Genomic DNA, 54,586 nt, shown 5'->3' on the forward strand with positions numbered 1-54,586 from the left:
CTCTTTGGGAGCAACACTATCCGACTCGGTCGTGCGTGTGCTCCCCGCCCTTCGGGCCAACCACGCCCGGCTCTTGGGGCCGACGGTTCAGACGCCAGACAGCCAGGACGATCAGCCCAATGGCAACAAGTGCCAGCATCGCAAAGGCATACGAACGCAGGGCCCACATCACGCTCGCTGCCACGCCCACGGCACCCCAGCCGACGAATAGCCGCTCGGACAACAACAGCCCGGCCCCGAGGAGGACCGCGTGCGCCGCCAGAACGTAGATTTGTTGCGACGGTGTCCCAGCAAAGATGGTCGCCAAAGAACTGAGGGACAGGATCCCGGAAGCCATCCCCAGCCTCAACCGCCCGGCCGAGCGCTGCTTCTGCTTGTAGCGCAGGCCTGCCAAAACTGCGCCGGCCACAACGAACCACTGGGAAGCCCAGAACCAGTCCGGCCTGATGCTGTCCACAAAGATCACCGCCCGCTGGAAAGCTACAAGAACCACCACGGTTCCCACCTCGGCGGCCAGATGCTTCCCTACGGGAATTTCCACCACCAGAAGGACCGCGGCTGCCGCCGTCAGGAATGCACCAGTGAAGGCGGTTTCGTCATGCACCAGCCCAAGGATGGCCGTGGCCAGAAGCCCTGCCCCGGTTGTCGCTGAGAGCGAGTAGCGCCTCCACGGCTCGGCCGTGATGGCCGGCCCACCCAGCAGCCGCCATACGTAGAGGATCAAGCCCGTCCCAACTCCCCCGACGAGCCAGGGCAAGAGGTCAGGCCACGCGCCGGTAAATGCCGTAGTAGCCCCGGATTCGTTCAGCCACCCCTCGACGCCCGTTACCGCCCCGACCAGTGTTGTGGACGCGGCCGCGGCGTAGAAACGGGGACGGTCCTCCAGATGCGAAGCTGCATAGAAGACGAGGGCCACGGTCAGGACGGCCAGACCCGAAAGGATGCGGCTGGCATCGACCGAGAAGATGCCGGCCACCGATGCGAAGAACAAAGCGCTGGCGAACCAGGTCCACTTCAGCTGCGAGCCGGCGGGGCTTGTACTCAAGCGGCCGAGGAAGACCCTTAGCGCAGTGAGGCCAGCAGCCAGCCCCAAGAGCACGGCCGGCACGTGGAGTTCACTGAGGACGGCCTGGTGTAGCCAAGTACCCGAGGGAAAGGTCAACGCGGGACCGGCGCCTACAACCACCCCGGCCACGGCAAACACTCCGGCGTACAACGCCGCTGCATGGCGCTGGTCCCGCCACACGATTGCTGCTGCAACGATGGCCAGGGTCAGTTCGCACAGAACCACCCAGCGTCCACCGCCGTCGAAATCCCGGGCCCAAAGGTACCAGCACGGAAGCAGCAGCTGGACAACGAGCCCCGCCCACAAGGCTTCCTCCAGTAACGGCGAGCCGTCGAAACGCCGCCGGACGATGGGATGCAGTGCGATCTGGATGAAGACGAGACCGGCCAGTGCCAATGAAGCAGCTGCTGCGGATTCGGTGGCGTCAGCGACCACAATCGCGGCGAAGGCCGTGAAAAGCACGCGGCCTGCCAGAAGATAGGCTCCGCGCAATCGTGCTTCGCGCGTCAGCGCCACCATGAAGCCTGCGTAGGTGGTAAAGAGCCCCAGCAGGACTTCAACATCGCGGACATTGTGCCCGCGAACAAGCAAAAGGTGCATGGCGGCAGGAGCCAACAGCCATGCCAAACGGTGCTTACGCAGCATGACGGCGGCGACGAGAGCCGCCGCTGCGGTGATGATGGCTGCGGCTCCGGGCTGCCACCCGTCGTGCGGTGCAGAATGCAGCAACGCGGGGAACCTCAGGGCGGCGGTGGCGATCGACATCAAGGCCAACAGCACGCCCGCATCAACCATCAGCAGGCCCAAGGACATCGCCTTGCGGCCTGCCACCACTACCGCCACCAATTGCGCGCCGAGCACCCAGACGATGACCGTTGCGAGCGCTGCCTCCTCACCGCCCACGGAAAGTGCGTAGCCCGCACTGGAGAGATCCAGGTAAACCGAAGCAGCCAGCACTGTGGCGGTTGCCCGCGCGAGCCACCAGTAGCACCGGCGATGCATGGATGCGGGAAGGCGCAAGGCAGTGACAGCGAAGTACGTCGCAAGGGCCAACAGCGCAAGGTTCCCGAGACCCCGGGAAACCACCGCAGCACCGACTACCGCGGAGACCATGCCAGCGGCAGGTGCCAGGAACTCCATCCCGTTCGGGCGCCATGACTCCGACGCCCCGCTGCCCGCCCGGCTCGCCCTGCCCGCCGGAGATACAGGGGGAAACGCGAGCATGCCGGCCACAAGACCGCCCGCCAGGACCGCGAACGCTCCTGCCGCCACGACCGGATGACCGGGCGCTTTGTCCAGGACGGTAAGGACCGCCAGAGCGGTGATGCCCACACCGCCAAACGCCAAGGCGCTGATTTGCGGGGCCAGTAGACCAACCCCCCAGCGCTCGAACGCAGCGCCAAGTACTTGCTGGGCAGCGCACACAACAACCAATGCAAGAGCGGTTAGGGCGGCAGCGTCCGGACGTTCCGGGTAAAGCGCGGTGATGAGGAAGGGAACTGCGAGGCTAAGGGCAATCCGCCCGGAAAGCACAAGCGCCTTGCGGTACACACCCTGGGCTCGCAGCGCCAGGCCGAACCAAAACAGACCCGAGGAAGCGAACATCGCGAAGAGTGGCCACGCGCCCAGCATGGGGGCCAGGGCCGAGGCGGAGGCAACGACGGCTGCCGGGGCAAAAGCCACTCCCCCGCGTAGCTTCCACCCCAGCGGCATTGAGGTTGCCAAGACGACGTAGAAGGCCGTGTACGCGGGTAGTTCCGAGGTACTGAACGCGAGCACGATCGCGAGGACAAGGGCCACCACGAGCTGCAGGCCCAGGCATGAGACAGCGTCCGTCCACCACGTCTTGGGAGATATCCGCTGCCCGCCGAAAGCCAGAATGAGAGCCTGAATCCCGAGGCATAGGACCGCTGCCAGCAAAGCCTGGCTGACCTCTCCCGTGGCATCCCACACCACGGCGATGATGGCGAGGGAGAACGCTGCCCTGGCGGCGTAGAAGTACAACGTTCGGAACTTCAGGTCAGGAACCCACAGCATGACAGCGAAATAGGTGCCGCACATCGCCATCACAAGGGAGTACTCCCCCTTGGCCATGAGGTTGGGAGTCAACGTGGCGGCTACACCCACCGCAGGAACCACAAACGGATGCAGCGCCATCAGTGGACGTATGTAAAGAGGTGGAATCCACCGCGGGCGCAAGATGGCCGCCAAGGTTAGCAAAACGGCGACGCCAATCAGGGCCGTGAAATACCACACGAGCGCCCCTCCCAGCACGGAAACACCTGACCATGCCGTGGAAACCACAAAGCTGAGCGAGAGGGCTGCCAGGACCTTGTTATCCAAACGGATCGCCGCATAGACGTAGGCAATCGTGCCGAGTACCGAGGTCACCAGCCATGCGAGGGGCCCGTTGTGCAAAGCGAAGCTGTACATGGCCAGGCCGGTAACAGGGACCAGCGCCAAGCCTGTTCCGGTGAAGGCCATTGCTGCGGGGCGGAGACGCGGAACGCGTGGGTGAAGCACCAGTCCTGCGGCATAGAAGAGGACCGTGATAAGCCAAATGGCAACAAAGCGAAGGGACTCAGGCAGGCTCGTACCCACAAAAAGTGCCCCGGCGGCCACCAAGAGGAGGCTCGCCACATAGAGGGTGATGTTGATGTTTTGCCGGTCGCGCTTCTCTTTGCGCTGGGCAGACTGTTGGGGAGTCTCACCCTGCCACGGCGGCGCAGCTTGCGGTGGCGGCTGCAGGTGCCCGGGACCTCCGGGAGGTTTGGGTATGGGGGCTGGAAGCACTACGCGTTGCGGCACGGCACCCTGGGGCGGAGCGAACCCGGCAGCCGGACGCAGCGGCTCGTAGAGCGAGTAACCCTGCACCGGGGATCCGTGAACCGGGCGCGGTGCCGCAGGCGGCACGGGGACAGGACGCCCGGGGGCAGGACGCACGGGGGCAGCTTGCGTCCCCACCGATGGGGCAGCAGCCGCTGTCGGCTGGACAGTCTGCGGGAGGGCCGGCTCGCCCTGCTTCGCTTGCGCCGTCTTGGCTACGGCGTCTTGCCAGCCAGCCAGATGCCCCGCGAGGTATGCCGCACGGTACGCATCGACGTCGTCCTTCACCCCGCTGCTCCGTGAGCCTGCAACACGGCGGCCCCGGGCCATACCGAGGGCGTAGGCCCCGGCGCTAAGGCCCGCAAGGAACAGCAAGACGACGACGGTCAGGAACCCCAGCACGGCAACTCCAAAGGTGAGTCCGGGCAGGCCACCCGGTTTATCCATTCGATAGAGAAATTATAACAAAGAAAAACCCCACCGCCGAAGCGATGGGGTTCTTCTGTGGGTAATCTCCGTCAGCCGGAGACTCGCCCGATCGACAAGCAGAAACTACTTGATGATCTTGGTAACACGTCCCGAACCAACGGTGCGGCCGCCTTCACGGATAGCGAAGCCGAGGCCCTCTTCCATAGCGATCGGCTGGATGAGCTCAACGGTCATCTCAGTGTTGTCGCCGGGCATAACCATTTCCGTGCCCTCAGGCAGGGTGATAACGCCGGTAACGTCCGTCGTACGGAAGTAGAACTGCGGGCGGTAGTTCGAGTAGAACGGGTTGTGACGTCCGCCTTCGTCCTTGGAAAGGATGTAGACGTTTGCCTCGAAGTCGGTGTGCGGGGTGATGGAACCCGGCTTGACGACAACCTGGCCACGCTCGACATCGTCGCGCTTGAGGCCACGGAGCAGCAGGCCACAGTTCTCGCCGGCCCATGCTTCGTCGAGCTGCTTGTGGAACATCTCGATACCGGTAACCGTGGTCTTCTGGATCGGGCGGATGCCAACGATCTCGACCTCGGAGTTGATGGCGAGGGTGCCACGCTCGGCGCGGCCCGTAACAACGGTGCCACGGCCGGTGATGGTGAAGACGTCCTCGATCGGCATCAGGAACGGCTTGTCGCGGTCACGTACGGGGTCCGGAACGGACTCGTCGACAGCTGCCATCAGGTCCTGGACGGACTTGACCCAAACCGGGTCGCCTTCCAGGGCCTTGAGACCGGAAACGCGAACGACAGGAGCGTCGTCACCGTCGAAGCCCTGCGAGCTCAGGAGCTCACGAACTTCCATTTCAACGAGGTCGAGGAGTTCCTCGTCCTCAACCATGTCGGACTTGTTCAGTGCGACCAGCAGGTAGGGAACACCAACCTGGCGGGCGAGCAGAACGTGCTCACGGGTCTGAGCCATCGGACCATCGGTTGCAGCAACCACGAGGATTGCGCCGTCCATCTGGGCAGCACCGGTGATCATGTTCTTGATGTAGTCAGCGTGACCCGGGGCGTCAACGTGTGCGTAGTGACGCTTCTCGGTCTGGTACTCCACGTGGGAGATGTTGATGGTAATACCGCGCTGGCGCTCTTCCGGAGCAGAGTCGATGGACGCGAAGTCGCGCTGCTCGTTGAGATCCGGGTACTGGTCGTACAGCACCTTGGAAATGGCGGCAGTCAGCGTCGTCTTACCGTGGTCAACGTGACCAATGGTGCCGATGTTGACGTGCGGCTTAGTCCGCTCGAACTTTGCCTTTGCCACAGGTTCCTCCTAGAACGATTTCAAGTGACGTGCTCCTCGGCCGCGCTTTTCGCGGCAGAAACTCTAGCAAGTCTACTTGGGGGCTTGGTTTTGGTGAAATTTCAGATTCAGGAACCAATACTAGTTCCTGGAGTCTGTTCGCGCAGGGGCCGGGCCACGACCTTCGCCGTGGCCCCGCCACTCGCGCTGAGATGCCTTCCCGGGTACCGGAATTGCATCCGCTACCGGGTGATTACTCGCCGCGGGTCTTCTGGATGATCTCGTCGGCTACTGCCTTCGGGACCTCCGCGTAGCTGTCGAACGTCATCGAGTACACAGCACGGCCCTGGGTCTTGGACCGCAGGTCGCCGATGTAGCCGAACATTTCGGACAGCGGAACGTTCGCACGAACAACCTTCACGCCTGCAGCATCTTCCATGGACTGGATCATGCCACGGCGGGAGTTGAGGTCGCCGATCACGTCACCCATGTATTCCTCAGGGGTACGGACCTCGACGGCCATCAGGGGTTCGAGCAAGACAGGGTTGGCCTTGCGGGCACCCTCCTTGAACACCTGGGAGCCGGCGATCTTGAACGCCATTTCAGAGGAGTCGACATCGTGGTAAGCACCGTCGAGCAGGATCGCCTTGACGCCCACCATCGGGTAGCCGGCCAGGATACCGAACTGCATGGCGTCCTGGATACCAGCGTCAACGGAGGGGATGTATTCACGCGGAATACGGCCACCGGTGACCTTGTTTTCGAACTCGTAGAAGGTGCCGTCCGTGGTTTCCAAGGGCTCGAAGGAGACCTGGACCTTTGCGAACTGACCCGAACCACCAGTCTGCTTCTTGTGGGTGAAGTCAACCTTCTCCACAGCGCGCTTGATGGTTTCGCGGTAAGCAACCTGCGGCTTGCCGACGTTGGCCTCAACCTTGAATTCGCGGCGCATACGGTCAACGAGGATGTCGAGGTGGAGTTCACCCATACCCGCGATAACAGTCTGGCCGGTTTCTTCGTTGAGGGAGACCTGGAAGGTCGGGTCCTCAGCGGAGAGCTTCTGGATAGCCGTGGAGAGCTTCTCCTGGTCACCCTTGGTGTTCGGCTCGATCGCAACAGAGATCACGGGCTCCGGGAAGCTCATGGACTCGAGGACGATCTGGTTGGCGGGATCGCAGAGGGTGTCACCGGTGGTGGTGTCCTTCAGGCCGATCGCAGCGTAGATGTGGCCGGCGGTAGCGCCCTCAACAGGCATTTCCTTGTTGGCGTGCATCTGGAAGAGCTTGCCGATACGTTCCTTCTTGCCCTTGGTGGAGTTGACCACCTGCGCACCGGAATCAACGTGACCGGAGTACACGCGGATGAAGGTGAGCTGGCCGAAGAACGGGTGGGCAGCAATCTTGAACGCAAGAGCGGAGAACGGCTCGTCAGCGGAAGGCTTACGGGTCAGTTCCTTCTCTTCGTCGCGGGGATCGTGACCGATCATCGCCGGAACGTCGAGCGGGTTCGGCAGGAAGTCCACGACGGCGTCGAGCATCGGCTGGACACCGCGGTTCTTGAAAGCAGAACCACAGAAGACCGGGTAGAGCTCGGAGTTGATGGTCATCTTGCGGATGCCGGCCTTGAGCTCCTCGAGGGTGAGTTCTTCACCTTCGAGGTACTTCTCCATGAGTTCCTCGGAAGCTTCGGCAACAGTCTCAACGAGCTGTGCGCGGTATTCCTCGGCCTTTTCCTTGAGGTCGGCAGGAATTTCCTGAACCTCGTAGGAAGCACCCATGGTCACGTCGCCCTTGGCGTCGCCCGGCCAAACCAGTGCGCGCATTTCAAGGAGGTCGACGACGCCAACGAAGTCGTTCTCGGCGCCGATCGGCAGCTGCATGACCAGCGGCTTGGCACCGAGGCGGGAGATGATGGTGTCTACGGTGAAGTAGAAGTCAGCGCCCAGCTTGTCCATCTTGTTGACGAAGCAGATACGCGGAACGTTGTACTTGTCAGCCTGGCGCCAAACAGTCTCGGACTGCGGCTCCACGCCTTCCTTGCCGTCGAACACTGCAACTGCACCGTCGAGGACGCGCAGGGAGCGCTCAACCTCAACCGTGAAGTCCACGTGGCCCGGGGTGTCGATGATGTTGATCTGGTTCTTGTTCCAGAAACAGGTCACGGCCGCGGACGTGATGGTGATGCCGCGTTCCTTTTCCTGTTCCATCCAGTCGGTCGTCGAAGCACCGTCGTGCGTTTCGCCGATCTTGTGGTTCACACCCGTGTAGAACAGGATGCGCTCGGTAGTGGTGGTCTTGCCGGCATCGATGTGGGCCATGATGCCGATATTGCGGACCTTGTTAAGGTCGGTAAGCACGTCCTGTGCCACGGGGTCTCCCTTTCGGATGGACTGCACGTCCGCCGCCGGCTCGGTGGAGCCGGCGGCGTCCGGGAAGTTTTACCAGCGGTAGTGTGCGAAGGCCTTGTTGGACTCGGCCATCTTGTGAGTGTCTTCGCGACGCTTGACAGCGGCACCGAGACCGTTCGAGGCATCCAGGATTTCGTTCTGGAGGCGCTCGGTCATCGTCTTTTCGCGGCGGGCCTTGGAGTAGCCCACGAGCCAACGCAGCGCGAGGGCGGTGGAGCGACCCGGCTTGACCTCAACCGGAACCTGGTAGGTGGCGCCACCAACACGGCGGGAGCGCACTTCCAGGGAAGGCTTGACGTTGTCCATGGCCTTCTTCAGGGCTGCGACGGGGTCGCCGCCCGTCTTGGCGCGGGCACCTTCGAGTGCACCGTAAACGATGCGCTCTGCGGTGGACTTCTTGCCGTCAATCAGGACCTTGTTGATCAGCTGGGTGACCAACGGGGAGCCGTAGACGGGATCTGAAACGAGCGGCCGCTTCGGGGCCGGACCCTTGCGAGGCATATTACTTCTTCTCCATCTTTGCGCCGTAGCGGCTGCGGGCCTGCTTGCGGTTCTTGACACCCTGGGTGTCGAGGGCGCCGCGGACGATCTTGTAGCGGACACCCGGGAGGTCCTTCACACGACCACCACGGACGAGCACGATGGAGTGCTCCTGCAGGTTGTGGCCAACGCCGGGGATGTAGGCGGTAACTTCCACGCCACCGTTAAGGCGCACACGTGCGACCTTACGAAGGGCCGAGTTCGGCTTCTTCGGAGTGGTGGTGTAGACGCGGGTGCAAACACCGCGGCGCATCGGGCTGCCCTTCAGCGCGGGAGCCTTGGTCTTGGAGACCTTCGGCGTGCGGCCCTTGCGGACCAGCTGGTTAATCGTAGGCACTTTCGTGTTCTCCGTTGTTTGATCTCTGCCCCCACGCACAGGCGCCAGCCGGTGCACATGTGGGAACTTTGGCGTTGCTCATGCGGCCGGCCGGAACTTCCGGTAGGCGTGCAAAAGTGCGGCATTCGTTGCGCAAGTTGCCCGCAACCCGGAAACAGACTCCACACCCAACACCATGAGAACAAAACCAAAATGATGCTGCGGCGGCCTTCATCCACTGCCACACAGAACAATTACATAAAGTCTAGCACGGCTTGATCTCACGCCTTAATCGGGTGTATGGAGGACGACGGCGGAAGCCGGGTGCCGCCGTCGTCCTCCACTCCCCCGCGTTGCGGCGGAGCGGCCGTTAACGCGCCTGGCCCCGCACTCCGAAGAATGCGGGGCCCGGCGTTCAGTCAATAACTAACGCTGCAATCAGCGGAAGTCGTTGCCGAGGTCGTAGTCATCCAGCGGGATGGCGTGGAACTCGGGGGCACCGTCCCCACCCAGGGCGTCATAGGAGAAGTCGGTGAAAGCGCTGGGGCCCGTGAACAGGCTTGCCTTTGCTTCTTCCGTCGGCTCCACACTGACCTGCGTGTAGCGCGGCAGACCCGTACCAGCCGGGATGAGCTTACCGATGATGACGTTTTCCTTGAGGCCGAGCAGCGGATCGCTCTTGCCTTCCATGGCCGCCTGCGTCAGGACGCGGGTGGTCTCCTGGAAGGAAGCTGCGGACAGCCAGGACTCGGTGGCCAAGGAAGCCTTGGTGATACCCATGAGTTCCGGACGACCGGAAGCCGGTGCCTTGCCCTCGGACACGACGCGGCGGTTCTCTTCCTCGAAGCGCGTGCGCTCTGCCAGTTCACCCGGCAGGAGGTCGGAGTCACCGGACTCGATGACCGTAACGCGGCGCAGCATCTGGCGGACGATAACCTCGACGTGCTTGTCGTGGATACCAATACCCTGGCTGCGGTACACACCCTGCACTTCGTCCACAAGGAACTTCTGTGCTGCACGCGGACCCATGATGCGCAGAACCTGCTTCGGGTCCACCGGACCGTTGATCAGCTTCTGGCCGACGCTCACGTGGTCGCCGTCTTCGATGAGGAGGCGGGACCGGCGCAGTACCGGGTAGGCGATCTCTTCGGAACCGTCGTCCGGAGTGATCACAAGGCGCATCTGGCGCTCGGACTCTTCGATGGTGATGCGGCCGGCTGCTTCCGCAATCGGTGCCACACCCTTCGGAGTACGGGCTTCGAACAGTTCCTGGATACGGGGCAGACCCTGGGTGATGTCGTCGCCACCACCTGCGGATACAGCACCACCGGTGTGGAACGTACGCATGGTCAGCTGGGTACCGGGCTCACCGATCGACTGTGCGGCAATGATGCCGACGGCCTCTCCGATGTCCACGGTCTTGCCGGTTGCCAGCGAACGGCCGTAGCACAGGGCACAAGTGCCGACCTTGGACTCACAGGTGAGAACGGAGCGGACCTTGACCTCGGTGATGCCGGCTGCAAGCAGCTGGCCGATCACGACGTCGCCGCAGTCGGTGCCGGCCGGTGCCAGGACGTTGCCCTGGGCATCGACGACGTCGACAGCCAGCGTACGTGCGTAGGCGCTGTTCTCGACGTTCTCGTCCAGGACCAACTCGCCGTTGGAGTCCGGAACTGCGATCGGCGTGACCAGGCCGCGCTCGGTACCACAGTCCTCTTCGCGGACGATGACATCCTGCGAGACGTCCACCAGACGACGGGTCAGGTAACCCGAGTTGGCGGTACGGAGAGCGGTATCGGCCAGACCCTTACGGGCACCGTGCGTGGCGATGAAGTATTCCAGCACCGACAGGCCCTCACGGTAGGAGGACTTGATCGGACGCGGGATGATTTCACCCTTCGGGTTGGCCACAAGACCACGGATACCCGCGATCTGGCGGACCTGCATCCAGTTACCACGTGCCCCGGAGGACACCATGCGGTTGATGGTGTTCATCGGGGACAGGCTGTCGCGCATCGCCTGGGCGATCTCGTTGGTTGCCTTGTTCCAGATCTCGATCAGTTCCTGGCGACGCTCGTCGTCGTCGATCAGGCCCTTGTCGTACTGGCCCTGGATCTTGGCAGCCATGTTCTCGTAACCGGCAAGGATGCCCGGCTTGGTGTCCGGAACCTCGATGTCGGAGATGGCCACGGTGACGCCCGAGCGGGTAGCCCAGTAGAAACCGGCGTCCTTCAGGTTGTCCAGCGTTGCTGCAGTAACAACCTTCGGGTAGCGCTCTGCGAGGTCGTTGACGATCCGGGACAGTTCGCCCTTGTCCGCAACAGCCTCAACCCAGGGGTAGTCCTCAGGCAGGGTCTGGTTGAAGATGACCTGGCCGAGGGAGGTTTCAACGAGAGCCGGCTGACCGGGCTCCCAACCTTCCGGAGCTTCCCAACCTGCGTAGGGAACGAAGTTCTCCAGACGGATCTTCACCTGGGAGTTCAGGTGCAGTTCGCGGGCATCGTAGGCCATGATGGCTTCCGACACCGAGGAGAACACGCGGCCCTCGCCGGCGGAGCCGACGCGTTTGGTGGTCAGGTGGTACAGGCCGATGATCATATCCTGCGAAGGCAGGGTGACCGGGCGGCCATCGGACGGCTTCAGGATGTTGTTCGAGGACAGCATCAGGATGCGGGCTTCGGCCTGGGCTTCCGGGCTCAGCGGCAGGTGGACTGCCATCTGGTCGCCGTCGAAGTCAGCGTTGAAGGCGCCACAAACCAGCGGGTGAAGCTGAATTGCCTTACCTTCAACAAGCTGCGGTTCGAAGGCCTGGATACCAAGGCGGTGCAGGGTAGGTGCACGGTTGAGCAGCACCGGGTGTTCGGTGATGATCTCTTCCAGCACGTCCCAGACCTGCGGGCGGTAACGCTCGACCATGCGCTTTGCCGACTTGATGTTCTGTGCGTGGTTGAGGTCAACCAGGCGCTTCATCACGAACGGCTTGAAGAGCTCCAGGGCCATCTGCTTCGGCAGGCCGCACTGGTGCAGCTTCAGCTGCGGGCCGACGACGATGACCGAACGGCCGGAGTAGTCAACACGCTTACCGAGCAGGTTCTGGCGGAAACGGCCCTGCTTGCCCTTGAGCATGTCGCTCAGGGACTTCAGCGGACGGTTGCCCGGGCCAGTGACGGGACGGCCACGACGGCCGTTATCGAAGAGGCTGTCAACAGCTTCCTGAAGCATGCGCTTCTCGTTGTTGACGATGATCTCCGGAGCACCGAGGTCAAGCAGGCGCTTGAGGCGGTTGTTGCGGTTGATCACACGGCGGTAGAGGTCGTTGAGGTCGGAGGTCGCGAAGCGGCCACCGTCCAGCTGGACCATCGGGCGCAGTTCCGGCGGGATCACCGGGACGGCGTCGAGAACCATGCCGAGCGGGCTGTTGTTCGTGGTGAGGAACGCGTTGACAACCTTGAGGCGCTTCAGGGCGCGGGTCTTGCGCTGGCCCTTGCCGTTCTGGATGACATCGCGCAAGGACTCAGCCTCAGCCTGCATGTCGAAGGTCTCAAGACGCTTCTTGATGGCTTCGGCACCCATGGAGCCCTCGAAGTACATGCCGTAACGGTCACGCAGTTCGCGGTACAGGCCCTCGTCACCTTCGAGGTCGGCGACCTTGAGGTTCTTGAAGCGGTCCCAGACCTGCTCAAGGCGCTCGATGTCGGCGTCGGCGCGCTTGCGGACGTTCGCCATCTGGCGGTCCGCGGAGTCGCGGGCCTTCTTCTTATCCGCACCCTTGGCACCCTCGCCCTCAAGACGGGCAAGCTCGTCTTCAAGGTCGCGGGCGATCTGGGCGATGTCGCTGTCGCGGTTGTCGATCAGCTGCTTCTTCTCGAGGTCGTGCTCGACCTGGAGGTTCGGCAGTTCAGCGTGGCGGTTTTCCTCGTCAACGCTGGTGATCATGTAGGCAGCGAAGTAGATGACCTTCTCGAGGTCCTTCGGAGCCAGGTCCAGGAGGTAGCCAAGGCGCGACGGAACGCCCTTGAAGTACCAGATGTGGGTGACGGGAGCGGCGAGCTCGATGTGGCCCATGCGCTCACGGCGCACCTTGGCGCGGGTGACTTCAACGCCACAACGCTCACAGATGATGCCCTTGAAGCGGACGCGCTTGTACTTGCCGCAGTAGCATTCCCAGTCACGGGAAGGTCCGAAGATCTTCTCGCAGAAAAGACCGTCCTTCTCAGGCTTGAGAGTGCGGTAGTTGATGGTTTCCGGCTTCTTGACCTCACCGTAAGACCAGCCACGGATGTCTTCCGCGGTGGCGAGGCCGATCTGCATGAGGCCGAAGGAGGATTCGCTGGACATATGGTCCCTGTTCTCTCTTGTTCTCTAAATTCTGAAGTCTTGGTTACGGAAAGAGGGAGCTGCCCGGCGGGCGGTGCTGGCACCACCCGCCGGAGCGGCTGCTAGACCTCTTCTACGGAACTGGGCTCTGCGCGAGACAGATCGATGCCCAGTTCTTCCGCAGCCGTGAAGACTGCGTCATCAGAGTCACGCATTTCGATCGTGGTTCCGTCGGTGGAAAGAACTTCCACGTTCAGGCACAACGACTGCATTTCCTTGATCAAGACCTTGAAGGACTCGGGGACGCCAGGCTCGGGGATGTTCTCGCCCTTGACGATGGCTTCGTAGACCTTCACGCGGCCGTGGATGTCATCCGACTTGATCGTGAGGAGTTCCTGAAGGGTGTAAGCGGCGCCGTAAGCTTCGAGCGCCCACACTTCCATTTCACCAAAGCGCTGGCCACCGAACTGTGCCTTACCACCCAGCGGCTGCTGCGTGATCATGGAGTACGGGCCGGTGGAACGCGCGTGGATCTTGTCGTCCACCAGGTGGTGGAGCTTCAGGATGTACATGTAACCCACGGAGATCGGGTCCGGGAACGGCTCGCCGGAACGGCCGTCGAACAGACGCGTCTTGCCGGAGGAGTCGATCAGGCGGTCGCCGTCGCGGGTCACGTTGGTGGAGTCAAGCAGGCCCGTGATTTCCTCTTCGCGGGCGCCGTCGAACACCGGGGTGGCAACGGTGGTCTGGCCGGTTTCACGAGGCAGGTTCGGGAGGTTCTTGACCCACTCCGGCTCGCCTTCGATCTTCCAACCGGTCTTGGCAACCCAACCGAGGTGGGTTTCCAGGACCTGGCCGACGTTCATACGGCCCGGAACACCAAGCGGGTTCAGGACGATGTCCACCGGGGTACCGTCTGCAAGGAAGGGCATGTCCTCGACCGGGAGGATCTTGGAGATAACACCCTTGTTGCCGTGGCGGCCGGCGAGCTTGTCACCGTCGGTGATCTTGCGCTTGGCTGCAACGTAGACGCGGACCAGCTGGTTCACGCCCGGGGGCAGTTCGTCGTCGTTGTCGCGGTCGAAGACGCGCACGCCGATGACCGTACCGGACTCGCCGTGGGGCACCTTCAGGGAGGTGTCGCGGACTTCGCGGGACTTCTCACCGAAGATCGCGCGGAGCAGGCGCTCTTCCGGAGTCAGTTCGGTTTCACCCTTCGGGGTGACCTTTCCGACCAGGATGTCGCCTGCCTCAACCTCGGCACCGATGTGGATGATGCCGCGCTCGTCCAGGCCTGCCAGGACTTCCTCGGACACGTTGGGGATGTCACGGGTGATTTCCTCGGCACCAAGTTTGGTGTCGCGGGCATCGATCTCGTGCTCCTCGATGTGGATGGAGGACAGAACGTCTTCAGCGACGATGCGCTGGGACAGGATGATGGCGTCCTCGAAGTTGTGGCCTTCCCATGACATGAATGCCACGAGCAGGTTCTTGCCGAGGGCAAGTTCACCCTGGTCCGTTGCCGGGCCGTCAGCGATGATGCCGCCAACTTCCAGGCGCTGGCCTTCGTTGACCAGGACGCGGTGGTTGTAGCAGTTGCCCTGGTTGGAGCGGGCGAACTTGTTGATGCGGTAGTTGGTTTCCGTGCCGTCGTCATTGAGCATGACAACCAGCTCGGCGGAAACCTCGGTTACCACACCGGCCTTCTTGGCGATGACAACGTCTCCGGCGTCAACAGCTGCGGCGCGCTCCATGCCGGTGCCCACGAACGGAGCCTCGGAACGGACCAGCGGCACAGCCTGGCGCTGCATGTTGGCACCCATGAGTGCGCGGTTGGCGTCGTCGTGCTCGAGGAACGGGATCAGGGCCGTTGCCACGGACACCATCTGGCGCGGGGAAACGTCCATGTACTGGACATCCTCGGCGGGAACCAGCACGGGCTCGCCTCCACCACCACGGGCACGGACAAGAACGGTCTCTTCGGAGAAGCGCTTGTCTGCATCCAGCGGAGCGTTGGCCTGTGCGATCAGGACCTCGGCCTCGTCATCTGCGGTGAGGTATTCGACGTCGTCGGAAACAACACCGTTGGTGACCTTGCGGTACGGGGTTTCGATGAAGCCGAACGGGTTGATGCGGCCGTAGGAAGCCAACGAACCGATCAGGCCGATGTTCGGGCCTTCAGGAGTTTCGATGGGGCACATACGTCCGTAGTGGGACGGGTGAACGTCACGGACTTCCATGCCTGCGCGGTCACGGGACAGACCACCCGGGCCAAGGGCCGACAGGCGGCGCTTGTGGGTCAAACCCGACAGCGGGTTGTTCTGGTCCATGAACTGCGACAGCTGGGAGGTTCCGAAGAACTCCTTGATGGCTGCAACAACCGGGCGGATGTTGATCAGGGTCTGCGGCGTGATGGCTTCGACATCCTGCGTGGTCATGCGTTCGCGGACGACGCGCTCCATGCGGGACAGGCCGGTGCGGACCTGGTTTTCGATCAGTTCGCCAACGGCGCGGATGCGGCGGTTGCCGAAGTGGTCGATGTCGTCGATCTCGACGCGGAGCTCGTGGTCTTCGCCGTCGCGCTTGCCCATGATGGTCTTCTCGCCGGCGTGCAGCGCAACGAGGAACTTGATCATGGCGACGATGTCTTCAACGTGCAGGACCGAAGCTTCCTTGTCACCAAGGGAGCGGTCGATGCCCAGCTTGCGGTTGATCTTGTAACGGCCAACCTTGGCCAGATCGTAGCGCTTGGGGTTGAAGTACAGGTTGTCCAGCAAGGACTGGGCAGCCTCGACTGTGGGCGGCTCGCCCGGACGCAGCTTGCGGTAGATGTCCAGCAGGGCGTCTTCGCGGGTCTCGGTGGCGTCCTTCTCCAGCGTTGCACGCATGGAGTCGTACTGGCCGAACTCTTCGAGGATCTGGCCTTCGGTCCAGCCAAGGGCCTTCAGCAGGACGGTAACGGACTGCTTGCGCTTACGGTCGAGGCGAACACCGACCTGGTCGCGCTTGTCGATTTCGAGCTCGAACCAAGCACCACGGGACGGGATGATCTTCGCGGTGAAGATGTCCTTGTCACTGGTCTTGTCTGCAGCGCGCTCGAAGTAGGCGCCGGGCGAACGGACCAACTGGGAAACAACAACACGCTCGGTGCCGTTGACGACGAACGTTCCCTTTTCGGTCATGAGCGGGAAGTCGCCCATGAACACGGTCTGCTGCTTGATTTCGCCCGTGTTGTTGTTCATGAACTCGGCCTTGACGTACAAGGGAGCCGAGTAAGTGGCGTCACGGTCTTTGCATTCGGCCATGGTGTACTTCGGATCAGCGAACTCCGGCTCGGAGAAGCTCAGGGACATGGTGCCCTGGAAGTCCTCGATCGGGGAAATCTCTTCGAAGATGTCGGCAAGTCCGGAGGTGGTGGCGACGCTGAGGTCGCCCTCCTCGACAGCCTTCGCCACCCGCGCCTGCCAGCGTTCGTTTCCGACCAGCCAGTCAAAGCTGTCTGTCTGCAGGGCGAGAAGATTCGGAACATCCAGCGGTTCGTGAATCTTTGCGAATGAGAGGCGGCGGGTGGCACCATCGGTGCTTGCCGTGTTAGCGGTTTCGTTATTAGAGGTGCTCGAGGCGACCAAGAGGGATCCTTCCACAGACCTTCAGGCGTTTTCAGATCTCCCCCGTTTGCATCCCGCGGAGTTCTCCGCGGCATACTTAATCCGGTTCCGCTATATGACCCGGACCCAGCCCGCAAAAGGTAAATGCACGCCTTGGACGGCATGCCGATTGACGCAGCTGAGATGTAAAGCCCACCGCTATATGAAGGCTGAAGGTTAACAGGGAAGACGCAAATATCTACGATACGGCAAAGTAGCCTTTCTGTCTACCCCAGATCGTCCGGGATTGCAAGCACCGTTGCTGCAGGCACCAAAGCGAAGGCGCTCCACGGCCCCGGGCAGGTCTTCCGGAAGAGTGGCTTTCCACGCCGGGTTCCTGAGCGCCCGCCGCGCGATAGCCTAGGACGTAATACAACCGGACCGGAAGAGAGACCATGACAAACTCCGACGACAATGACGTTGTCATCCTTGCAGGTTCCCGGACCCCGCAGGGCCGCCTCAACGGGCAGTTGGCGGGCTTCACCGCCGTCGAACTTGGTGCCCACGCGATCAGCGGAGCCCTAACGGCGAGCGGCGTCAAGGCCGAGCAGGTGGACGCCGTCATCATGGGACAGGTATTGCAGGCAGGCGCCGGCCAGAACCCCGCCAGGCAGAGTGCCATAGCCGCAGGAGTTGGCTGGAATATCCCGGCCGTAACCATCAACAAGGTCTGCCTGTCCGGGCTCACGGCGGTCATCGACGCTGCCCGGATGATCCGCGCCGGAGATGCCACGGTAGTTGTGGCCGGCGGACAAGAGTCCATGACGCGTGCTCCGCACCTCCTGCCCGGTTCACGCCAGGGCTGGACCTACGGAGCAGTCCAGGCCCTGGACGTCGCCGCACACGACGGCCTGACGGATGCTTTCGACGGGCAGTCGATGGGACTCTCCACGGAATCGAAGAACGTAACGCTCGGCATTGACCGGCGTGCCCAGGACGAGGTGGCCGCGGCTTCCCACCAACGCGCCGCCGCCGCAGCGGAGGCGGGAATCTTCGACGTCGAAATTGCGCCCCTCAGCGTCAAGCAGCGCAAGGGAGATCCCGTGGTGCTGACCTCGGATGAGGGGATCCGGCCCAACACCACGCTGGAAACGCTCGCCCCGCTCAAGGCCGCCTTCGCCACGGACGGAACCATTACTGCCGGCAACTCCTCTCCCCTGTCCGACGGCGCCTCCGCACTGGTGTTGACCAGTCGCCGCTTCGCCAAGGACAACGGCCTCGAATACCTTGCCGTCGTGGGCAAGCCGGGGCAGGTGGCCGGACCGGACAATTCCCTGCACTCGCAGCCTTCCAACGCCATTGCACAGGCTTTGAAGAAGGCCGGCTGGGCTGCCGAAGACCTGGATTTCATAGAGATCAATGAGGCCTTCGGGTCCGTTGCCGTCCAGTCCCTCAAGGACCTCCAATACCCTCTGGAAAAGTGCAACATCCACGGAGGAGCGATTGCCCTGGGCCACCCCATCGGTGCCTCCGGAGCCCGCCTGGCCCTGCACGCAGCGCATGAGCTCCGACGGAGGGGAACCGGCAAGGCCGCCGTATCCCTGTGCGGCGGCGGAGGCCAAGGCGAAGCCCTCCTCCTGTACCGCGACTAAGGGAGGCCCGGACCATGGCCCACGCCAACGGCGCCCAACGATTCCTGGATGATGCCGCCGCCCGCGGACTGGACGTGGACGTCGTCGAACGTCCGGCAGCCCGCAGCTTGGAAGAAGCGGCGAGCATCCTCGGAATCACTCCCGCTGACATCGTGAAGTCCCTCGTGGTCAAACACAGGGACGGCACGTTCCTTTTCGCGCTCATTCCCGGCGACCGGCAGATCTCATGGCCGAAGCTGCGTGCCTTGGTGGGTGTCAACAAACTCTCGCTGCCGGCTGCGGACGTAGCGCTGGAAGCTACCGGCTACGAACGCGGGACCATCACTCCCCTGGGCAGCACGAACGCCTGGCCTGTCTATGCTGACGCCTCGATCGCGGGCCGCCGGATCTCGATGGGGGCCGGTGCACACGGGCGCAGCGCCTTTGTGGATGCCGACGCGCTGACGGCGGCGCTGAACGCCGTCGTGGCAGACATCAGCGAACCCAATTAGGTCGCATTTGTGCGCGTTCTGAGCCCTCAAAACGCGCACAAATGCGACCTGGTTGGGTGCTTTAACAGCAGGAAGCCCCGCCCGGCGAACCGGACGGGGCTTCCCAAAGCAGAACGAGTTACTTGAGGGTAACCGTTGCGCCAGCTTCTTCGAGCTGAGCCTTTGCCTTCTCTGCGGCTTCCTTGGTGGCGCCTTCGAGAACAGCCTTCGGTGCACCGTCAACCAGGTCCTTGGCTTCCTTGAGGCCGAGGGAGGTGATGGCGCGAACTTCCTTGATCACTGCGATCTTCTTGTCGCCGGCTGCTTCGAGGATGACGTCGAATTCGGTCTTCTCTTCAGCAGCTTCAGCACCGGCGCCGCCGGCAGCCGGGCCTGCAACTGCAACAGCAGCAGCAGTAACTTCGAAGGTCTCTTCGAAGAGCTTGACGAACTCGGAGAGCTCGATGATGGTCAGTTCCTTGAAAGCTTCAATGAGCTCTTCGTTGCTGAGCTTCGCCATGGTGGCGTCCTTCCATTAGGTGGTGCTGGTCCGGAACTTGCCGTTCCGTGCACCGGAGTTTGATTGGGGGGAGAACTTAGTTCTCTTCGGTTGCAGCTTCGGCAGCAGCCGGTGCTTCTTCAGCAGCCGGAGCTTCCTCGCTTGCAGCCTCTTCAGCCGGTGCTTCTTCAGCGGCCGGTGCAGGTGCGCCGCCCTCTTCTTCAAGCTTGAGGCGCAGGGCATCGATGATGCGTGCAGCAGCGGATGCAGGAGCCTTGAGGACACCGGCAACACGTGCAAGCTGGAACTCGCGGGACTCGAGGGCAGCCAGTGCGGCGACACCCTCAGCGTCCAGTGCCTTGCCTTCGAACAGGCCGGTCTTGATGACCAGCTGCTTGTTGGCCTTGGCAAAGTCCGTCAGGCTCTTTGCAGCAGCAACGGCGTCGCCCTTGATGAAGGCGATCGCAGTGGGGCCGGCGAGCTGGCCGTCGAATGCATCGACACCAGCTTCCTTGGCTGCAATGGCGCTCAGGGTGTTCTTGACGACCGAGAACTTGGTGTCCTGGCCGAGAGCAACACGGAGTTCCTTGAGCTGCGCAACAGAGAGCCCACGGTATTCGGTCAGGACAGCCGCAGTCGATTCCTTGAAATCGTTGGTGATCTCTGCAACTGCGGAGACCTTGCTAGGCGTTGTCATAACCCTCCTTCCGGGGAATAAAGCCGGTCTTCCGGGTCCCCGCTCACGAGAGCTAAAACTAAAAACGCCCCGCGCAGATGCACGGGGCTTGGCTCAACACAGCTTTACTGTGGAGACTCAACTCGTTCACCTGCGTTGGCCGCCCTATGTCAGGGTCCTTCGTCAAGAAATTCACCTTGTTCTCACGGGCGTAGCTACAGAGCTGAGCTTTGCTCGAAAGGGTGGATTCCCATCAACCGACGGTCTTTGGTAATTCAAGGTTACGGGAGACGGCATGCGAACTCCAAATCGGCCCCCTAGTCCGATGTGGTCGCCCCGGCCGAGCGGCGCGGCAGTTCCTTTTGCCACAGTCCGGTGACTCCCGCCGTCGTGAATCCCAACTGCTTGTTAACCGTCAGGAGGTATCGGTTCTCCGGCGCGTTCCACGTGTAGATCACCCTGGCGTCCGGGAACTGCTCACTCAGGCGTTCCATGTTGGCCACCTTGATCAGGAGCCCCAGCTTGTTCCCCCGGTGCTCCTGCAGGACCAAGGTGTCATCCTGGAAGACGACGTCCTGGCGGTGGGCCAGAACGCTGATGGTGGTCAGGCCCACCAGCTTCCCGGTGGCAACATGCTCGACGGCGGTAACAACCGTCCGCCTTCCCTGCGCCATGGCTGCGTCTTCCGTTTCCCGCAATACCGCAGCGTCGAAGACCATGCCGGTGTCCGCCCCGGCCGGCTCGTCGTCCTCGTCGTCGCCGTGGACCACTTCGCCGGCTGCGTTCTCCAGCTCCGCCACGCCCTCGAGCAACCGCTCAGGGCAGCGGTCAGTCCAATGGTGCAACGCGTAGCGGCCGGCGTTGGCTTCCTCGGCTTCGGCCTGGAGATCTCCCACCAACTTGGAATCCAGCGGAAGGACACAGGAGCTGAACTGCTCTATGTGCTGCAACGTATAGCCCGCCCGCTGTGCGAAGTCCACCTCACGGCTACTGACAGGAACGAAGCCCGGCCCGGTGCCGGGAATGAGCTGGTCTTCCGGAATCTCGGTCAGGGACGTTGCCGGGTGGTTGGTGTCCACCAAAACCATGGTGCGGCCCTCTGCCCGGGCGAGCTGTTCCGCGGCTTCAAGGAGGTGGCGGCCCACGCCCCTGCGCTGGTATTCGGGCAGGACATCCAAGGTGAATTCGGCCAGGTCGATGTTGTCAACCAATGGCAAGGCGATGTCTATGGTTCCTACGATTTTGCCATCCACTTTGGCGACCAAGATGATCTGGCGTTCGTAGGGATCGGAGAACTCCAGCATTTTCTCCAGCGGCGTGTAGGCGAGGTCGTCACTCCCCCATGTCTGCATCCGCACCCGCCGGGCAACCTCGACGGCGTCGAGGAAGTCCTTGGCGTCCGGGCTGTCCAGGTTGTCGGGAACCCATGCCTGCTCAACCTCGACGGTCTTCGCCTCTTCTAAAGTCATACCAACCGTTTCTGCCATTCGCCTTCAAAGCCGTAAGGTTTGAATCCCAAGGCGATATTAATGGCCAGCATATGCTGGTTTTCACTGGCATTCCATGTCATGACGGACGTACCTGCAGGCCAGGCCAGCACTGCTTTGCGCAGGTTGGCAACTTTCACCAGCATTCCCAAACGGTGTCCCCGATGGACCGGGTCCACGAGGGTGTCCTCCTGGAATATCACCGCCGGCATGGCCTCCCGATGAACCAGCGCGGTATAGGCAGCCAATTCCCCTGAGTCGTTGTGCCGGGCCACGGAAACCAACGCGTCCAAACCGCCCGCACGCCAGGTAGCTTCTTCCTGCCGTACCCTTGCCGCATCCCATGCTTCGCCTTCCCACCCCAGTCCGGCGATGGGAACTTCCGTGCTCATAAGGCTCTTGAGCCGCGCATAGGCTTCAACAAACTCATCCGGGCAACGATCCGACCACGTGATGACACTGTAAGCCGTGGAACGGGACCGGGCGTCCGCCTCCAGGGCGTCGATCTGCGTCGCGTCAAAGGGCAGCGCCAGGCTGCTGTTGGTCTCCACCTGTTCCAGCGAGTAGCCGCAGTGAACGGCGAAGCGGGTTGAGGCGCTGTCCCGGGGCACACCGCCACTGCCTGATGCGGCTTCCAATAGAGGCACGCCCGCCAGCACGGGCGCGATTGGCTCACCGCAGTAACCGTCGAAGGAACTCCGGTCACGGTCTTGGGCCACGCCCTCCAATACCCCCAGGATCACCAACCCGAAACCGCGGCGACGAAAAGGTGCGTCCACCAGGACGTGTATGCCCGCCGTCGTCGTATTTTCGCTCAAGGGAAGCGTCAACGTGCCGCAGCCGACAATCCGCCCCTCGAGACGTGCCACGTAGACGTGACGTTCTTCGTATTCGTTTCCCTGCCAGAAGGCTATGTCCTCCTCAAGGGTGGCGGCCCGGTCCGCAGTGCCCCACAGGGCCAGTTCGTGGCGTACGCCCAGTTCATGGAAGGCCCTGAAGTCCGGAGTGACGCGCGCCCCGGGACCGTCCGGGGCGTTGATCCGCTCCACGGTTGGTCCCGCGTTGTTTAATTCGCCGCTGTTCATAAGGTTCGACGACGCCACGCCCCACAGCCTAGGTGTAGGGCCCGCGGTCAGGCGGTACAAGACCCCGCCCGGGACGCCGAAGTCGGGCCCTTCGTTACACCGGGCAGGAATGCGGAAAGGACCGCCCGGCAATGCCGGACGGTCCTTTCAGAGCCGATGCTCGTCGAATGCTTACGCCTCGATGAGAACCTTGGTGACGTTCGGGTCAACGGAGATACCCGGGCCGAACGTGGTGGCAACGGTAGCCTTCTGGATGTAGCGGCCCTTGGAAGCGGACGGCTTCAGGCGAAGAACCTCTTCCAGCGCGGCGGCGTAGTTCTCGGCCAGCTTGGTGGCGTCGAAGGAAACCTTGCCGATGATGAAGTGCAGGTTCGAGTGCTTGTCGACGCGGAAGTCGATCTTGCCACCCTTGATGTCGTTGACAGCCTTGGTGACATCCGGGGTAACCGTACCGGTCTTCGGGTTCGGCATGAGGTTACGCGGGCCGAGGACCTTACCGAGGCGGCCAACCTTGCCCATGAGGTCAGGGGTGGCAACGGCTGCGTCGAAGTCGGTCCAGCCGCCGGCGATCTTTTCGATCAGGTCATCGGATCCAACGAAGTCGGCGCCGGCTGCGATTGCTGCCTCAGCCTTGTCACCGGTTGCGAAAACCAGGACACGGGCGGTCTTGCCGGTGCCGTGGGGGAGGTTGACCGTGCCGCGGACCATCTGGTCAGCCTTGCGGGGGTCAACGCCGAGGCGGAAAGCAACCTCAACCGTTGCGTCGAACTTCGACGGGTTGGTTTCCTTTGCCAGGGTGATTGCCTCGAACGGGGCGTAGGCCTTGCCTGCCTCGATCTTGGCTACGGCTGCCTCATATGCTTTGCTGCGCTTTGCCATGCTGCTTGTTTCTCCTTGTGCAGTTGTGGTCTTCGGACCGCGCTGGGCCCTGCCACAGTCGTGGATCCGGCAAAGGATCCTGCGACATTTCTATGTTCGGTTGCCGGTTTCCCGGCGGGTGAAGGCTGTAATTAGCCCTCGACGGTGATGCCCATGGAGCGGGCAGTGCCGGCGATGATCTTGGCAGCAGCCGCGATGTCGTTGGCGTTGAGGTCTTCCATCTTGGTGGAAGCAATTTCCTCGACCTGTGCCTGGGTCAGCTTGGCAACCTTGACGGTGTGCGGGGTAGCCGAACCCTTGGCGACGCCTGCAGCCTTCTTGATGAGCTCTGCAGCCGGCGGGGTCTTGGTGATGAAGGTGAAGGAGCGGTCTTCGTAGACCGTGATTTCCACCGGAATGACGTTTCCGCGCTGGGATTCCGTAGCAGCGTTGTACGCCTTGCAGAATTCCATGATGTTGACACCGTGCTGGCCAAGCGCAGGACCGATCGGCGGAGCCGGGTTAGCGGCACCTGCCTGGATCTGCAGCTTGATGAGGCCGGTGACCTTCTTCTTGGGAGCCAATGTAGGGTCCTTCTCTCAATAGCTTCCTGGGGCACAGGAGCGCGTCCCAGGTTGGTGGCCGCCATGGCAAGGCGACCGGCCGCTACCCAGGCCGCTAAGCAGGCGGCCGGGAGCGAAATCTGTGTATCAGCTAGATCTTGGTGACCTGGTTGAATGCGAGCGTAACCGGGGTTTCGCGCTCGAAGATGGAGACCAGCACCACGAGGGTCTGGGACTCGGGCTTGATCTCGGAGATCGTTGCCGGAAGGGTTTCGAACGGACCCTCCTTGACGATGACGGACTCGCCGACCTCGAAGTCCACAGCCACCGGAGCCTGCTGCTGCTTGTTGACCGGCTTGCCCTTCTCAGCCTGTTCTTCTTCGAAGACCGGGGCAAGCATGGAGAAGACCTCGTCAAGGCGGAGCGGAACGGGGTTGTGGGCGTTGCCCACAAAGCCCGTGACACCGGGGGTGTGGCGGACGGCGCCCCAGGAAGCGTCGGTCAGGTCCATGCGGACCAGCACGTATCCGGGAATGCGTACGCGGTTGATGACCTTGCGCTGCGCGTTCTTGATCTCGACGACTTCTTCCATCGGAACCTGGATCTCGAAGATGTAATCTTCCATGTCCAGAGTCTGGATGCGGGTCTCGAGGTTGGCCTTCACGCGGTTCTCGTAGCCTGCGTAGGAGTGGATGACATACCAGTCACCTTCCTGGCGGCGCAGCTTGGCCTTGAATTCCTCGGCCGGATCAGCCGGGGCGGCGGCAGCGGCAGATTCCAAGGAGACGCCCTCTTCCGAACTATCTTCTTCGTCTACCTCGGAAGTGGACTCGTCGTCCACGTCAGCGTCTTCGGATTCGTCGACGTCGGCAGTTTCGGGCGCAGCGGAATCAACCTCGGACTCGTCTGCGGTTACGGCCGCATTCTCTGCGGTCCCGTCCAGCTCAGTCTCGTTTACCTCGAGCTCCTGCTCAGACACTTGGTCTCCTGCTTCCTCATTGCCTAACATGCCTATTTAAATGGCTCAATTCCGCAAACCCCGCAAAATCCCTGAAACCAGGGTTTACGCAGTTTGCGGACAGATCCGCTTAGCGGTCCGTGGCGCCTGATCCTCCGAAGACCCAGCTGACTCCGGTACCAAAAGCAAGGTCCAGGAGGGTCACGATGAGCATCATGATGGCGACGAACACCAGCACCACGAGCGTGTAGTTGATCAGTTCTTTGCGGGTTGGAGCAACGACCTTCTTCAGCTCGCCGATAACCTGGCGGACGAAGAGTGCAATTCGGGCAAAAAAGCCGGAGTCGGCTTTCTTGGCGGGGCGGCCCTTTGAGCTGCTTGCAGCTGTTTCGGTCACCTGATCCTCACTCACCTTGCAAAGTCGTTAGACCCGGCCCTGATCAGAGCCATGGTTGCTGCGCGTGTTCCGGCGTTTCCGCCGGAACAGCCTGCGCAGGGCAGACAGGACTCGAACCTGCAACCTGCGGTTTTGGAGACCGCTGCGCTACCAATTGCGCCACTACCCTATGGATTGAATCCATGTTTCAGGCCGCACTTCAGCCTGTGGTGCTTTTCAACACCGGTGAACCAGTCTACGCAAGAAATCCGCGATAGTCGAACCGGCTCGGTTCGGGGCTCCAAGGCCGTCCGGGCTTGTGACCAGCAACATCAGTCACAAACTCCAGCAGTCCCCCGGGAGCTCCGCAGAACAGCATAAGGTAGTTTACGTCGAATCCCATCATCCAGCCCACGTGCTGCCTGCGAAGAATGGTACTTAGATGTCTGCCGGAACACCTGCCGCCCGCATTTCACAACGAATCTCCGCCATTGCCGAGTCCGCCACCCTTGCCGTTGATGCCAAGGCCAAGGCGTTGAAGGCCGCGGGCCGCCCCGTCATCGGTTTCGGAGCCGGAGAACCCGATTTTCCCACCCCGGACTACATCGTGAAGGCCGCTATTGAAGCTGCCAGCCAGCCGAAGTACCACCGGTACTCCCCCGCTTCCGGACTGCCCGAGCTCAAGAAAGCCATCGCGGACAAGACGCTGCGCGATTCCGGCTACAAAGTCGACCCGTCCCAGGTCCTGGTGACCAACGGCGGCAAGCAGGCTGTCTACAACACGTTTGCCACGCTGGTTGATCCGGGCGACGAGGTCATCATCCCTTCCCCGTTCTGGACCACCTACCCGGAGGCCATCAGGCTCGCCGGCGGCGTCCCGGTAGAGGTCTTCGCAGGGCCGGAGCAGGGCTACTTGGTGACCATTGCGCAGCTTGAGGCCGCCGTCACGGACAAGACCAAGATCCTCCTGTTCGTCTCCCCCTCCAACCCCACCGGCGCCGTCTACAGCCCGGAGCAGGTAGCAGAGATCGGCAAGTGGGCCGCCTCCAAGGGCCTCTGGGTTGTCACGGACGAGATCTACGAACACCTCACCTACGACGGCGTGGAGTTCACCTCCATCGCCACAGCAGCTCCTGAACTGGGCGACCGCGTGGTCATCCTGAACGGTGTTGCAAAGACCTACGCCATGACCGGGTGGCGCGTGGGCTGGATGATCGGCCCCGCCGATGTCATCAAGGCCGCCACCAACCTGCAGTCCCATGCCACGTCCAACGTCAGCAACATCATGCAGGTGGCCGCAGCCGCGGCACTTACCGGCCCCTTGACCGCCGTCGACGAGATGAAGGTTGCCTTCGACCGCCGCCGCAAGGCGATTGTGGCCGGCCTGAACGCGATTGAGGGCGTTGAATGCCCGACGCCGACCGGCGCGTTCTACGTCTACGCAGACATCCGCGGGCTGCTGGGTAAGGAATTCGACACGGCCAACGGCCCCGTGCGTCCCTCGACGTCCGCGGAACTGGCCGCGCTGATCCTCGACGAGGTTGAGGTCGCAGTGGTTCCCGGCGAGGCCTTCGGCCCTTCGGGTTACGTCCGGTTGTCCTACGCGCTCGGTGACGACGACCTCGCCGAAGGCGTCCGCCGGCTCCAGGAGTTCCTCGGCAAGGCCAAGTAACCCCACCCCTGACTGAAACGCTCTTCCACCGCTGATGGTGGAAGAGCGTTTCAGTTTAAGGCGTGGGATGTGGAAGAGGGTTGGGAAAACACGGGTGGGATGTGGAAGAGCGTCCGGGAGGGGTTAGAGGAGGCGGCGTTCGGCAGCCCACTTGGTGAGCTCGTGGCGGTTTGACAGCTGGAGCTTGCGGAGGACCGCGGAGACATGGGTCTCCACCGTCTTGATGGAGATGAAGAGCTCCTTGGCCACCTCTTTGTAGCTGTATCCCCGGGCGATGAGCCGCATGACTTCGAGCTCGCGGGCGGAGAGCTTGTCAAGTTCGTCGTCGGCAATGTCCGCCGGCGCAGTTCCAAAGGCATCAAGGACAAACCCGGCCAGCCGCGGCGAGAAGACGGCGTCGCCATCGGCAACCCTGATGACGGCGTCGGAGATCTCGGCACCGGAGATGGTCTTGGTAACGTACCCGCGGGCCCCCGCACGGATCACGGCCACCACGTCCTCGGCGGCGTCTGAAACGCTCAGGGCCAGGAAGCTCGTCGTCTTGAGCAGCGCAGCGGAACCCGCGATGACCTCCCTGCCTCCGCCGCCCAGCCCCCCTGGCAGGTGGACGTCCAGCAGCACCACTTCGGGGCGGGTTTCGGCAATCACGGCGATGGCTTGTTCAACCGTGCCGGCCTCCCCCACAACGTCCATGCGCTCGTCCAGGTCAGCTTTGAGGCCCGAGCGGAAAATGGTGTGGTCGTCCACGATCACCACGCGCACGCTCCGTGCGCCGGACTGGGCAGGGCTGTTCATTGCCGGACTTCTCCGTTCCTTGGTTCGTTGTTCTCCGCCTCCATGGCGGGCAGCGCCAACCGGACTTCCGTTCCGTCGCCGCTGCTGATGATGGCCGCTGTGCCGCCGTGCCTCTTCATGCGCCCGATGATGGACTCCTTGACGCCCATGCGGTCCTCGGGCACGGCGTCGGGGTCGAATCCCGGCCCCCGGTCCTTTATGAAGACCTCGGTGTTTCCGGCAGCGCATTCAAGGTAGACAGACACTGTGCCTCCGCCGTGGCGGGACGCGTTCAACATGGCCTCACGGGCAGCTTGGACCAGTGCCTCGTGCCGCTCGGTCATCTCCGTATCGCCTACGGTCACCACTTCCACGGGATTGCCCAGAGCGTCTTCCACCTCCGCTGCGACGGCCTTGACCCGCTCTGCGAGGAGCCCGGCTTCCTTGGTGGAATCGCTGAACAGCCAACTACGCAGTTCACGTTCCTGTGCCCGGGCCAGCCGGACAACGTCCTGCTCCGAACCCGCCCGGCGCTGGATGAGCGCCAAGGTTTGCAGGACGGAATCGTGGAGGTGCGCGGCGATTTCGGCACGTTCAGTTTCGCGGACACGCCCGGCGCGTTCGGCTTCGAGGTCCTTCCAGAACTTCAAACCCCACGGCAGCAGGACCAACACGACGCCGCCAAGGACCGCCACGGAGGCAAGCAGGGCAAGCCACGTCTGCTCCCACGAGCCCGAGCCGGACACCATCACCAAGACCCCTGCCACCACCAGCGCGAGGCCGGCCGCGAGGCGAACCCATCCGCCTGCCTGATCAGCTTTCGTCTTGTCCACCAGCCCGGCCCGGCGGGTCTGATCCAGCTGCATCCACGCGATGGAGGCACCGCCAAGGATTGCTGCGGCCGGGATCAGGGTTCCCAGCGGCACGTCCACGCCCAGTTGTTGGGCGATCAGGATGGCGGCCACCAGCAGCAGCCCGACTCCCAGAAGAATTTCCTTGCCGTACTGGATCTTCCGGAACGTGAACCACGGCGCCACGGGACTTGCACCGACGCTCCCCCACTCCCCGGACGGCGGGGTTGCTCTGTCGGCTCCCGGGGGGGCATCACCGGAGGTTCCGGCGACGTTACCGGGGGCGCCTGTCCCGCGCCCGGTAAGGGTCCCGGCGTCGTAGTTTGTTGCGGGGCCGGCGGGCGGACGGCTCACCGCGGGAGCGATGGGCGACGCCGGCCGCTTGGCGTTGCGCCGGGCGTTCTCATCCGCCGTGGGAACCATGATCCACAGCCACGCATAGAAGGCCATGCCCGCACCGCCGGCGAAGCTGGCGAGGACCATGGCCAGCCGGACATACTGCACCGGCCAGCCCAAGTGTCCGGCGAGTCCGCTGCAGACTCCCGCGATCATGCGGTCGCTGCTGCGGACCAGCGCGGGGCGTTCCAAAGCGGTATCCATGTATCAATCCAAACACGGATCGGGCCTCCCAGGGCCCGTAACGGCGGCGCTTCGGGGGTCCCTCAGGGATCATTCAGGGTATCCCCCAATAGAGGACGGAACGGGCCAGGCGGCAGGATCGAAGTATGAACGCGAACAGCATGAATCCCGAGGATTCCGGAACCCCTGCCGATGCCGGGCGTCCGGGCAACAACGCCCCCGGCGGTGCCGCCGGATCCGGCCCGGCCGAGGAGCCTTCCGCACGCCCGTACCCCACGGGCAACGCCGGTCCCGGCAGCTGGACTTCCCAGCAGAACTTCTTTGACTGGATCCGCAACCAAGGCATCCGCCGCGGGCCAGACCGCTGGATCGGCGGCGTCGCAAGCGGAGTGGCACACCGGTTCGGCATCGATCCCTTGATTGTCCGGGGCATCTTCATTGTCCTGGCGCTCTTCGCCGGAGTGGGCGTCCTGCTCTACGGCCTTGCGTGGGCGCTCCTGCCGGAACCTGATGGCCGTATCCACGTGCAGGAAGCGGCTGCCGGCCGATGGTCCGGCGGCATGACCGGCGCACTGGCAACCTCGATCATCGGCCTGCCGAGCCTGGGACGCGGCTTTTGGGGCTGGGGTTGGGACGGACTTCCGGGTCTTTTCTGGACGCTCTTCTGGGTAGGCGGCATCGCGTACCTCATCTACTACCTGGTCCAGCGCAATAACACCCAGAAAGGCGAATCTCCCATGAACCGGCAAAACTTCGGCGCACCCGCGGCCCCGGCGACCGGCACCGCAACCCCGGCGTCGACGGGTGGGCCCGCAGGCAGCACCTACGGTGCTTCTTCTTCCCCTGCGACTGCCGGTGCCAACACGGGTGTACCTGTGTACGGACCGGGCAGCTCATCGACGCCGGTGGGCCCCTACAGCCCGTCGGGCCCCCGTCCTCCCCGCGGCTCCGGCCCCTACGGGCAGCCACCCTATGGTCAGTCACCCTATGGTCAGTCACCCTACGGCTCCGGGCCGGTACAGCCGCCCAAGCCCCCTCGGCAGAAGGCCAAGGGACCAGGTGCCGCAATCGTGGCAGTCAGTGCCGGAACGGCCCTCCTGGCCGGCGGAACCTTGAAGGCCCTGGACGTCGCCAACGTCATCAACCTGGGTAACGCAGCAGACTCCGTGGTGTGGGCCGTGGGTGCAGCCATCCTCGGCCTGGGTATTCTGGTGGCCGGCTTGCGCGGACGGACTTCAGGTTTTCTGGGATTCCTGGCCATTGTGGCCTTGGTGGTCGGCGGTATTTTCAACGTCATTCCGCGCAACGGAGACCGCTTCGGCTTCCAAGACGTCAATTGGGCTCCGGTCAGCATTGAGCAGGCCCGGCAGGGGCTGAACATCACTGCCGCGAACGGCACCGTGGACCTGAGCGAAATGAACCTGACGCCGCCGCTCACCACGGAAGTCACTGTCCCGGTGGATGCAACTGCCAGCAACATCACCGTCATCATCCCGGACAACGTTCCGGTGGAAGTCCGGGCGGATATGACGTTCGGCAACCTCAACGAGCGCGGCGCCGACCGCGGCGGGCGGTTCGAGAACGACCGCTCGACGTACAACACGGACAAACCCGGAGCGAACCTCGTGGTGGAGATCGATGGCACGTTCAGCAACGTGACCATCAAGGAAGGAAACTGACATGAGCACCAACCAGCCAGGTGACGCCCGCCCCGCCGAGCCGCTCCCCAAAGACGCTCTCCCCCAGGAAACACGTCCCACCGAGCCGATCGCGCGGCCCCGGTTGGAGGAGATTCCGCTGACGCCGCATTTGGAGCCCACCTACCGGATTGAACAGAACGACGACGAACCCAAGCAAGCGCGCATCGGCACCGTGGTGTGGGGGTTGATTGTGATCGCCTTGGCCGCACTGCTCCTGGTTTCCACCATGGGCTGGATCGTCCTGGACGGAACCTACGTGCTGATCGGCCTCATGATCGGGGCCGGCGCCGCGCTGGTAGTCGGCGGCCTCGTGGCTGCCCGGCGGGGGTCGAAGCAAGTGACAAAGCAGCACCAACAAGGAAGGCTGTAACCATGGACAAGTTCTTCAGCATCGTCAGGGGCTTCGGCCTGAAGCGCGGCCCGCAGCGTTGGTTGGCCGGCGTCTGTGGAGGCATCGCAGCGAAGCTCAATGTGGACGTAGCGTACGTCCGGGTGGGATTCCTGTTGTTCTGCCTCTTGCCCGGACCGGCCATCATTTTCTACATCCTCGCGTGGCTGATCCTTCCGGACCAACAGAACCGGATCGCGCTGGAATCATTCATCAAGCAGCGTTCCCGGTAATGCCCCGGCCAGCCGGCCGGGACAATGACGGAAAGCGCACTTAGCGGGTCTCCGCAACACCTCATTGAATACGAAGGATCGTCCTGCCGGCTGCGGGGCGATTCTTCGTGTTTTCGGGAGTGTTTCCAATACCGAACGCCGTGAGTGGAATGTAACCATTTGTGTCCCACCCCACATCCACGACTACAATCGTGGGGAGCTCAGCGTGGCGCTCGGCAAGTATTCCTCCAAGCCATGAGTGAGCAAACATGAAAATTGGCATTCTTACCAGCGGCGGCGACTGCCCCGGCCTCAACGCAGTGATCCGTGGAGCGGTCCTCAAAGGCATCGCAATCCACGGCCAGGAGTTCGTGGGCTTCCGGGATGGCTGGCGTGGTGTGGTGGAAGGTGACGTCATTGACATCCCCCGCACCATGGTCCGCGGTATAGCCAAGCAGGGCGGCACCATCCTGGGCACTTCCCGCACCAACCCCTTCGAGAACGGCGGCGGTCCGGAGGTCATCAAGGCCCACATGGAACGGCTGGGCATCGATGCCATCATTGCGATCGGCGGCGAGGGCACCCTGGCAGCAGCCAAACGCCTCACTGACGCCGGCTTGAAGATCGTCGGCGTCCCGAAAACCGTGGATAACGATCTCGACGCGACGGACTACACCTTTGGTTTCGACACTGCCGTGGAAATCGCCACGGAGGCGATCGACCGCCTGCGCACCACGGGTGAATCCCACCACCGCTGCATGATCGCGGAAGTGATGGGCCGCCACGTTGGCTGGATTGCCCTCCACTCCGGCATGGCGTCCGGCGCCCACGCCATCCTTATCCCCGAACAGAAGGTGAGCATCGAACAGATTGCCGAGTGGGTCCAGCTGGCCCATGACCGCGGTCGCGCACCTCTGGTGGTGGTGGCAGAAGGTTTCGTTCCCGATCACATGGAATCCCCGCACTCCGAACGCGGCCTGGATACCTTTGGCCGTCCCCGGCTGGGAGGCATCGCGGACCAGCTGGCACCCGAGCTCGAGGCGCGCACGGGCATCGAGACCCGTGCGACCATCCTCGGCCACATCCAGCGCGGCGGCGTTCCCACCGCTTATGACCGTGTCCTCGCCACCCGCCTGGGCATGGCGGCGATCGACTCCGTGGTGGACGGCCGCTGGGGAACCATGGTTGCGCTCAAGGGCACGGACATCTCCCATGTTGGTTTTGAGGAAGCCCTCGGCAAGCTCAAGACCGTGCCGCAGCACCGCTACGACGAAGCGTCAGTGTTGTTTGGTTAGTCGGCTAGGCTGAACCCATGACCCTTGAGCCCACGTCCGCTGCCATTATCCAGCTGGCGTGGGCTCGCCATTTGGGGCTTGGTGACCACTCCTTTGCGGACGCCTCAGCCCGCGTCGCAGCAGCCTCCGCGGATCCCGGCGATCCCGCGTACAGGATTTCCAAGGCGGACGAATCGGCACGATCCGTGGTCTTCCTGCGCTTGTTCGGCGTATCGGCCTTGGTAGGGCCGCAATGGGCGCTCGACGCGGCGGCGGACATTCCCGACGTCGACCTCGCCCAGCACGTCACCCTACTGACCCTGACGCGCTCCCACGGAGGACACGGTTTGGGTTCCTCCGCCCTCTTTTTTGCCGACGATCTTCCCCTGAAACAACCGGGCGAGGACGTGACGGTTTCCCGGGGCAATCCGGAAGCGATCGGACTGGAACAGCTGTGTCCCCCGGATGACGTCAACGAGGTAGGGCTGCAGACCTTGGAACACCGGTTCACCATCATGCACCCGGATGCGGAAAGCCCGGTGCCTTTGGCGTGCGGAGCCTATTCCGAATGGGAAGGGCTTCTTGCCAATATGGGCGTTTTGGTTGCCCCTGAATGGCGGCGCCGGGGCCTCGGTACGCTTGCTGCCTCGATTGCCGCGCACGAGGCCCTGGCCGCGGGCCTGACGCTCCAGTGGAAGGCGGATGTCAGCAACAGCGGCGCGCTTGCCATGGCGCGCAGCATCGGCTTTACCACCGGCGGGCTCCACGCGGGCGTCCTCCTCGCGTAGGGCCCTGCCCGTTTACTTGCTGGACTGCTCCGCAGCCTGCCCCTCAGGGACCGGTGCTCCCCCGCCCCAGCCGTCCACTGATTTCGGCTTGGCATAGAAGGCAGCCAACACTGCTCCCACCAGGACGGCGATTGCCGGCAACAGCGTCGACTGGCTCATCGCCGTCGAGAATCCTGCATGCAGGGCCTCCGGAAGTGCCCCGGACATGGACGCCTCATTGACCGGTGCCCCCGCCCCGCTGGACGGCAGCTCTGCAGCAAGGCGCGCCTGGATCAGCGCCGCGACGGCGGCCGACCCCAGGACCGCACCGATCTGGCGGGTGGTATTGAAGACGCCGGAACCCGCTCCCGCCTGGCGAGGCGGAAGGTTACGGGTGGTGGCATTGGAGATCGGCCCCCACATGAAGGCGTTCGCTACACCCTGCAAGGCGCTTGGAAGCAGGAAGACCCAGATCGGAGTGTCCGGTGTCAGCAAGGCAGCAGTCCAGAAAAGTGCGGCGGACAGACAGACCAAGCCGAACACGGCGAACCAGCGGGGATTGGCACGGTCGATCAGCTTTCCCACGAACGGCGCGAGCCCACCCGAAATGACAGCCATCGGGATCATCAGGAGGGCCGACTGCGTTGGCGTCAGCCCACGGACCACCTGGTAGTAGAAGATGGTGGGCAGGGGAAACGCGGTAACCGTGAAGCCGACGGCCATGATGGTGCTGTTTCCAAGGGAGAAGTTCCGGTCGCGGAACAGGCCCAGGGGCAGCAACGGTTCACCGCCGCGACGTTCAAGTATCTGTTGCCAGACGACGAACAGCGCCAGCACCACAACACCGGCAATGATCAGGCCCCAGACACTGACGACGCCGTTTATGGTGCCCCAATCGTAGGTTTGGCCTTCCTGGATGCCAAAGACGAGCAGGAACATGCCGGCCGCGGACAACACCACGCCCGGGATATCGAACTTGTGGCTGTGGGTGGTCAGCGTCGGGACGAAGCGGGTGACAAGGATGAAGGCAACGACGCCGATGGGCACGTTGACAAAGAAGATCCACTCCCAGCCGAGGCCGTCCACCAGGACGCCGCCGAGGATCGGTCCCACCAACACGGCCATGCCCGCGGTGGCTCCCCACAGTCCCATGGCCGCGCCGCGGCGGTCAGGCGGGAAGATCCGGGTGATGACGGCCATGGTCTGCGGCGTCATCATGGCAGCGCCCAGTCCTTGGACGGCGCGGGCCGCGATGAGCATGCCGATGTCCTGCGAAAATCCGCACCACAGCGATGCCAGGGTGAAGACAACCAGGCCTATCAGGTACAGGTTCTTTGGACCGAAGCGGTCACCCATCCTGCCGGTAATCAGCAACGGCACTGCATAGGCCAGGAGGTAGGCGCTGGTTACCCAGATGACCGCATTGATGTCAGTATTGAGGCCCTCCATGATCCGGGGGTTGGCGACCGACACGATGGTGGTGTCGATCAGGATCATGAAGAACCCCACCACGAGTGACCACAGGGCCGGCCACGGCTTAGCTACGTTTTCCAAGGGATTCCTTTGGTTTGTTGGAAAGTTCGGACGGGGTTGCTTGGGGGTCGTCCCAAGGCAGTTCACCACTGCGCAACTCCCGTAGGAGCCCGTGGATCCACGAGATCTCCGTTCGAAGCATTTGTTGTTGATACATGACATCGATCCAGTACTTGCGATCGAGGCCTTTGGCTTTGACAACCCGCTCAGCATGCAGGAGGAAATCAAGGCTGGCCTGGAGCGTCTCTACCCGCTGGCCAAGAAGTTCGATGACGGCCTCGGCGGGGAGGTGGTGCGCCTCGGCAATGGCGTGTGGAAAGACCGGGTATTCGTTGACGGGTTTTGCCAGCATCTCCCGTAGGCGTACGTCGAGCGCCTCGTGTCCGGCCGTCGAAATCCTGTAGGTAGTCCGCTCAGGGCGGTTCCCCTCACGGTCGGTCCCGACGGCCTCCACCAAACCGGCCTCTTCCAAGCGCCGGACAGCGTGATACAGGGTGCCGGGGCGCACCTTCACCAGCCGGTCCTCATGGCGGGCCATCAGCACCTGGTACATCTCATAGGGGTGCATGGGCCCCTCGGCGAGCAACGCCAGGGACGCGACGCCCAGCGCTGTCAGTTTCCCGGGCTGGACCATCGTGACGCCCTCCTTTGAATACTCCGGTGCAAGTACTCCCGTGCCAATACTCCATGGCAATTATTCCACGTGGAGTATTACGCTACCAAAAAACCCTGTTGCTTGGGGCAACAGGGTTATCGGTCGGCCAGGTGCTAGCCCAGAAGTTCCAGAATCTCCGTCCGGGCGAACATCTTGGCCGCGTCCCGGGCACTCGGCGTTCCGGAGTCCGGGTCCGCTCCAGCGTCAAGCAGGGCCCGGGCAACGCCGGTATAGCCCTTGAAGACAGCTCCGGCGAGCGGGGTCTGGCCACGGTCGTTGGCCGAGTTGACGTCCGCGCCATGGTGAACCAGGAGTTGAACCGTTTCCTCATGCCCGTGATAGGCCGCAAGCATCAGCAAGGAGTCTCCGGCGGCGTTGGTCAGGGTCGAAGGAGCACCGGCGTCGAGATAGCCGCGCAGCAACGCGGAATTTCCTTCCCGGGCTGCGTCAAAAAGCGTGTGTGCCAGTGCCACTGCTTCATCGTCGGCCTCGCTGGAAGGCTGGGCTGCGGCGTCGTGGCCGGTGGGCTGGGTCATCTGTGAGGTCCCTTCAGGAATCCGGTCTGGCGCCCGACTACCTGTCCGGCGTCGGGGGCGACGATCACTTCCTGGGCCGCGACGTACGGCTCGTCGCCATCCATCACCGTCAACGGTTCGCTTGCCGAAACCGAGCGCTTGATCACTGCCAGCGCTACGGGGCCCATTTCGAAGTGCTGCGCCACCGATGTCAGCGTACCCACCTTGCGGTCACCGGCAAATACAACACTGCCGACGGCAGGAAGGGTGTGCTGCGAACCGTCCAACTGCAGGAAGACGAGGCGCCGCGGCGGGTGGCCAAGGTTGTGGACCCGCGCAATGGTTTCCTGCCCCTTGTAGCAGCCCTTGTTCAAGTGGACCGAAGTACGGATCAGGTCCAGTTCGTGGGGAATCGTCTTGTCATCCGTCTCTGCCCCGAGGCGCGGACGCCATGCCGCGATGCGCAGCGCGTCTGCAGCCATGGCACCGGCCAAGGGCAGGCCCTCGACGGCGGACTCGAGTTCGGCGGCCGGGACAAGATATTCGAACCACGGACGTTCCAGGCCGGGATGCGACTCCTCCGGGACCAGGCTGTACGAGTAGCCGCCCGGGCCCACGTGCGGCCAGGGGTCCTCCCATACCAACCGCCCGGACAACCGTTCCACGGGCTTGGTGGAGCCGATCACCGCCCATTGCTCCGAAACATCGGCGATTTCCACGCGAAGCATGAACTTCATCTTGTTCAGCCACTCCGCCAACGGGGCGGCCTCGGCCGTTTCGACGATCAGCCAGGTGGTGCCGCCGTCGTCGATAACCCGCGCATCGAATTCGATGCGCCCTTGGACGCTCAGCAGGAGGAGTTCACTGGCAACCTGCGGCTGCAAATTGGTCAACTGTTGCGAAGACAAGGTGTTGAGCCAGCTCAGCCGGTCGGGTCCGGTCACGGTCACCACACCGCGGTGGGAAAGATCGACGACGGCGGTACCGTTTGCCAGGGCGCGCTGCTCGCGCAACGGCTCGCCATAGTGGGCCGCGACGCCGGCATCCAGTCCGGTATCCTCGACGGCTCCAGGGCGCGACAGCAGAGGGCTCTTGTAAGTCATATGAAGTAGAAGTCCTTCAGGTTCGGGGGTATTCCCCACGGACGTTGGCACAGGGCATGCCGGTCATCGATATTCGGGGTTCTCAAAGTCGAAGCGGGTGCCGGCCTTCCACTCTTCCGGTAGGTTGCCATAGGCGGGAATACCTCCGGCGTCCCTCAACAGTTTGGCCATGTGGAGCAGGTTCCACGTCATGAAGGTGGTGTTTCTGTTGGTGAAATCACTCTCCGGACCGCCGGACCCTTCATCCAGATAGCTGGGCCCCGGCCCCACCGGTCCGATCCAGCCCGCGTCAGCTTGCGGCGGGATGGTGAAGCCGATGTGTTGGAGGCTGTACAGGAGGTTCATGGAGCAATGCTTGATGCCGTCCTCGTTGCCGGTAATGAGGCAGCCGCCCACCTTGGGGTAGAACGCCCACTGTCCCTTGCCGTTGAGCTGGCCCGAGTGTGCGTAGAGCCGCTCGATCAGCTTCTTGGTCTGGGATGAGTTGTCGCCAAGCCAGATGGGGCCCGCCACCACGACGATGTCTGCCCCGGCGACCGCCGGATAGATCTCCGGCCATTCGTCGCGTTCCCAACCGTGTTCGCGCATGTCCGGGTAGACGCCGCTGGCGATGTCGTGGTCCACGGTTCGGATGAGCTGCGTGGCAACGCCCTGCTTCTCCATGATGTCCCGGCTGATCCGGATCAGGCCGTCGGTATTGCTGACCTGCGGCGAGGGCTTCAAGGTTCCATTGAAGAACACGGCTTTGAGGCCCTCATAGCCACCGGGCTTGAGGCTGCTGTTCACTAACTGCTCCTTTTGCTTGTGCTGATGGAACGTTCAGTGAAGGCTCGCGCCGGGGTCAGGACACCTTATGGAGGAATGCCGAGGCGTGGGCTTCAAGGGCTTTTCCGTTGGCAGCTACATCCCAGCGCCAGAGGAGGTTGCCGTCAACGAGGCCGAAAATGCGGGTTGCCGCCGTGTATTCCTTGGAGTGGCCGCCGCGCATCACCATGTCGGTGGTGAGCTGGATCTGCGGCCCTTTGATTTGGCCGTAGTACAACTCGGTAATTCCACCGGGGTGCGAAATGGAGACGGCGAGATCGAACCCGCCGTCCTTGTTGCGGCGTTCTTCAACATCGTCAGCGGTTTTAAGCACGGGCACGATGTCCGCGGGAATCAGCCCGGGACCGCCGTCGCCTTCCTGGAGTTTGCGCTCCAGAGCCCAGAAGCCGGTCTCCACGGTCAGCGGGCGCAACTTTGCGCCGGCGTCATCGCTGATCCAGCTCTCAGCCCGGTACTGCAGGTAGGGCAGCCCGTTGTGGGTGAAGGATACGTGCTGGACGAAATGCTCCGAGTCCTCGTCCCCGGTGCCAAGGCGGCCGCGTCCTTCCCACTCGCCAATGAGCCAGGAAAGGGGAACAAGTTCAGGGGTCAGGTCGGTCGGGATCTCAATAGGCACAACGACTACCTCAGTTGGACTGCAGGGAGGGACAGGCTACTTCTGGCCCTTGAAAAGACGGTAAACGACGAAACCAGCGAACCAGGCCATGGCGATGCTGGCAATGCCGAGGAGGACAAGGAAGAAGATTTCAAATGCGAGAACAGACATGATGCCATCCTAACCGTTAGTAGATGAGTAGTTTGTCTATGAAGTACGCCAGGGTTCCGATCGCCCACACGGGCGCAACGCCCATGCCCAGCGCCGCCGGCAGAGTCAGGCGTCCGCGCCGCAACGTGACCATTCGCCGGAAGCAGACCAGCACCGAGCCCGTCGCCACGCCCACCAAAGCAGCAGGAAGAACCGCGATATCCGAGAAAACCAGGCCGGCCAGGGGCGCCATGAGTCCGGCCATGACGACGCCCAAGGGTGCGACGATGCGGTCCGGCCACCTGATGATCCCCACCAGCAACGCCACGGCGGCGGAGAGCCCGGCCACGAGGACCATCTCCTTGACGCCGTTGAACCTTGCTCCGGCGATCCACCCCGCACCAAGGCAGTTGAGCAACACACCCGCGCTGCAGCCCAGGGTGGACTCAAGGCGTTGGGCCTGCCCTGTCCCCCTGACGAGCTGGATGATGAAAACCGCCATGACGCCCAAGGCGATGAAAGCCGGTGTGCCGTCAAGGAAACCCGGGGCGGGAAGGTAGGCCGCGGTGACGGCCGAGCCTGCACCGGCCAGGCCGATGACCGCCGCCAGCGTTTTCTTGGCGGGCACGGCCAGGAAATGCGGCCACCCGAACCCCACAACGGCCGATGCGGCGACGCCGACGCCCACCATGGCTTCCCGGGATACGAAGGTGCTGGCCACGATGGCTGCGAGCGCCACGAGTCCGAATACCCCGATGCTCCAAGACTTCACTGTGTGCCCGACCTCAATTCCATGCGTCTTACGACCTCTCGACAATCCTGCCTTATGGCGGCCCTATATGTCGTAATTCCCGCTTCCGGCCGTCACGAATCCCTGACTGGAAAGGCGCCGGTGGGTATACTCAGACTTCAACGGCGCACTGATTTGCCCTGACCCCGTTACAACGGCCAGGGGCGGTCTTGCCGCCGTGACCGGCCGGTGAAACTCCGGTTTCGACGCCCGATGATGCGCGCACAGCCCATTGGAGGAACTATGTCGCACATCCTGCTCCTGACGAACAGCACCGGATCTTCGGTGGACATCCTGCCTGCCTTGGAGTTGCTGAACCACCGCGTGCACATCCTCCCGGCAGAACCTACAGCCTTGTTGGAGACGGACCCCACGGACATCGTGTTCCTCGACGCCCGCAAGGACCTTGTGGGCGCACGTTCCCTGACCCAGTTGCTGAAGGCAACCGGACTGAGCGCTCCCCTGATGCTGATCCTCACGGAGGGCGGCATGGCTGCCGTGTCCTCGGCATGGTCGGTGGATGACATCGTCCTGGATTCTGCCGGCCCGGCCGAGGTGGAGGCCCGTATCCGCTTGGCCATGGCGCGCGCTGTACCGGGCGAAGAGGAAACCCAAACGGAGATCCGCGCAGCCGGCGTCGTCATTGATGAAGCGAGTTACACGGCCCGCGTAGGCGGCCAGCCACTGAACCTGACCTTCAAGGAATTCGAACTCCTCAAGTACCTGGCGCAGCACCCGGGACGCGTTTTTACCCGCCAGCAGCTGCTGACCGAGGTCTGGGGTTACGACTACTACGGCGGAACGCGGACCGTGGACGTCCACATCCGTCGTCTCCGGGCGAAATTGGGAGTGGACCACGAGAACCTCATCAGCACGGTCCGCAACGTGGGCTACCGGTTGACCCTGGTGCGGCTTCCCGATGACGAGCTGTCGGAAGCGTAGGGCTCCAAGGAAACATAAATGCATAGCAAAGAGGGCCGGGAATCAACTGATTCCCGGCCCTCTCTGTGTGCTGTTGTGGAGGACATACGGGTCGAACGTATCGAAGCCACCCCACTGGTGGATCCCCCTCGTATCCGGCTTTCAAAGCCGAACGAGTTACCTAAGCTACCCCCGATTGGCGGACACTTCAAATCGCACGGTCCCGCCTTGGCGTATAGCCTTGCATCATGAGTCACGCTCACCCTGAGAACTGGCCTGTACTGTTCGTTGACGGCGCTTTGGATGCCGAGCTGTTCAAGGATTTCAGCACCTTGGGTGCTGCTGCTGCCGAGTCGGATGGAAATCCGCCGCTCTCCGAACAGACGCTGGTGACACTGCGCGGCTCCGACGGCGGTGAACACCGGGTGCTGTCCCTGGCGCTCTACGCCCCCGACGAGGACTCGGACCCTGCCACCGCCGAAGACCTGGCCGGGATCGCCGTCGTCATTGAATCGCAGGACGGTTCCGGAGTGCTGGAACTGGCCGTCCACCCTAGTTACCGCAACCGCGGCGTCGCGGGACGGCTGTTGGCTGCCTTGCAGGAGAAGCGTGGATTCGACGGGTTGACGGCATGGTCGCATGGCAACCATGAGGCCGCTGCCGAACTTGCCTCCCGGTTTGGCTACGGTCCCGTACGCGAACTGCGGAAGATGCGCTTGATGTCATCTGCGTCTTCACTGCCCGACGCCGCCCTGCCGCCCGGCGTCACCCTGCGCGCCTTTGTGCCGGGCCAGGACGAGCAAGCCTGGCTGGCCGCCAACCGGGCCGCCTTCGCCCACCACCCGGAGCAGGGCTCCATGACCCTGGCCGATCTGAAGGCCAGGGAGGAAGAGGCCTGGTTCGATCCCGAAGGCTTCCTCCTGGCGGTCGACGCCGACGGCACGTTACTGGGTTACCACTGGACCAAGGTGCACCCGAAGCAGGGTCCCCATCCGGCCATCGGCGAAGTGTACGTGGTAGGGGTGACGCCGGACGCGCAGGGTTCGGGCCTGGGCAAGGCCCTGACCGTAGCCGGCATCCGGCACCTGCAGCAGAAGGGTCTCCACGCTGTCATGCTGTACGTCGACGCCGACAATGAGGCCGCTGTGGCCCTCTACCGGAAACTTGGCTTCGTCCGGTGGGACACCGACGTCATGTACGGGCTTTTGCCCGGTAATTAGCCTGTGCGGTCCGGACACGGGACCGGGCATGGACATCTTGGATTCGGGTCGCCCAATTGCTTGTAATGTGGGAGGAAACCCAGTCCTGAGCTTAGGAGAACCCATGCAGCCGGACCCCGTCGGTACCGCCGGACCTACCTCCAAGGGCGCAACGCTGCCCGCGCGCTTCGGCTCATCCGAGGTGCCCGCGTCCCGGGCCACGCAGGACCGGATAGACATCCCCGAGTTTGCGCCCAACCTGGAACCGGAGGGTGATATTTCGCCGGACCGTTTTCTGGACCGCGAGCTCAGCTGGCTGGCTTTCAACTCCCGCGTTCTGGAGTTGGCTGAGGATCCCGATCTTTACCTCCTGGAGCGCGTCAACTTCCTCTCCATTTTTGCTTCCAACCTTGACGAGTTCTTCATGGTCCGGGTGGCCGGCCTCAAGCGCCGCATTGCCACCGGCCTGGCCGTCCCCTCCCCTGCCGGGTTGAGTCCGATTGAGGTACTGGAACAGATCGGCGAGGAAGCCCACAAGCTGCAGGAACGGCATGCCCGGGTATTTGCCGAGCAGATCCGTCCGGCTTTGGCCTTCGAGCACATCCACGTCATGCACTGGCACGAACTCGATGAGGAGGCGCGCCACCGCCTCAGCGCCCTGTTCCAGGAGAAGGTCTTCCCCATCCTCACGCCGCTCGCAGTGGACCCTGCGCACCCGTTCCCCTACATCTCCGGCCTGTCCCTGAACCTGGCGGTGATCGTCAGCAACCCGATCAGCGACAAAGAGCTGTTCGCCCGCGTCAAGGTTCCGGACCAGCTGCCGCGGCTGATCTCGGTGGATGGTCCCCGCGCCGGCGCCATCCCGGGCAGGGTGGCCCGGTTCATCGCCCTCGAAGAACTGATCGCCGTCCACCTGGACACGCTCTTCCCGGGCATGGAAGTTTTGGAGCACCACACCTTCCGCGTCACCCGCAACGAGGACGTCGAGGTGGAAGAGGACGACGCCGAGAACCTCCTGCAGGCGCTGGAGAAGGAACTCCTGCGCCGCCGGTTCGGTCCGCCCGTCCGGTTGGAAGTCACCACCGATATCAACCCGAACGTCAGGGCCTTGCTGGTCCGCGAGCTTGGCGTGGACGAGTCCGAGGTCTACTCGGTACCCGCTCCGCTGGACCTTCGCGGGCTTTCCGTCATCGCTGGTATTGACCGCCCGGATCTGCACTACCCCAAGCACGTGCCGCACACCTCGCGGTACCTCAACGAATCGGAGACGTCCAAGGCGGCCAACGTCTTTGCTGCCATGAGGCGGCGGGACATCCTGCTCCACCACCCGTACGACTCCTTCTCCACCTCGGTCCAGGCCTTCCTCGAGCAAGCCGCCGCGGACCCGAAGGTCCAGGCGATCAAGCAGACGCTGTACCGCACCTCCGGCGATTCCCCGATCGTGGATGCCTTGATCGACGCCGCCGAAGCGGGCAAGCAGGTCCTGGCCCTGGTGGAGATCAAGGCCCGCTTCGACGAACAGGCCAACATCTCCTGGGCCCGCAAGCTGGAGCAGGCCGGCGTCCACGTGGTGTACGGCATCGTGGGCCTGAAGACCCACTGCAAGCTGTCACTGGTGGTGCGGCAGGAAGTGGACGGCCTCCGCAGGTACTGCCACATCGGTACCGGCAACTACCATCCCAGGACGGCGCGCTACTACGAGGACCTCGGCCTGCTGACCTCAAACGAACAAGTGGGCGAGGACCTCTCCAAGCTGTTCAACCAGCTCTCCGGATACGCCCCCAAGTCCACGTTCAAGCGGCTGCTCGTTGCGCCGCGCTCGGTGCGTTCAGGACTGATTGACCGGATCGAAACAGAAATCCGCAATGCGCGCAACGGTGTGGCCGCACGTGTCCAGATCAAGGTCAACTCGATGGTGGACGAAGCCATCATCGATGCCCTGTACCGCGCATCCCAGGCCGGAGTGAAGGTGGACGTCGTGGTGCGCGGCATCTGCTCCCTGCGGCCGGGTGTGCCCGGCCTCAGCGAAAACATCACGGTGCGCTCCATCCTGGGACGGTTCCTTGAGCACTCCCGGGTGTTCGCCTTCGCCAACGGTGGAGAACCCGTGGTGTACATCGGCTCTGCCGACATGATGCACCGCAACCTGGACCGCCGGGTTGAAGCACTGGTCCAGTTGGCCAGCCGGGAGGACGTGAACACGGTCCTTGACCTGATGCGCCGCTACATGGACGACTCCACCGCAAGCTGGCACTTGGACAATGAAGGTCATTGGACCCGGCATCACCTTGATGAGAAGGGCGAGCCCCTCCTGGATATGCAGTCCTGGCTCTTGGCCTCCCGCTCCCGCCAGCGGGCAGCAGCACGGCGGTAAGGAACAACTTGAACAGCGACACACCTGTGGCCGACCAGACCGACCACCCGGGGGAACCCGTGGCCGTCGTCGCGGCTGGCGCCATCCCGTGGCGCATCAAGAAAGGCGCCTTGGAGGTGCTGCTCATCCACCGGCCCCGGTACGACGATTGGTCCTGGCCCAAGGGCAAGATCGACGACGGCGAGACGGTTCCCGAGTGCGCGGTCCGGGAGGTTCGGGAAGAGATCGGGCTCGAGGCAACGCTTGGAATCCCCTTGCCGCCCATTCATTACCACGTCAACGCGGGCCTCAAAGTGGTGCACTACTGGGCCACGCGGGTCAACGGTGAGCAGCTCCGGCCCGACGGCAAAGAGGTGGACAGCGTCATGTGGTGCGCGCCGGACAGGGCCGCCAAATACCTGAGCAACCCCTCTGACGTGGCGCCCTTGGAGTATCTGGAGAAGGCCCATACCAGGGGCGAGCTGGACACATGGCCGTTGGTCCTGGTCCGGCATGCCAAAGCCAAACCGAGGTCGTCCTGGACCAAGGCCGAAGGCGACCGTCCGTTGGCGGCCACCGGCAAACGGCAAGCAGTGGCTGTGCAACGGCTCCTGCAGGGGTGGAAACCGCAGCGCGTCGTGACCAGCCCATGGGTGCGATGCGTGGCGACGATTGCCCCGTATGCCAAAACGAGCAAAGCCAAGGTGAAGCTCGTGGAGGCACTGACGGAGCACAACCACGAACGCTCGCCCAAGAAGACGGCTGCCGCCGTGGAGGCCCTGTTCGACAAGCAAGTGCCCGTGGCCCTGTGCACGCACCGCCCCGCCTTGCCGACCGTGCTCAAGCAATTGGGCCGGCACATGGGTGATGATCTGCGCAGCAGGCTCCCAGGCGCGGACCCGTACCTCTCGCCCGGGGAGGTCATCGTCTGCCATGTGGCCCGTGGCAGCGAGCGCAAGGTGGTCTCCGTGGAGCAATTCAAGCCGTTCGACGACTAGGCCGGGTTGACCCTTCTTACTTTGTATCAAATACTTGACACAAAGTAAGAAGACTTTGGGGGGTCTCATCTGTGTTGTCCTTTAATCTGCCACCGCTGGTCTTGCTGGGCCCGTTGATAGGCGCGGTCCTCGTTTACCTCTTTCTTCGTGTGCAGGTGTGGTCCGCACCTGATGCGAAATCCGTGGAGTCACACGGTCTCTGGGTTGGCATTATCGGCTGGATGGCCAGCTCCCTGCAGGGCGCCATGAGTGCGGGGATCATCAAGGCAAACCCGTCCGTACCGGGTGCACCCACCATGCCTGAGCAGATCTTTCCCGCCCTCGCATGGCCCGTGGTTGCCGTCCTGGCCGTGCACGCGCTGGGACAGTGGAGCTACCCCGCGCCCAAGGCGCCCCGCAGGTATGCCGAACTTACGGTCCGCAGGATCCGCGACTTCCTTCCCCGCAGGCTGGCGTGGTGGACGGCAGGAATCTTTGGCTATGCGGCCGTGGCCATCATCCGGGTTGGCTCACTGCCCGCCTACGACCCTGTACTTCCAACTCCGGCGCCCCCACAGGGACCGGAGTACAACGGCTATGCGGGGCAGGGCCAGGATGGCAGGATCCCGGGATGGGAGCTCTCCGCGTGGCTGGGTGGCTCCTTGCTGGTCTTGGCGATCGGGACCTGGCTGTGCCTGATGTTGATCGCGCATCGACGCCAACTGGAAGCACTCGACACCAACGACAACCGGGTCCTCCGGTCCATTGCCGCAAACAGGTTGCTCCGGACCGTGGCCACCATTGCTGCGGGCCTCGCAGCAATCGCCGGGAACTTCGCGTCCCTCCCCCAACCCGGCACCACGTGGCAGTCGTCGTGGTTCAACCTGCTGGGGCTCGCCAACATCATTGTTCTCTTGGTCATGTGGTGGTGGAAGGTCCCCGTTCTCTCCTCGCTACAAGCGGATCGAAAGACCACCAGTGCAGCCTCGCTCCGCTCCGACCCGGGAACACCCGGCGCAGCCCGGATCAGCGTCTCCCTGGGACCCGTGGTGGGAATTGCCGGCATCTTGCCGATGATAAGTATGGTCATCTGGGCCGGTTATATTCCGGCAACGGGCGGACGGCCGCTGATCTTGCCGGTTCTCGTGGCCGTCATGGCTACCTCTGTGTTGCTGGTCATCATCGGCGGTGAACTCCTGACCGCCCGAAACTATGGCAACTCGCAAGCGTCCAGGAATTGGCCGCAACGGGTTCTTTCCCGCGGCTTGCTCTCCTTCGCGGTGGCGGCCGCAGCCCTATGGACTGTCGCCGTCATCCTGACAGGCATCGGGCAGGCTTTGGTGAACGGTGCAGCGACGTGGCCCATGGATCTATTGATCACGGTTGGGGTCAGCGCAGTGGGCGCAGCTGCCATCCTCACCGCCCGGTTTCGCCGCGGTATCCCCGAGGACGTAACCGAGCACGGACTGGACTCCGCACTGCGGGCCATCGCGATGTACCGCATCGTCCGCACACTGGCGGCCTTCTTCCTCGCGGAAGCCGGAGCTGTTCTGCTGACCAACCCGGAAGCATGGGGCACCCTGATTCCCTGGTCCGACAACATCGCCCCCGGCCCCAGTATGTTGATCGGCGCACTCCTGGCTGCCACTGCCGTGGTTACCGCAGTTACGCCCGTCCGGAGCCTGTTGGGCAGGATCCCCAGGAACAACGACGACAAACAAAGCCAGCCCACGCTGTGACGGCCGCCATCAGGCTGGACTTGGACGATCCGGTCCCTCCCTATGAACAGATCCGCAGGCAACTCGGCTCCTTGATAACCGTCGGAGCCCTTGAACCCGGCAGCCGGCTGCCAACAGTCCGCAGCCTGGCCGCGGACCTCGGTATCGCCGTCGGAACGGTCGCGCGCGCCTACAAGGAACTGGAGCAATCCGGCCTGATTGAATCACGACGGCGGAACGGAACCATCGTCGTCGGCCCCCCTCGGGCCACGCCCGGACAGCCGGGTGGAGAACCGGCGGTGATGGCCGCCGTCGACGGCTTGATCCACGTGGCCAGGGAAGCTGGCGTGAGCGATTCGACGCTCGTCGACCTGCTGCGGGGACGGCTTGCCAGTAAGCTTGATCCGTGAGCATTCCCACCCCTTATGAAGACCTTCTGCGCGACGTCATGGCCAATGGCGCGCACAAATCGGACCGCACCGGGACGGGTACGCGGAGCGTGTTCGGGCGCCAGTTGCGCTTCGACCTGGCCACGAGCTTCCCGCTGATCACCACCAAGAGGGTGCACTTCAAATCCGTGGCAGTGGAGCTCCTGTGGTTCCTGCGCGGAGACTCCAACGTGAAGTGGATGCAGGACCAGGGCGTCACCATCTGGGATGAATGGGCAGACGCCGACGGTGAACTCGGACCGGTTTACGGCGTCCAGTGGCGCAGTTGGCCAACCCCGGACGGCGGGCACATTGACCAGATTTCCCAGGTGATGAAGAGCCTGCACAACAACCCGGACTCCCGCAGGCACATCGTGTCGGCGTGGAATGTGTCCGAACTCAAGGACATGGCCCTGCCTCCGTGCCACGCGTTCTTCCAGTTCTACGTCGCTGACGGCAAGTTGTCCTGCCAGCTTTACCAGCGCTCGGCAGACACTTTTCTTGGCGTGCCCTTCAACATCGCTTCCTATGCGTTACTCACCCGCATGGTGGCCCAGCAGCTTGGGCTAGAACCCGGCGAGTTCATCTGGACCGGCGGCGACGTCCACATTTACGACAACCACGTGGACCAGGTAAAGGAACAACTTAGCCGGGAACCGTACGACTACCCACAGCTGAAAATCCTGCGCAAACCCGACTCCATCTTCGACTACACCCTTGAGGACTTCGAGGTTGTCGATTACCGCCACCACCCCACTATCAAGGCACCGATCGCCGTATGAACACTCCCTCCGAAGAGACCAACGCGCATCTTCCCGGCCTTATTTTCACGCAGGAGACCGCTGCGGCCATGACCGGCATCGGGATGATCTGGGCGCAGACCAAGGCCGGGGTCATCGGCAAGGACGGCAGTATGCCGTGGCACGTGCCCGAGGACCTCAAGCACTTCAGCCAGCTGACATCAGGGCACCCGGTGATCATGGGCCGGAAGACCTGGGAATCGTTCCCGGACAAGTACCGTCCGCTGCCCGGCCGCACCAACATCGTTGTGACCCGCAACCAGGACTGGGCTTCGACACCCGAGGCGGAGGGCGCCGTCGTGGTTTCCTCCCTGGACGCAGCCCTGCTTGAGTCCCAGTTCGCGCCGGGCGGCCAGAAGGTCTGGATCATCGGCGGCGGGGAAATTTTCGAACAATCGATGGGCATCGCCAATCTTGCGGTCATCACCATCATTGACGCCGAACTCGAAGGCGACACCTTCGCCCCCGAACTTGGCGAGGACTGGACGTTCGACTCCGTGGCCCCTCACGAGGATTGGTACACGGCGAAGAACGGCACCAAATACCGGTTCACGTCGTGGCGCCGGACTGAAAGCTAGGAACCGGATCATGCAGGCAATGCTCAAGAAACCTGAAACACTCTTTGTCCTGGGGTACATGCTGTTGCCCCTCCTTGCGCTGCTGTCAGCGATCGTTGGGCTGACCATGATCCTGGGCGGCAACAAGATCGCCGGGATCATCGTCCTGGTGGTGGTGACCCAGGTCTTCGCCTTCGGTGCGTTCTTCGCTCTTCGCGCCCGCAAAGCTGCCCTCGCGGAGGGTAACGGCCTGCAGGATTACGACGCCGGACGCTAGCACTGCCGCCGGCCCGCCTGGCGCCGTCCCTGGGTCCGCCGTCGTACGTTGTGCGGGTGACGTAACCAACAGCGTCAGGCGGCGTCGAAAGTTTAGACTGGTTCAATGACTACAGCAGCTAATCCGTCCGTAGGACTGGTCGGTTGGCGTGGCATGGTCGGCTCCGTCCTGATGCACCGCATGCAGGAAGAGAACGACTTCGCCAACATCAACCCGGTATTTTTCTCCACCTCGAACGCAGGAGGTGCCGCCCCGTCGTTCGCTGATGGGGCCGGCAAGCTCGAGGATGCGTTCGATATTGAGACGCTTGCCAAGCTGCCGATTATTGTCACCGCGCAGGGTGGCGATTACACCAAGCAGGTCCACGGCGAACTCCGCAGCCGTGGCTGGGACGGTCTCTGGATCGACGCCGCCTCCACCCTCCGCATGAACGACGATTCGATCATCGTGCTGGATCCGATCAACCGCGACGTCATCGATGCCGGGCTCTCCGGCGGCGTGAAGGACTTCATCGGCGGCAACTGCACGGTTTCCTGCATGCTGATGGGCCTCGGCGGGCTGTTCAAGAACAACCTCGTGGAGTGGGGTACGTCCATGACGTACCAGGCCGCTTCGGGTGGCGGCGCCCGCCACATGCGCGAGCTCCTGAACCAGTTCGGCACGCTCAACAACGAGGTCAGCAGCGAACTCGAGGATCCCGCTTCCGCCATCCTTGAGATCGACCGCAAGGTCCTGGCTACCCAGCGCACCGGCGTTGACGCCACCCAGTTCGGTGTCCCGCTGGCCGGCTCCCTGATTCCATGGATCGATGCCGACCTTGGCAACGGGCAGTCCAAGGAAGAATGGAAGGCCGGCGTTGAGACCAACAAGATCCTCGGTACCGGCAAGGGCACCGCAGGCAAGGAGCACATCGCCATGGACGGGCTGTGTGTCCGCATTGGTGCGATGCGTTCGCACTCGCAGGCCCTGACCCTCAAGCTCCGCGAGGACCTGTCCGTCACGGAGATCGAGAACCTCCTGGCCAAGGACAACGAGTGGGCCAAGGTTGTGCCCAACACCAAGGAAGCCTCCATGGCCGAGCTGACCCCCGTGGCAGCGTCCGGCACTCTGGACATCCCGGTTGGCCGTATCCGCAAGCTCGAAATGGGACCGGAATACATCAGCGCCTTCACCGTGGGCGACCAGCTCCTGTGGGGTGCGGCCGAGCCGCTGCGCCGCATGCTGAACATCGTGACGGGCAAGCTCTAGGCTTTCCGTTCCGGAACCCGCTTTTCCCTTGCTTCACGGCGAGGGAAGGGCGGGTTTTCCGGTTAAAGGGGGCGGTCCCGGTGCGTTCACCGCGCGTTCCCCCTGCGTTCCCCCGTTTTCCCTGGGCTCAGCTCTCCATGAATTTGAGGTAGGCACGGGCCTGCGCCAGGAAGGACCGTTCCGCAGACGGTCCAAGTGTTCCCGTGAACGGCTCCGGGACCACTCCGGCTGACTTCCCTGTTCCCGTCCTGGCCCACGTCCCCACCACGCCACCCCCGGCAATGATGATCCTTTTGAAGACCCCATTCTTGCCGGGCACTACAAGTTCGGCATACTCAGGAGCGAGCACCAGGCTCCGGTCCTGGTAACCGAGCAGGAATTCATCAAACCCGGGGAGAGCCAGCACCGAGCGGGCGCCGGGAACGCCGTCGTCGAGCATTGCGGCCCTCTCCTGCGACATCCAGTAGCTTGTATCCCCGAACGGCAACTCCACCAACTGATCCCGGACGGCACTCAGCGCCGCCCGGGCCTCGCTGAGCGGCACCTGGGTCCACCACGCGAAGTCGCGGACAGTGGCCGGGCCATGGCTGTGGATGTAGCGGAGGAACCATTCGGCGACGCCGGGCTCGCGATCCACGGCACGTGAGTCCCTGATCCATTGATCGAAAGGGACAAACAACTGCTGCACCCCCGCATTGCCTTTGCTTCCGGCCATGGGCCCCTGGACCAGGGACGCCTCCTGGCACAGGCAGGCGATGAGGTGGATGCCCCGTTGGGCTTTGGTGATCTGGCCCGCTTCCTCGAACGCCGCGAATAGCTGCTCCCGGCTGGCGCCCGCTGCCTCCGTGTCCCGCGAGAGGTTGGCAATGGTCTCCAAAGCCACGTCGCGGGCATGGCTGATGTCATCCGGTGTGATGTTCAGTTCACGGTGCCTGGTCCGCAGTGACTGCATGAGCCGCCCGCTGGTGATTCCCAGCATCCACCGAAGGTCCTCCGGCGCCACCAAATGCAACGTCCCGCGCATCGGCCAGGACCGGACCACCGTGCCGGCGTCCAGCGCCGCCCGGACCTCGGAGGCTCCCGATCCCACCACCCTCTGGCCAACCGCCCACAGCGCATGACCCAGATCCTGGGCCTGCATGGCAGTCATCCACCGGACGGCTTCGGGAACGGAAGCACGCTTCCCGCCCAAAAGACCTTGGCTGGCGAGCCGCAGACGACCGATCACGGCAGGTGTGGGGCTCCGCTTCCCGATAGGCATGCTCCATCCTAAAGCCGCCGACCACAGCGAACATTGCCCTGCCTCCCAGCCGCCTTCCAGACGCGTTGCCTAGGATTGCTACATGCTCTTTGGTGATCTGGCTCCGCTGGTGCGGCCACTCAGCCGCCGGTTGGCTGCCGCCGGCTGGTGCTGCAGCGGCGTCGGTTTAGTGGCCGGGCTGATCGTTGCCGTAGGCACGGGAGTACGGCTTTCACCCTCCATGCAAAGCATCCAGCTCGCCGGAATCGTGGCAACAGCCCTGGCCGCGCTGCTGCTGGGCGTCGCAGCCCTCCTCCAGCCCGTCTCACCGCGGGACGGCGACGCGCCCGAGCCGTGGTTCTATCCGGCCGCAGCGGCACAGGTGCGCAGTTTCCTGCTGGGATCCATAGTGATGATGCTCGGATTGGTGGGCTTTGCCACTGCGGGCCTTTTCCTGCCCAGCGGACCGTCGCCGCAGAGCATCGCGTTCAGCCAGATCTTCCTGCTGGGTTCTGTCAGCTGCGGGCTGACGTTCCTGCTGCTGAACAAAGTGCTGCCCATCGCGGAGCGCCGGACGCGCTGACGCGCTGACCAGGGCCGGAAGCTACAGCGAAACGCCGATCAGCAGCGGTTCGGGATGCAGTTCAATCCCAAAGCGATCCACGACGCCGGAACGCACCTCGCGCGCAATGGCCGCCATGTCCGCAGCCGAGGCGGAGCCACGGTTGGTGATGGCCAAGGTGTGCTTGGTGGACAGCGATGCCCTGCCCCCGGAAACACTGGACTCCTCCAGCCCGTAACCCTTGCCGAATCCTGCACGGTCAATCAACCAGGCGGCGGACAGTTTCACCAACCCATCGGATCCTGCCGGGTACCTGGGGGCGTCCGCAGGCAACGCCTCGGCCTGTTCCTTGGACACGAGCGGATTAGTGAAGAACGAACCTGTTGAGTAAGTATCGCGATCGTCGGCGTCCAGCACCATGCCCTTGGACGCACGCAGCCTGAGCACCTCCCGCCGGACATCGTTGGAATACGCCCGTTTGCCCACCTCGACCCCGAGCACACGGGCAAGTTCGGCGTAGCGGATGGGGGCGCTCATCCTGCCCAGCGGCAGTTGGAATTCAACCGTGAGGACCACGAACCGCGGCGAACCCTCCACAGTGGTCTGCTTCAGGATGGAGTCACGGTAGCCGAACGTGAGCTCGGAGTTGGTGAAGGTGCGGACTGCGTTGCTCTCCCGGTCCCACGTTCGTACGGCAGCAATGGTCTGCGAAACATCAGCACCGTAGGCTCCTACGTTTTGGACCGGGGTGGCTCCCGTTGCGCCGGGAATCCCGGAGAGCGCTTCCAGGCCGGACCAGGCGTGCTTCACGGCGTGTTCAACCAAGGCATCCCAGTTGTGTCCTGCCTGGACCACCACGGAGACTCCCCCGCAGCTGTCCTCGGCGTTGACTGTGAAGCCCTCGGAAGAGATTTTGAGGACTGTACCGGGGTAGCCGTCGTCGGAGATCAATAGATTGGATCCGCCGCCGATGATGAGGAGCTTCTCCCCCGCGGCGTCAGCCGAGCGGACGGCGTCGATGATTTCCGCCTCGGTACGTGCCTCCACAAAGGTGCCGGCGGGGCCGCCCACGGCAGCTGTGGTCAATTCGGAAAGCAGCGTCTGGGTCACCCATCAAGCCTATCGGGGTTTGGGCCGGGGCTCCGCCGCAAGCACGCGGCAGAGACTCGGTCCCTGCACTACCTAGGAGAGCTTGACCACTGCCTGCGACTTCATGAGGACCTTCTGGCCGGCGGCCACCACGGTGAGGTCAATGCGGGCGGTACCCGCCTCGGCGTCGAGCGCACCCACCGCGCCGGTCACCTCGATGACCGCTCCGGGCTCATCCGTTCCCGTGGTGTCGGTCACCAGCACCGGCTTGGTGAAGCGGGTCTGGTAGTCAACGACGGCGGCCGGATCGCCTGCCCAGTCGCTGACCAGCTGTACCGCTGCACCCATGGTGAACATGCCGTGGGCGATGACGCCGGGAAGTTCCACTGACGTGGCGAATGCCTCGTTCCAATGGATGGGGTTGAAGTCTCCGGAAGCACCGGCGTATTTGACCAGGTCCTGGCGGGTGACTTCGATGGTGCGGTTGCCAATTTCCTGGCCGACTGCCAGGTCTGCGAAAACGGGGCTCATGGTTACTGTCCCTCTCCCCGGACCAGGATGGACGAGGTGGTGGTTGCGACCTTTTCACGGCTGTCACCGTCGGCCAGGGCAAAGATTTCCGAACGCGTGGTGATCATGGCGCCGCCTCCCATGGCGCGTACGCCGTCGACGTGCAGCTCGGCTACCAGACGGTCCCCGGCGACGATCGGGCGATGGTGCGTGAAGCGCTGGTCCGCGTGGACAACGCGGGAGAAATCGATCCCGGCTTCGGGATCCTCAACCAGCTGCGCGTCAGCCCGCTGGGCAATGATGATGGCAAACGTGGGAGGCGCCACGAGGTCGCGATGGCCCAGGGCCCGCGCCGTTTCGACGTCGAAGTGCGCCTGGTGGGTGGCCTTTACAGCCTTGGCGAACTCGCGGATTTTCTCACGGCCGACGTCGTAAACCTCTGCGGCAGGGTAGCTGCGGCCCTGCAGGTCCGGATTGATACTCATGGTCCAACCCTATCGGGCGGACGCCCGGAGACAGGTGTGGGCACCACCCTGTGAAGGATGCTATTTCTTGTAGCTCTTGCGGATCTGCTGGCCGCGGATCACGAGTCCGGTGACATGGAGCACCAGGCCCAGGCCAATGACGCCCAAGGATGCCATGGCGAGTCCTTGGTTGCCCGAGGTGTTTGCGGCAATGGACAGGATGACGCCTGCCGCAATGAGTCCCATGGCGCTGAAAACCAGCACTTTGTACCCGGTGGAGGCGTTGGCCCAGAATTCGTTCAGCACCATCCAAGTCTACCGGGCGCCATGCAGGGCTTCGCCGAAGGGTTGGTTCCCACGAGTAAAGCCCGCGGTTAGTGCCGGGTACTTCCGTCCCGGCCTTAACAGGCTCATCGCATTTGAGGGTGTAGTTGGGGTCTGAATCCGCCGGTCTC

48 protein-coding genes and 1 tRNA gene are annotated in these 54,586 nt (G+C 63.2%); 19 read left to right on the top strand and 30 right to left on the bottom strand.

What is annotated here, in order from left to right:
* Positions 1-16: 16 nt before the first annotated feature.
* The 7 genes from OCL88_RS05565 to rpoB all read right to left on the bottom strand — a co-directional run bounded on the left by OCL88_RS05565 (position 17) and on the right by rpoB (position 16,823).
* Complete coding sequence (locus OCL88_RS05565; RefSeq protein WP_264961859.1) at positions 17-4,339, bottom strand: hypothetical protein; 4,323 nt, start codon at positions 4,337-4,339, stop codon at positions 17-19.
* 105 nt (positions 4,340-4,444) lie between these two features.
* Entirely contained in the window at positions 4,445-5,635 is a 1,191-nt protein-coding gene (gene tuf / locus OCL88_RS05570; protein ID WP_021472401.1) for an elongation factor Tu, read from the bottom strand.
* Positions 5,636-5,867: 232 nt separating this feature from the next.
* The gene (gene fusA / locus OCL88_RS05575; protein WP_166183604.1) at positions 5,868-7,982 is read right to left on the bottom strand and encodes an elongation factor G; all 2,115 of its coding nucleotides are present in this window, start codon (positions 7,980-7,982) and stop codon (positions 5,868-5,870) included.
* A 69-nt stretch (positions 7,983-8,051) separates the two neighbouring features.
* Complete coding sequence (gene rpsG / locus OCL88_RS05580; RefSeq protein WP_021472399.1) at positions 8,052-8,522, bottom strand: 30S ribosomal protein S7; 471 nt, start codon at positions 8,520-8,522, stop codon at positions 8,052-8,054.
* A 1-nt stretch (position 8,523) separates the two neighbouring features.
* Positions 8,524-8,898 carry a 30S ribosomal protein S12 gene (gene rpsL, locus OCL88_RS05585; protein WP_009358312.1) on the bottom strand — a complete coding sequence of 125 codons (375 nt, stop codon included), beginning with the start codon at positions 8,896-8,898 and terminating at the stop codon, positions 8,524-8,526.
* A 417-nt stretch (positions 8,899-9,315) separates the two neighbouring features.
* Positions 9,316-13,215 carry a DNA-directed RNA polymerase subunit beta' gene (locus tag OCL88_RS05590; protein ID WP_264961860.1) on the bottom strand — a complete coding sequence of 1,300 codons (3,900 nt, stop codon included), beginning with the start codon at positions 13,213-13,215 and terminating at the stop codon, positions 9,316-9,318.
* Positions 13,216-13,316: 101 nt separating this feature from the next.
* Positions 13,317-16,823 carry a DNA-directed RNA polymerase subunit beta gene (gene rpoB, locus OCL88_RS05595; RefSeq protein ID WP_031216553.1) on the bottom strand — a complete coding sequence of 1,169 codons (3,507 nt, stop codon included), beginning with the start codon at positions 16,821-16,823 and terminating at the stop codon, positions 13,317-13,319.
* A 413-nt stretch (positions 16,824-17,236) separates the two neighbouring features.
* On the opposite strand from rpoB, the gene OCL88_RS05600 reads away from it, so the two are divergent.
* Together OCL88_RS05600 and OCL88_RS05605 are read left to right on the top strand one after the other, a co-directional pair.
* Positions 17,237-18,433: an acetyl-CoA C-acetyltransferase gene (locus OCL88_RS05600; protein WP_166183608.1), complete on the top strand. Its 1,197-nt coding sequence runs from the start codon at positions 17,237-17,239 to the stop codon at positions 18,431-18,433.
* Positions 18,434-18,447: 14 nt separating this feature from the next.
* Complete coding sequence (locus tag OCL88_RS05605) at positions 18,448-18,924, top strand: aminoacyl-tRNA deacylase (RefSeq protein ID WP_264961861.1); 477 nt, start codon at positions 18,448-18,450, stop codon at positions 18,922-18,924.
* 118 nt (positions 18,925-19,042) lie between these two features.
* Here the strand turns inward: OCL88_RS05605 and rplL are convergent, their stop codons facing one another.
* The 9 genes from rplL to OCL88_RS05650 all read right to left on the bottom strand — a co-directional run bounded on the left by rplL (position 19,043) and on the right by OCL88_RS05650 (position 25,595).
* Positions 19,043-19,423, bottom strand: a complete 381-nt coding sequence (rplL, locus tag OCL88_RS05610; RefSeq protein ID WP_166183612.1) for a 50S ribosomal protein L7/L12 — start codon at positions 19,421-19,423, stop codon at positions 19,043-19,045.
* 76 nt (positions 19,424-19,499) lie between these two features.
* Complete coding sequence (gene rplJ, locus OCL88_RS05615) at positions 19,500-20,099, bottom strand: 50S ribosomal protein L10 (RefSeq protein ID WP_166183614.1); 600 nt, start codon at positions 20,097-20,099, stop codon at positions 19,500-19,502.
* Between the two features lie 296 nt (positions 20,100-20,395).
* Positions 20,396-21,565: a GNAT family N-acetyltransferase gene (locus tag OCL88_RS05620; protein WP_264961862.1), complete on the bottom strand. Its 1,170-nt coding sequence runs from the start codon at positions 21,563-21,565 to the stop codon at positions 20,396-20,398.
* A complete protein-coding gene (locus tag OCL88_RS05625; protein WP_264961863.1) occupies positions 21,544-22,668 on the bottom strand; it encodes a GNAT family N-acetyltransferase in 1,125 nt (374 codons plus the stop codon). Before OCL88_RS05625 ends, OCL88_RS05620 begins: the two co-directional genes overlap by 22 nt.
* Before the next feature lie 153 nt (positions 22,669-22,821).
* Complete coding sequence (gene rplA, locus OCL88_RS05630; RefSeq protein ID WP_021474783.1) at positions 22,822-23,529, bottom strand: 50S ribosomal protein L1; 708 nt, start codon at positions 23,527-23,529, stop codon at positions 22,822-22,824.
* A gap of 131 nt (positions 23,530-23,660) precedes the next feature.
* Positions 23,661-24,092, bottom strand: coding sequence for a 50S ribosomal protein L11 (rplK, locus tag OCL88_RS05635; protein WP_166183617.1), 432 nt, complete (start codon positions 24,090-24,092; stop codon positions 23,661-23,663).
* Between the two features lie 130 nt (positions 24,093-24,222).
* Positions 24,223-25,050, bottom strand: a complete 828-nt coding sequence (nusG, locus tag OCL88_RS05640) for a transcription termination/antitermination protein NusG (protein WP_264961864.1) — start codon at positions 25,048-25,050, stop codon at positions 24,223-24,225.
* 109 nt (positions 25,051-25,159) lie between these two features.
* A complete protein-coding gene (gene secE, locus OCL88_RS05645; protein ID WP_031217390.1) occupies positions 25,160-25,441 on the bottom strand; it encodes a preprotein translocase subunit SecE in 282 nt (93 codons plus the stop codon).
* Between the two features lie 81 nt (positions 25,442-25,522).
* Positions 25,523-25,595: transfer RNA gene (locus OCL88_RS05650), tRNA-Trp, on the bottom strand.
* A 252-nt stretch (positions 25,596-25,847) separates the two neighbouring features.
* Between OCL88_RS05650 and OCL88_RS05655 the strand changes: the two genes are divergently transcribed.
* Complete coding sequence (locus OCL88_RS05655; protein WP_264961865.1) at positions 25,848-27,077, top strand: pyridoxal phosphate-dependent aminotransferase; 1,230 nt, start codon at positions 25,848-25,850, stop codon at positions 27,075-27,077.
* Positions 27,078-27,200: 123 nt separating this feature from the next.
* On the opposite strand, the gene OCL88_RS05660 is transcribed toward OCL88_RS05655, so the two are convergent.
* Both OCL88_RS05660 and OCL88_RS05665 read right to left on the bottom strand, forming a co-directional pair.
* Complete coding sequence (locus OCL88_RS05660) at positions 27,201-27,872, bottom strand: LuxR C-terminal-related transcriptional regulator (protein ID WP_205679440.1); 672 nt, start codon at positions 27,870-27,872, stop codon at positions 27,201-27,203.
* Positions 27,869-29,302 (bottom strand): PspC domain-containing protein, encoded by a 1,434-nt coding sequence (locus OCL88_RS05665; RefSeq protein WP_264961866.1) that lies wholly within the window; start codon positions 29,300-29,302, stop codon positions 27,869-27,871. Before OCL88_RS05665 ends, OCL88_RS05660 begins: the two co-directional genes overlap by 4 nt.
* A gap of 125 nt (positions 29,303-29,427) precedes the next feature.
* On the opposite strand from OCL88_RS05665, the gene OCL88_RS05670 reads away from it, so the two are divergent.
* The 5 genes from OCL88_RS05670 to OCL88_RS05690 all read left to right on the top strand — a co-directional run bounded on the left by OCL88_RS05670 (position 29,428) and on the right by OCL88_RS05690 (position 33,643).
* The gene (locus tag OCL88_RS05670; RefSeq protein WP_264961867.1) at positions 29,428-30,960 is read left to right on the top strand and encodes a PspC domain-containing protein; all 1,533 of its coding nucleotides are present in this window, start codon (positions 29,428-29,430) and stop codon (positions 30,958-30,960) included.
* Between the two features lies 1 nt (position 30,961).
* Positions 30,962-31,351, top strand: coding sequence for a hypothetical protein (locus OCL88_RS05675; protein ID WP_264961868.1), 390 nt, complete (start codon positions 30,962-30,964; stop codon positions 31,349-31,351).
* A 2-nt stretch (positions 31,352-31,353) separates the two neighbouring features.
* Positions 31,354-31,602 carry a PspC domain-containing protein gene (locus tag OCL88_RS05680; RefSeq protein ID WP_264961869.1) on the top strand — a complete coding sequence of 83 codons (249 nt, stop codon included), beginning with the start codon at positions 31,354-31,356 and terminating at the stop codon, positions 31,600-31,602.
* A gap of 248 nt (positions 31,603-31,850) precedes the next feature.
* Positions 31,851-32,876, top strand: coding sequence for a 6-phosphofructokinase (locus OCL88_RS05685; RefSeq protein WP_021472387.1), 1,026 nt, complete (start codon positions 31,851-31,853; stop codon positions 32,874-32,876).
* Positions 32,877-32,893: 17 nt separating this feature from the next.
* Entirely contained in the window at positions 32,894-33,643 is a 750-nt protein-coding gene (locus tag OCL88_RS05690) for a GNAT family N-acetyltransferase (protein ID WP_062097509.1), read from the top strand.
* 12 nt (positions 33,644-33,655) lie between these two features.
* Here the strand turns inward: OCL88_RS05690 and OCL88_RS05695 are convergent, their stop codons facing one another.
* The 7 genes from OCL88_RS05695 to OCL88_RS05725 all read right to left on the bottom strand — a co-directional run bounded on the left by OCL88_RS05695 (position 33,656) and on the right by OCL88_RS05725 (position 39,770).
* Entirely contained in the window at positions 33,656-35,176 is a 1,521-nt protein-coding gene (locus tag OCL88_RS05695; RefSeq protein ID WP_264961870.1) for a DHA2 family efflux MFS transporter permease subunit, read from the bottom strand.
* The gene (locus OCL88_RS05700) at positions 35,160-35,789 is read right to left on the bottom strand and encodes a PadR family transcriptional regulator (protein ID WP_264961871.1); all 630 of its coding nucleotides are present in this window, start codon (positions 35,787-35,789) and stop codon (positions 35,160-35,162) included. The genes OCL88_RS05695 and OCL88_RS05700 overlap by 17 nt, the downstream gene beginning before the upstream one ends.
* Positions 35,790-35,923: 134 nt before the next feature.
* The gene (locus tag OCL88_RS05705; RefSeq protein ID WP_264961872.1) at positions 35,924-36,346 is read right to left on the bottom strand and encodes an ankyrin repeat domain-containing protein; all 423 of its coding nucleotides are present in this window, start codon (positions 36,344-36,346) and stop codon (positions 35,924-35,926) included.
* Positions 36,343-37,428: a YgfZ/GcvT domain-containing protein gene (locus OCL88_RS05710; RefSeq protein WP_264961873.1), complete on the bottom strand. Its 1,086-nt coding sequence runs from the start codon at positions 37,426-37,428 to the stop codon at positions 36,343-36,345. The genes OCL88_RS05705 and OCL88_RS05710 overlap by 4 nt, the downstream gene beginning before the upstream one ends.
* Positions 37,429-37,491: 63 nt before the next feature.
* Positions 37,492-38,214, bottom strand: a complete 723-nt coding sequence (locus tag OCL88_RS05715) for a flavodoxin family protein (RefSeq protein WP_264961874.1) — start codon at positions 38,212-38,214, stop codon at positions 37,492-37,494.
* Positions 38,215-38,269: 55 nt separating this feature from the next.
* Complete coding sequence (locus OCL88_RS05720; protein ID WP_021472380.1) at positions 38,270-38,869, bottom strand: FABP family protein; 600 nt, start codon at positions 38,867-38,869, stop codon at positions 38,270-38,272.
* A gap of 166 nt (positions 38,870-39,035) precedes the next feature.
* Entirely contained in the window at positions 39,036-39,770 is a 735-nt protein-coding gene (locus OCL88_RS05725; RefSeq protein ID WP_193593122.1) for a permease, read from the bottom strand.
* A 261-nt stretch (positions 39,771-40,031) separates the two neighbouring features.
* Between OCL88_RS05725 and OCL88_RS05730 the strand changes: the two genes are divergently transcribed.
* The 10 genes from OCL88_RS05730 (at position 40,032) to asd (ending at position 50,266) form a co-directional block, all read left to right on the top strand.
* Positions 40,032-40,730 (top strand): winged-helix domain-containing protein, encoded by a 699-nt coding sequence (locus OCL88_RS05730; RefSeq protein ID WP_021472377.1) that lies wholly within the window; start codon positions 40,032-40,034, stop codon positions 40,728-40,730.
* Positions 40,731-40,957: 227 nt separating this feature from the next.
* Positions 40,958-41,929, top strand: a complete 972-nt coding sequence (gene mshD / locus OCL88_RS05735) for a mycothiol synthase (protein ID WP_264961875.1) — start codon at positions 40,958-40,960, stop codon at positions 41,927-41,929.
* Positions 41,930-42,032: 103 nt separating this feature from the next.
* Positions 42,033-44,282 (top strand): RNA degradosome polyphosphate kinase, encoded by a 2,250-nt coding sequence (locus tag OCL88_RS05740; protein WP_264961876.1) that lies wholly within the window; start codon positions 42,033-42,035, stop codon positions 44,280-44,282.
* 8 nt (positions 44,283-44,290) lie between these two features.
* Complete coding sequence (locus tag OCL88_RS05745) at positions 44,291-45,259, top strand: NUDIX hydrolase (RefSeq protein ID WP_264961877.1); 969 nt, start codon at positions 44,291-44,293, stop codon at positions 45,257-45,259.
* A 221-nt stretch (positions 45,260-45,480) separates the two neighbouring features.
* A complete protein-coding gene (locus OCL88_RS05750; protein WP_264961878.1) occupies positions 45,481-46,977 on the top strand; it encodes a hypothetical protein in 1,497 nt (498 codons plus the stop codon).
* Complete coding sequence (locus OCL88_RS05755) at positions 46,974-47,366, top strand: GntR family transcriptional regulator (RefSeq protein WP_264961879.1); 393 nt, start codon at positions 46,974-46,976, stop codon at positions 47,364-47,366. The genes OCL88_RS05750 and OCL88_RS05755 overlap by 4 nt, the downstream gene beginning before the upstream one ends.
* Complete coding sequence (locus OCL88_RS05760; RefSeq protein ID WP_264961880.1) at positions 47,363-48,166, top strand: thymidylate synthase; 804 nt, start codon at positions 47,363-47,365, stop codon at positions 48,164-48,166. Before OCL88_RS05755 ends, OCL88_RS05760 begins: the two co-directional genes overlap by 4 nt.
* A complete protein-coding gene (locus OCL88_RS05765) occupies positions 48,163-48,762 on the top strand; it encodes a dihydrofolate reductase (RefSeq protein WP_319951640.1) in 600 nt (199 codons plus the stop codon). The genes OCL88_RS05760 and OCL88_RS05765 overlap by 4 nt, the downstream gene beginning before the upstream one ends.
* Before the next feature lie 19 nt (positions 48,763-48,781).
* Positions 48,782-49,018 (top strand): NF038396 family protein, encoded by a 237-nt coding sequence (locus OCL88_RS05770; RefSeq protein WP_031216541.1) that lies wholly within the window; start codon positions 48,782-48,784, stop codon positions 49,016-49,018.
* A 105-nt stretch (positions 49,019-49,123) separates the two neighbouring features.
* Complete coding sequence (gene asd / locus OCL88_RS05775; protein WP_193593116.1) at positions 49,124-50,266, top strand: aspartate-semialdehyde dehydrogenase; 1,143 nt, start codon at positions 49,124-49,126, stop codon at positions 50,264-50,266.
* Between the two features lie 127 nt (positions 50,267-50,393).
* Here asd and OCL88_RS05780 read toward each other — a convergent pair whose 3' ends face one another.
* Entirely contained in the window at positions 50,394-51,527 is a 1,134-nt protein-coding gene (locus tag OCL88_RS05780; RefSeq protein ID WP_264961881.1) for a winged helix DNA-binding domain-containing protein, read from the bottom strand.
* An 82-nt stretch (positions 51,528-51,609) separates the two neighbouring features.
* Here OCL88_RS05780 and OCL88_RS05785 point away from each other — a divergent pair, with 82 nt between their 5' ends.
* Positions 51,610-52,089: a hypothetical protein gene (locus OCL88_RS05785; protein ID WP_021472366.1), complete on the top strand. Its 480-nt coding sequence runs from the start codon at positions 51,610-51,612 to the stop codon at positions 52,087-52,089.
* 21 nt (positions 52,090-52,110) lie between these two features.
* Here the strand turns inward: OCL88_RS05785 and OCL88_RS05790 are convergent, their stop codons facing one another.
* The 4 genes from OCL88_RS05790 to OCL88_RS05805 all read right to left on the bottom strand — a co-directional run bounded on the left by OCL88_RS05790 (position 52,111) and on the right by OCL88_RS05805 (position 54,437).
* Positions 52,111-53,178 (bottom strand): UDP-N-acetylmuramate dehydrogenase, encoded by a 1,068-nt coding sequence (locus tag OCL88_RS05790; RefSeq protein ID WP_264961882.1) that lies wholly within the window; start codon positions 53,176-53,178, stop codon positions 52,111-52,113.
* Positions 53,179-53,250: 72 nt separating this feature from the next.
* Positions 53,251-53,688: a MaoC family dehydratase gene (locus OCL88_RS05795; RefSeq protein ID WP_264961883.1), complete on the bottom strand. Its 438-nt coding sequence runs from the start codon at positions 53,686-53,688 to the stop codon at positions 53,251-53,253.
* Between the two features lie 2 nt (positions 53,689-53,690).
* Complete coding sequence (locus OCL88_RS05800; RefSeq protein WP_021472363.1) at positions 53,691-54,152, bottom strand: MaoC family dehydratase N-terminal domain-containing protein; 462 nt, start codon at positions 54,150-54,152, stop codon at positions 53,691-53,693.
* A gap of 60 nt (positions 54,153-54,212) precedes the next feature.
* Positions 54,213-54,437: a DUF3188 domain-containing protein gene (locus tag OCL88_RS05805; RefSeq protein ID WP_031216538.1), complete on the bottom strand. Its 225-nt coding sequence runs from the start codon at positions 54,435-54,437 to the stop codon at positions 54,213-54,215.
* Positions 54,438-54,586: the final 149 nt, after the last annotated feature.

This window comes from Paenarthrobacter sp. PAE-2 (assembly GCF_026013155.1).
Taxonomy (GTDB): domain Bacteria; phylum Actinomycetota; class Actinomycetes; order Actinomycetales; family Micrococcaceae; genus Arthrobacter; species Arthrobacter ureafaciens.

Bases quoted from the DNA above. Each gene is read 5' to 3' on its own strand.
- rplA (WP_021474783.1), bottom strand. From the start codon at position 23,529: ATGGCAAAGCGCAGCAAAGCATATGAGGCAGCCGTAGCCAAGATCGAG.
- mshD (WP_264961875.1), top strand. From the start codon at position 40,958: ATGAGTCACGCTCACCCTGAGAACTGGCCTGTACTGTTCGTTGACGGC.
- OCL88_RS05600 (WP_166183608.1), top strand. From the start codon at position 17,237: ATGACAAACTCCGACGACAATGACGTTGTCATCCTTGCAGGTTCCCGG.
- OCL88_RS05765 (WP_319951640.1), top strand. From the start codon at position 48,163: ATGAACACTCCCTCCGAAGAGACCAACGCGCATCTTCCCGGCCTTATT.
- OCL88_RS05750 (WP_264961878.1), top strand. From the start codon at position 45,481: ATGGCCAGCTCCCTGCAGGGCGCCATGAGTGCGGGGATCATCAAGGCA.
- OCL88_RS05800 (WP_021472363.1), bottom strand. From the start codon at position 54,152: ATGAGTATCAATCCGGACCTGCAGGGCCGCAGCTACCCTGCCGCAGAG.
- rpsG (WP_021472399.1), bottom strand. From the start codon at position 8,522: ATGCCTCGCAAGGGTCCGGCCCCGAAGCGGCCGCTCGTTTCAGATCCC.
- OCL88_RS05795 (WP_264961883.1), bottom strand. From the start codon at position 53,688: ATGAGCCCCGTTTTCGCAGACCTGGCAGTCGGCCAGGAAATTGGCAAC.
- OCL88_RS05620 (WP_264961862.1), bottom strand. From the start codon at position 21,565: ATGGCAGAAACGGTTGGTATGACTTTAGAAGAGGCGAAGACCGTCGAG.
- OCL88_RS05690 (WP_062097509.1), top strand. From the start codon at position 32,894: ATGACCCTTGAGCCCACGTCCGCTGCCATTATCCAGCTGGCGTGGGCT.
- OCL88_RS05730 (WP_021472377.1), top strand. From the start codon at position 40,032: ATGTCGCACATCCTGCTCCTGACGAACAGCACCGGATCTTCGGTGGAC.
- OCL88_RS05660 (WP_205679440.1), bottom strand. From the start codon at position 27,872: ATGAACAGCCCTGCCCAGTCCGGCGCACGGAGCGTGCGCGTGGTGATC.
- rplL (WP_166183612.1), bottom strand. From the start codon at position 19,423: ATGGCGAAGCTCAGCAACGAAGAGCTCATTGAAGCTTTCAAGGAACTG.
- rplJ (WP_166183614.1), bottom strand. From the start codon at position 20,099: ATGACAACGCCTAGCAAGGTCTCCGCAGTTGCAGAGATCACCAACGAT.
- OCL88_RS05710 (WP_264961873.1), bottom strand. From the start codon at position 37,428: ATGACTTACAAGAGCCCTCTGCTGTCGCGCCCTGGAGCCGTCGAGGAT.
- OCL88_RS05680 (WP_264961869.1), top strand. From the start codon at position 31,354: ATGGACAAGTTCTTCAGCATCGTCAGGGGCTTCGGCCTGAAGCGCGGC.
- OCL88_RS05740 (WP_264961876.1), top strand. From the start codon at position 42,033: ATGCAGCCGGACCCCGTCGGTACCGCCGGACCTACCTCCAAGGGCGCA.
- OCL88_RS05705 (WP_264961872.1), bottom strand. From the start codon at position 36,346: ATGACCCAGCCCACCGGCCACGACGCCGCAGCCCAGCCTTCCAGCGAG.
- asd (WP_193593116.1), top strand. From the start codon at position 49,124: ATGACTACAGCAGCTAATCCGTCCGTAGGACTGGTCGGTTGGCGTGGC.
- OCL88_RS05785 (WP_021472366.1), top strand. From the start codon at position 51,610: ATGCTCTTTGGTGATCTGGCTCCGCTGGTGCGGCCACTCAGCCGCCGG.
- OCL88_RS05670 (WP_264961867.1), top strand. From the start codon at position 29,428: ATGAACGCGAACAGCATGAATCCCGAGGATTCCGGAACCCCTGCCGAT.
- OCL88_RS05700 (WP_264961871.1), bottom strand. From the start codon at position 35,789: ATGGTCCAGCCCGGGAAACTGACAGCGCTGGGCGTCGCGTCCCTGGCG.
- OCL88_RS05675 (WP_264961868.1), top strand. From the start codon at position 30,962: ATGAGCACCAACCAGCCAGGTGACGCCCGCCCCGCCGAGCCGCTCCCC.
- OCL88_RS05685 (WP_021472387.1), top strand. From the start codon at position 31,851: ATGAAAATTGGCATTCTTACCAGCGGCGGCGACTGCCCCGGCCTCAAC.
- OCL88_RS05665 (WP_264961866.1), bottom strand. From the start codon at position 29,302: ATGGATACCGCTTTGGAACGCCCCGCGCTGGTCCGCAGCAGCGACCGC.
- OCL88_RS05590 (WP_264961860.1), bottom strand. From the start codon at position 13,215: ATGTCCAGCGAATCCTCCTTCGGCCTCATGCAGATCGGCCTCGCCACC.
- OCL88_RS05770 (WP_031216541.1), top strand. From the start codon at position 48,782: ATGCTCAAGAAACCTGAAACACTCTTTGTCCTGGGGTACATGCTGTTG.
- OCL88_RS05565 (WP_264961859.1), bottom strand. From the start codon at position 4,339: ATGGATAAACCGGGTGGCCTGCCCGGACTCACCTTTGGAGTTGCCGTG.
- OCL88_RS05655 (WP_264961865.1), top strand. From the start codon at position 25,848: ATGTCTGCCGGAACACCTGCCGCCCGCATTTCACAACGAATCTCCGCC.
- OCL88_RS05780 (WP_264961881.1), bottom strand. From the start codon at position 51,527: ATGCCTATCGGGAAGCGGAGCCCCACACCTGCCGTGATCGGTCGTCTG.
- OCL88_RS05605 (WP_264961861.1), top strand. From the start codon at position 18,448: ATGGCCCACGCCAACGGCGCCCAACGATTCCTGGATGATGCCGCCGCC.